Origin of the sequence: Flavobacterium sp., from assembly GCF_031381455.1 — a bacterium.
Classification (GTDB): domain Bacteria; phylum Bacteroidota; class Bacteroidia; order Flavobacteriales; family Flavobacteriaceae; genus Flavobacterium.
The window spans coordinates 1-57,671 of the sequence record NZ_JANMXZ010000043.1; the positions used below are offsets into that span (position 1 = coordinate 1).

At 34.6% G+C, this 57,671-nt stretch carries 45 protein-coding genes and 1 pseudogene (1 of these 46 running past the window's edge); 18 read left to right on the forward strand and 28 right to left on the reverse strand.

What is annotated here, in order from left to right; translation table 11 throughout:
• Positions 1-452, forward strand: a pseudogene (locus tag RMN97_RS10595) (MFS transporter); the annotation flags it as partial.
• A 97-nt stretch (positions 453-549) separates the two neighbouring features.
• On the opposite strand, the gene RMN97_RS10600 reads toward RMN97_RS10595, so the two are convergent.
• A complete protein-coding gene (locus RMN97_RS10600; protein WP_309614491.1) occupies positions 550-1,176 on the reverse strand; it encodes a hypothetical protein in 627 nt (208 codons plus the stop codon).
• Between the two features lie 293 nt (positions 1,177-1,469).
• Here RMN97_RS10600 and RMN97_RS10605 point away from each other — a divergent pair, with 293 nt between their 5' ends.
• The gene (locus RMN97_RS10605; RefSeq protein WP_309614492.1) at positions 1,470-2,657 is read left to right on the forward strand and encodes a M28 family peptidase; all 1,188 of its coding nucleotides are present in this window, start codon (positions 1,470-1,472) and stop codon (positions 2,655-2,657) included.
• Between the two features lie 50 nt (positions 2,658-2,707).
• On the opposite strand, the gene uvrA is transcribed toward RMN97_RS10605, so the two are convergent.
• Positions 2,708-5,530: an excinuclease ABC subunit UvrA gene (uvrA, locus tag RMN97_RS10610; RefSeq protein WP_309614493.1), complete on the reverse strand. Its 2,823-nt coding sequence runs from the start codon at positions 5,528-5,530 to the stop codon at positions 2,708-2,710.
• A gap of 770 nt (positions 5,531-6,300) precedes the next feature.
• Here uvrA and RMN97_RS10615 point away from each other — a divergent pair.
• The 6 genes from RMN97_RS10615 to RMN97_RS10640 all read left to right on the forward strand — a co-directional run bounded on the left by RMN97_RS10615 (position 6,301) and on the right by RMN97_RS10640 (position 15,713).
• Positions 6,301-9,348 carry a TonB-dependent receptor gene (locus RMN97_RS10615; protein ID WP_309614494.1) on the forward strand — a complete coding sequence of 1,016 codons (3,048 nt, stop codon included), beginning with the start codon at positions 6,301-6,303 and terminating at the stop codon, positions 9,346-9,348.
• A gap of 11 nt (positions 9,349-9,359) precedes the next feature.
• Positions 9,360-10,835 (forward strand): RagB/SusD family nutrient uptake outer membrane protein, encoded by a 1,476-nt coding sequence (locus RMN97_RS10620; protein WP_309614495.1) that lies wholly within the window; start codon positions 9,360-9,362, stop codon positions 10,833-10,835.
• A gap of 11 nt (positions 10,836-10,846) precedes the next feature.
• The gene (locus tag RMN97_RS10625; protein ID WP_309614496.1) at positions 10,847-12,397 is read left to right on the forward strand and encodes a hypothetical protein; all 1,551 of its coding nucleotides are present in this window, start codon (positions 10,847-10,849) and stop codon (positions 12,395-12,397) included.
• 11 nt (positions 12,398-12,408) lie between these two features.
• Positions 12,409-14,061 carry a glycoside hydrolase family 16 protein gene (locus RMN97_RS10630; RefSeq protein ID WP_309614497.1) on the forward strand — a complete coding sequence of 551 codons (1,653 nt, stop codon included), beginning with the start codon at positions 12,409-12,411 and terminating at the stop codon, positions 14,059-14,061.
• Between the two features lie 119 nt (positions 14,062-14,180).
• Positions 14,181-14,942 (forward strand): glycoside hydrolase family 16 protein, encoded by a 762-nt coding sequence (locus tag RMN97_RS10635; protein ID WP_309614498.1) that lies wholly within the window; start codon positions 14,181-14,183, stop codon positions 14,940-14,942.
• A gap of 183 nt (positions 14,943-15,125) precedes the next feature.
• Positions 15,126-15,713, forward strand: a complete 588-nt coding sequence (locus RMN97_RS10640; protein ID WP_309614499.1) for a sigma-70 family RNA polymerase sigma factor — start codon at positions 15,126-15,128, stop codon at positions 15,711-15,713.
• Between the two features lie 218 nt (positions 15,714-15,931).
• Here RMN97_RS10640 and nth read toward each other — a convergent pair whose 3' ends face one another.
• Positions 15,932-16,597 (reverse strand): endonuclease III, encoded by a 666-nt coding sequence (nth, locus tag RMN97_RS10645; RefSeq protein WP_309614500.1) that lies wholly within the window; start codon positions 16,595-16,597, stop codon positions 15,932-15,934.
• 78 nt (positions 16,598-16,675) lie between these two features.
• Between nth and bcp the strand changes: the two genes are divergently transcribed.
• A complete protein-coding gene (gene bcp, locus RMN97_RS10650) occupies positions 16,676-17,128 on the forward strand; it encodes a thioredoxin-dependent thiol peroxidase (RefSeq protein WP_309614501.1) in 453 nt (150 codons plus the stop codon).
• 82 nt (positions 17,129-17,210) lie between these two features.
• Here bcp and RMN97_RS10655 read toward each other — a convergent pair whose 3' ends face one another.
• Together RMN97_RS10655 and RMN97_RS10660 are read right to left on the reverse strand one after the other, a co-directional pair.
• Complete coding sequence (locus RMN97_RS10655; protein WP_309614502.1) at positions 17,211-17,669, reverse strand: PA2169 family four-helix-bundle protein; 459 nt, start codon at positions 17,667-17,669, stop codon at positions 17,211-17,213.
• Between the two features lie 152 nt (positions 17,670-17,821).
• Positions 17,822-19,291, reverse strand: a complete 1,470-nt coding sequence (locus tag RMN97_RS10660; RefSeq protein WP_309614503.1) for a TonB-dependent receptor — start codon at positions 19,289-19,291, stop codon at positions 17,822-17,824.
• A gap of 138 nt (positions 19,292-19,429) precedes the next feature.
• Here RMN97_RS10660 and RMN97_RS10665 point away from each other — a divergent pair, with 138 nt between their 5' ends.
• The 3 genes from RMN97_RS10665 to RMN97_RS10675 are packed head-to-tail and all read left to right on the forward strand — an operon-like array spanning position 19,430 to position 21,234.
• Positions 19,430-20,197 carry an MBL fold metallo-hydrolase gene (locus tag RMN97_RS10665; protein ID WP_309614504.1) on the forward strand — a complete coding sequence of 256 codons (768 nt, stop codon included), beginning with the start codon at positions 19,430-19,432 and terminating at the stop codon, positions 20,195-20,197.
• 4 nt (positions 20,198-20,201) lie between these two features.
• Positions 20,202-20,726: a hypothetical protein gene (locus tag RMN97_RS10670; protein ID WP_309614505.1), complete on the forward strand. Its 525-nt coding sequence runs from the start codon at positions 20,202-20,204 to the stop codon at positions 20,724-20,726.
• Positions 20,727-20,745: 19 nt separating this feature from the next.
• Complete coding sequence (locus RMN97_RS10675) at positions 20,746-21,234, forward strand: hypothetical protein (RefSeq protein WP_309614506.1); 489 nt, start codon at positions 20,746-20,748, stop codon at positions 21,232-21,234.
• A 39-nt stretch (positions 21,235-21,273) separates the two neighbouring features.
• On the opposite strand, the gene RMN97_RS10680 is transcribed toward RMN97_RS10675, so the two are convergent.
• The 4 genes from RMN97_RS10680 to RMN97_RS10695 are packed head-to-tail and all read right to left on the reverse strand — an operon-like array spanning position 21,274 to position 25,450.
• The gene (locus RMN97_RS10680) at positions 21,274-21,918 is read right to left on the reverse strand and encodes an alpha/beta fold hydrolase (protein WP_309614507.1); all 645 of its coding nucleotides are present in this window, start codon (positions 21,916-21,918) and stop codon (positions 21,274-21,276) included.
• Entirely contained in the window at positions 21,918-22,241 is a 324-nt protein-coding gene (locus tag RMN97_RS10685; protein WP_309614508.1) for a hypothetical protein, read from the reverse strand. Before RMN97_RS10685 ends, RMN97_RS10680 begins: the two co-directional genes overlap by 1 nt.
• Positions 22,242-22,247: 6 nt before the next feature.
• Positions 22,248-23,501 (reverse strand): dihydroorotase, encoded by a 1,254-nt coding sequence (locus tag RMN97_RS10690; protein ID WP_309614509.1) that lies wholly within the window; start codon positions 23,499-23,501, stop codon positions 22,248-22,250.
• Positions 23,498-25,450: a BatA and WFA domain-containing protein gene (locus RMN97_RS10695; protein WP_309614510.1), complete on the reverse strand. Its 1,953-nt coding sequence runs from the start codon at positions 25,448-25,450 to the stop codon at positions 23,498-23,500. Before RMN97_RS10695 ends, RMN97_RS10690 begins: the two co-directional genes overlap by 4 nt.
• 132 nt (positions 25,451-25,582) lie before the next feature.
• On the opposite strand from RMN97_RS10695, the gene RMN97_RS10700 reads away from it, so the two are divergent.
• Positions 25,583-26,686, forward strand: coding sequence for a lactonase family protein (locus RMN97_RS10700; RefSeq protein ID WP_309614511.1), 1,104 nt, complete (start codon positions 25,583-25,585; stop codon positions 26,684-26,686).
• Between the two features lie 4 nt (positions 26,687-26,690).
• Here the strand turns inward: RMN97_RS10700 and RMN97_RS10705 are convergent, their stop codons facing one another.
• From RMN97_RS10705 to RMN97_RS10740, 9 genes are all read right to left on the reverse strand, one after another.
• Positions 26,691-28,034, reverse strand: a complete 1,344-nt coding sequence (locus RMN97_RS10705; RefSeq protein WP_309614512.1) for a DEAD/DEAH box helicase — start codon at positions 28,032-28,034, stop codon at positions 26,691-26,693.
• 213 nt (positions 28,035-28,247) lie between these two features.
• Positions 28,248-30,248, reverse strand: a complete 2,001-nt coding sequence (locus tag RMN97_RS10710; RefSeq protein WP_309614513.1) for a M3 family metallopeptidase — start codon at positions 30,246-30,248, stop codon at positions 28,248-28,250.
• Between the two features lie 323 nt (positions 30,249-30,571).
• A complete protein-coding gene (locus RMN97_RS12910) occupies positions 30,572-30,757 on the reverse strand; it encodes a Thivi_2564 family membrane protein (protein WP_409024891.1) in 186 nt (61 codons plus the stop codon).
• Positions 30,758-30,991: 234 nt separating this feature from the next.
• The gene (locus RMN97_RS10715; protein ID WP_309614514.1) at positions 30,992-34,636 is read right to left on the reverse strand and encodes a M1 family aminopeptidase; all 3,645 of its coding nucleotides are present in this window, start codon (positions 34,634-34,636) and stop codon (positions 30,992-30,994) included.
• Between the two features lie 33 nt (positions 34,637-34,669).
• Entirely contained in the window at positions 34,670-35,557 is an 888-nt protein-coding gene (locus RMN97_RS10720; protein WP_309614515.1) for an ABC transporter ATP-binding protein, read from the reverse strand.
• Between the two features lie 318 nt (positions 35,558-35,875).
• Positions 35,876-37,051, reverse strand: coding sequence for a heparan-alpha-glucosaminide N-acetyltransferase domain-containing protein (locus RMN97_RS10725; protein WP_309614516.1), 1,176 nt, complete (start codon positions 37,049-37,051; stop codon positions 35,876-35,878).
• 314 nt (positions 37,052-37,365) lie between these two features.
• Positions 37,366-38,130, reverse strand: a complete 765-nt coding sequence (locus RMN97_RS10730; RefSeq protein WP_309614517.1) for a TIGR02757 family protein — start codon at positions 38,128-38,130, stop codon at positions 37,366-37,368.
• The gene (locus RMN97_RS10735) at positions 38,123-39,817 is read right to left on the reverse strand and encodes an LIC_10190 family membrane protein (protein ID WP_309614518.1); all 1,695 of its coding nucleotides are present in this window, start codon (positions 39,815-39,817) and stop codon (positions 38,123-38,125) included. The genes RMN97_RS10730 and RMN97_RS10735 overlap by 8 nt, the downstream gene beginning before the upstream one ends.
• Before the next feature lie 4 nt (positions 39,818-39,821).
• Positions 39,822-40,481 (reverse strand): ABC transporter ATP-binding protein, encoded by a 660-nt coding sequence (locus tag RMN97_RS10740; RefSeq protein ID WP_309614519.1) that lies wholly within the window; start codon positions 40,479-40,481, stop codon positions 39,822-39,824.
• A 146-nt stretch (positions 40,482-40,627) separates the two neighbouring features.
• On the opposite strand from RMN97_RS10740, the gene folE reads away from it, so the two are divergent.
• Positions 40,628-41,299 (forward strand): GTP cyclohydrolase I FolE, encoded by a 672-nt coding sequence (gene folE, locus RMN97_RS10745; RefSeq protein WP_309614520.1) that lies wholly within the window; start codon positions 40,628-40,630, stop codon positions 41,297-41,299.
• Between the two features lie 46 nt (positions 41,300-41,345).
• Here folE and RMN97_RS10750 read toward each other — a convergent pair whose 3' ends face one another.
• From RMN97_RS10750 to RMN97_RS10780, 7 genes are all read right to left on the reverse strand, one after another.
• The gene (locus RMN97_RS10750; RefSeq protein ID WP_309614521.1) at positions 41,346-41,660 is read right to left on the reverse strand and encodes a DUF6787 family protein; all 315 of its coding nucleotides are present in this window, start codon (positions 41,658-41,660) and stop codon (positions 41,346-41,348) included.
• 32 nt (positions 41,661-41,692) lie between these two features.
• Complete coding sequence (locus RMN97_RS10755; protein ID WP_309614522.1) at positions 41,693-42,127, reverse strand: DUF6146 family protein; 435 nt, start codon at positions 42,125-42,127, stop codon at positions 41,693-41,695.
• A 107-nt stretch (positions 42,128-42,234) separates the two neighbouring features.
• Positions 42,235-42,801: a DUF937 domain-containing protein gene (locus tag RMN97_RS10760; RefSeq protein ID WP_309614523.1), complete on the reverse strand. Its 567-nt coding sequence runs from the start codon at positions 42,799-42,801 to the stop codon at positions 42,235-42,237.
• A 60-nt stretch (positions 42,802-42,861) separates the two neighbouring features.
• The gene (locus tag RMN97_RS10765; RefSeq protein ID WP_309614524.1) at positions 42,862-43,824 is read right to left on the reverse strand and encodes a D-2-hydroxyacid dehydrogenase; all 963 of its coding nucleotides are present in this window, start codon (positions 43,822-43,824) and stop codon (positions 42,862-42,864) included.
• 185 nt (positions 43,825-44,009) lie between these two features.
• Positions 44,010-45,101 carry a 3-phosphoserine/phosphohydroxythreonine transaminase gene (serC, locus tag RMN97_RS10770; protein ID WP_309614525.1) on the reverse strand — a complete coding sequence of 364 codons (1,092 nt, stop codon included), beginning with the start codon at positions 45,099-45,101 and terminating at the stop codon, positions 44,010-44,012.
• Between the two features lie 133 nt (positions 45,102-45,234).
• Complete coding sequence (locus tag RMN97_RS10775; RefSeq protein ID WP_309614526.1) at positions 45,235-46,353, reverse strand: acyltransferase; 1,119 nt, start codon at positions 46,351-46,353, stop codon at positions 45,235-45,237.
• A gap of 6 nt (positions 46,354-46,359) precedes the next feature.
• The gene (locus tag RMN97_RS10780) at positions 46,360-47,418 is read right to left on the reverse strand and encodes an acyl-CoA reductase (RefSeq protein WP_309614527.1); all 1,059 of its coding nucleotides are present in this window, start codon (positions 47,416-47,418) and stop codon (positions 46,360-46,362) included.
• Positions 47,419-47,558: 140 nt separating this feature from the next.
• Here RMN97_RS10780 and RMN97_RS10785 point away from each other — a divergent pair, with 140 nt between their 5' ends.
• Entirely contained in the window at positions 47,559-47,909 is a 351-nt protein-coding gene (locus RMN97_RS10785; protein WP_309614528.1) for a 4Fe-4S dicluster domain-containing protein, read from the forward strand.
• A 47-nt stretch (positions 47,910-47,956) separates the two neighbouring features.
• On the opposite strand, the gene RMN97_RS10790 is transcribed toward RMN97_RS10785, so the two are convergent.
• Positions 47,957-48,484, reverse strand: coding sequence for a hypothetical protein (locus RMN97_RS10790; RefSeq protein WP_309614529.1), 528 nt, complete (start codon positions 48,482-48,484; stop codon positions 47,957-47,959).
• A gap of 150 nt (positions 48,485-48,634) precedes the next feature.
• On the reverse strand, positions 48,635-51,088 hold the full coding sequence (locus RMN97_RS10795) for a TonB-dependent receptor domain-containing protein (protein ID WP_309614530.1): 2,454 nt from the start codon (positions 51,086-51,088) through the stop codon (positions 48,635-48,637).
• A 202-nt stretch (positions 51,089-51,290) separates the two neighbouring features.
• Between RMN97_RS10795 and ychF the strand changes: the two genes are divergently transcribed.
• The 3 genes from ychF (at position 51,291) to RMN97_RS10810 (ending at position 57,258) form a co-directional block, all read left to right on the forward strand.
• A complete protein-coding gene (gene ychF / locus RMN97_RS10800) occupies positions 51,291-52,385 on the forward strand; it encodes a redox-regulated ATPase YchF (protein ID WP_309614531.1) in 1,095 nt (364 codons plus the stop codon).
• Between the two features lie 203 nt (positions 52,386-52,588).
• Entirely contained in the window at positions 52,589-54,442 is a 1,854-nt protein-coding gene (locus tag RMN97_RS10805) for a DNA topoisomerase IV subunit B (protein WP_309614532.1), read from the forward strand.
• 98 nt (positions 54,443-54,540) lie between these two features.
• Positions 54,541-57,258 carry a DNA gyrase/topoisomerase IV subunit A gene (locus tag RMN97_RS10810; protein WP_309614533.1) on the forward strand — a complete coding sequence of 906 codons (2,718 nt, stop codon included), beginning with the start codon at positions 54,541-54,543 and terminating at the stop codon, positions 57,256-57,258.
• Positions 57,259-57,306: 48 nt separating this feature from the next.
• Here RMN97_RS10810 and RMN97_RS10815 read toward each other — a convergent pair whose 3' ends face one another.
• On the reverse strand, positions 57,307-57,671 hold the 3' portion of the coding sequence (locus RMN97_RS10815; protein WP_309614534.1) for a GNAT family N-acetyltransferase. The gene runs 160 nt beyond the window's last position; only the last 365 of its 525 coding nucleotides appear in the window; its start codon lies off the right edge, out of view — the gene reads right to left on this strand; it ends in the stop codon at positions 57,307-57,309.

Below are 57,671 nucleotides of genomic sequence, written 5' to 3' on the forward strand. Positions count from 1 at the left end.
CACCTTTTTATGTTTATGCGTTAATCATTTTAGTTTTAATTTTTGCAGATATTGCTAGTAAAGGAAATCCAGCTAGAATGTTATTGATATTTTCTGGATTGGGAATTTTAGCGTTGCTTACTGGAATGGCTACCGATGGAATGATAAGTGTTTACGCTTTTACCAGTGTTGGTTTGTTCTGTAGCACCTTGTGGCCTTGTATTTTTACATTGGCAATTAGCGGATTGGGAAAACACACTAGTCAAGGAAGTAGTTTCTTAATTATGATGATTATGGGTGGTGGAATTGTGAGCTGGTTGCAAGGTTATATTGCTGATATGAGTAATATTCATGTAAGTTATATTGTTGGCGTTTTTTGTTTTGCTTATTTAGCTTTCTATGCATGGAAAGTGAGTGGTATATTAAAAAGTCAAGGCATCGATTTTGATAAAAAAGTTAGTGGAAGTCACTAATCTTCTAAATATATGAAATCAAAAATCCCGCATCGTCTTTCAACTTTGCGGGATTTTTTCATCAAAACCTAACCAATCAATCTTAAACTAACCTAACTTATTTTCTTTCTTTATCGTCTTCAACTTTTGCTTTTGTACCATCAGCTTTGTAATAGTAGTAATCGCTGTCATTATCATTATAGTTTGACGCTGTGTAATTATCATCTTCATAATGATTGTTGTAGTTGTAAGCGTATCCAGAGTTACTGTAACCTTTGATACGTCCAACAGTATCAACGATTTCTCCTCTTCTGTTGTAAACGATTCTCATTCCACCAATTTGTGTTAAAGCAAATCGATTATATCTCATGTAAACACTTCCAATGCGATTTACTCTATCTCTGCTGTCATAATTGATAAACGTGTTACCAATTCGTCTTACTCTACCAAAACTATCATGCTCAATTCGAGTACCATAATTTATTGGTCCTCTTGCCTGAACTGTAGTTCCTCTTTTTCCGGCGGTTTTATAAAAATAGTCGCCTTCGCTGTCTTCCGGACGAGTGTTAAAATCAAATTCTCCATTTGGAAAAACGAAAAACTCAATGCCTCGTTCCATAAATGAGATTGGCTCATCAAAGCTAAATCTCGTTCTTTTTTCTTCACCAGATTTTTTGATTTCTGATGCATTCGCTACACTTCCAACCAGTAAAATGCTAGCTACTAAAAGGGTAATTTTTTTCATAATCATACTTGTTTGAGTTAATAATTTTGCTCTTTTTCCCGAAACTTCGGGATTCAGCTTTTTTGAACAAATTCCTTTGTTGATTAGCACATTTCAATTGGTGTGCCAAAACGCCAAACAGAATTCTTAAGGTTTGATTAATATAAATTAACTTGTAGATATTCAGTATTTTAAAAATGTAATAGCTGGTTTTATTTCCAAATTAAAGTATACAGCTAATTAATAGTTGCATTTTTTCAGTACATTTGTTGTCAATTTAAAAGCAGAAACAAACAATCATTATCATAGTATCAATGAAAAACCTACTACTTTCATTTTTCTTTTTTTTATTAGCTACTAAAAGTTTTGGTCAAGAATATATTCCTTATTATGGTTCAATAGTAGAACAATGCTCCCAAACCAATATTACCAACAATTTAACAGCCTATGAATCTTTAGGATTAAAAAGAAGAGGAACAACTTCTTTGCAAAACACTTTAGATTGGTTAAAAAGCAAATACCTTCAATTCGGTTATACCGCAAATCAAATTGTGGAAGACTCTTATACTTATAATGGTTCAACGGCTATTTGTAAAAATCTTATTGTTACCAAAGTTGGTAAAGTTTATCCAAATACGTATGTAATTGTTTGTGGTCATTATGATTCTATTGGTGGCACAGGAACTAATGATAATGGAAGTGGTTTAGTTTCTATTTTGGAAACTGCCAGATTGTTGCAAAATATACCAACAGAATATTCGATTAAATTTATCAATTTCAGTGGGGAAGAAGATGGTTTAAAAGGTAGTCAGCATTATGTGAGTGCCATCGTAAACGCAACTACTCCAAAAATGAATATTCGTTTGGTGTTAAATTTAGATGAAGTTGGTGGTGTTGCAGGTTTGAATAACAATACGATAACTTGTGAAAGAGACACTAATAATTCTCCTTCTACCAATAATGCACAATCAAGTATTATGACTAACCAATTGATGACTTGTGTCGAATTATATTCTCCTTTAAACACACAACTATCTTATGCCTATGCTTCTGATTATATGTCGTTTCAAAGCAATAATGAAATTATAACTGGGCTTTTTGAAACCAATGAAACAACCCATAAACACACTAATACGGATTTGTTAATCTATATGGATCCGGTTTATAATTATAATGTTGCCAAAGCTACAATTGGCGCAACAATGCATTTTGCGGTAGCTGCAACATCAGCCTTGGGAAACGACCAATTTCAAAGTGATAACCAAGTGAGTTTCTTTCCATGTCCAACCACGGATGTTTTGAATATCAATTTAGGTAACATTATTGATACGGAGTATTCTTTTTCCTTAATTGATTTGCAAGGAAAAATTGTTATTAATAAACACGTCGAAAACGCACATTTAATAGAGACAGTTTCTTTAGATGGTTTATCTAAAGGAATGTACTTAGCAGTTTTGCAAACTTCAAATAAAAGAATTACAAAAAAAATTATTGTAGAATAACATAATTTTTAAGATATAAAAAAGTCTCGATGCATTCGGTACTTTTTGTTTTATAGCTTATCCTTTAAATAATATCCGGTAACGGACTTTTTGTTTTTTACAATTTCTTCCGGCGTTCCTACTGCTAAAAGTTGGCCGCCATTTTCCCCACCTTCCGGACCTAAATCGATAATCCAATCGGCACATTTTATCAAATCCAGATTGTGCTCAATAACAATAATTGAATGTCCTTTTTCAATTAATGCATCGAATGACGCTAACAATTTTTTAATATCATGAAAATGCAAACCTGTCGTTGGTTCGTCAAAAACAAATAATGCTTTTTCTTTGGTAACACCTTTTACTAAAAACGAAGCCAGTTTAATTCGTTGTGCTTCACCGCCAGAAAGAGTAGACGAGGATTGCCCCAATTGCACATATCCCAAACCAACATCTTGCAGTGGTTGCAGTTTTTGAGTGATTTTTGTTTGTTTGTTTTCGGCAAAAAAAGCAATGGCATCATCAATAGTCATTGTTAAAATATCATCAATGTTTTTACCTTCAAAGGCTACTTCCAGGACTTCTTTTTTGAAACGTTTTCCGCCACAAGTTTCGCAAGGTAAAGAAACATCGGCCATAAAAACCATCTCTACATTTATAGAACCTTCACCTTTGCAGGTTTCGCACCGTCCGCCATCAACATTAAAAGAGAAATGTTTGGCTTGATAACCACGAACTTTAGATAGTTTTTCTTTGGCATATAAATCTCGAATATCATCATAGGCTTTGATATAAGTCACAGGATTCGATCGTGAACTTCTTCCAATTGGATTTTGGTCAACGTATTCGATGTGTCTTATATGTGAATAGCTTCCTGATAATTCTGAGAATTGTCCGGCTTTGTCTCCAATGCCTTCTAGTTTCTTTTGCATGGCAGGAAAAAGTATTTTCTTTACCAAGGTACTTTTTCCACTTCCGGAAACTCCAGTAATAACTGTTAGGCTTTCTAATGGAAAAGCAACATCAACATTTTGAAGATTGTTTTCGCGAGCGCCTTTTATCGCAATGAAATTGTTAGATTTCCTTCTTTTTTTCGGAACTGAAATTTCTAATTGTCCGTTTAAATACTTTGCTGTTAAAGAATCAGCTTGAAGGATTTCAGCAAAGTTACCTTCTGCAACTAATTCACCACCAAAAGTTCCGGCTTCTGGACCAATATCAATAATTCTGTCAGCAGCTTTCATAATATCTTCGTCATGCTCAACCACAATTACAGTATTGCCCAAATCACGAAGGTTTTTCAATACTTTGATCAAACGTTCTGTATCTTTTGGATGCAAACCGATACTTGGTTCATCGAGAATATACATCGAACCCACCAAACTGCTTCCAAGCGAAGTAGCCAAATTAATACGCTGTGATTCACCTCCGGAAAGTGTTGCCGAATTTCTATTTAAAGTAAGATAATCCAAACCAACATCACTCAAAAATGCCAATCGGTTATTGATTTCTAACAACAATCGTTTGGCTACTTTTTGATCATATTCTGAAAGTGTAAGCTCATTAAAAAAAGGAATTAATCGCTTGATTGATAAATCAACTAACTCCGAAATGGTCTTTTCGCCGACGGATATATAGTTAGCTTCTTTTCGCAAGCGCTTGCCTTTGCATGTTGTACATTTTGTTTTACCACGATATCGCGATAGCATAACACGATTCTGAATTTTATAATTTTTCTCTTCTAATTCTTTAAAGAAATCATTCAATCCTGTAAAATAGCTGTTGCCTTTCCAAATCAAATCTTTTTGCTCGTCGGTTAATTCAAAATATGGTTTGTGTATCGGAAAATCAAATTTATAAGCGTTGTTTACCAATTGGTCACGATACCAGCTCATGCTTTCGCCACGCCACGGGAATATAGCATTTTCAAAAACAGAAAGCGCTGTGTTTGGAATCACTAATTCATCATCAATGCCAATGATATTGCCATAACCTTCGCACGTTGGACATGCGCCATAAGGGTTATTAAAACTAAAAAGATGGATGTTTGGTTCTAAAAATGTAATGCCATCGAGTTCAAAATTAGAACTAAAAGTTAAGCGATTATTAGTTGCTAAATCCTGAAGATAACAAACGCCTTTGCCTTCAAAAAAAGCAGTTTGCGTAGCATCTGCCAATCGATTAAAGAATTCTTCTTCCTCTTTAACTACGATTCGGTCTATAATTAAAAGAATGTCTTTATTATCTAATTCGTGCATTTTTGTCACATCGAGCGATCCCGAAACTTCGGGAGAGATGTCGTCTAAACGCACCATTTCATTATTGACCAATATTCGGGCAAAACCTTGTTGTAACAGTACTTTTAGTTTGTCTTCCAATTGTCTTCCTTGTTCCAAATGAATTGGAGATAGGAGCAACCATTTGCTCTCTAAAGCAAACGTTTTAACATGAGCAATAACATCGGTAACGGTGTCCTTTTTTACTTCATTTCCCGAAACTGGAGAAAAGGTTTTACCAATTCGGGCAAAAAGCAGTTTTAAATAATCATAAATTTCGGTAGAAGTTCCAACCGTAGAACGTGCATTGGTCGTATTAACTTTTTGTTCAATAGCAATTGCCGGAGCAATTCCTTTAATATATTCCACTTTTGGTTTGTCTAATCTTCCCAAAAATTGACGTGCGTAGGATGATAAACTTTCCACATAGCGACGTTGGCCTTCGGCATAGAGTGTATCAAATGCCAAACTCGATTTTCCCGAACCTGAAAGTCCGGTGATGACAACTAATTCGTTGCGTGGAATGACAACATCCAAATTCTTTAGATTGTGAATTTGAGCGCCTTTGATAAGAATGTTTTTTTTGGGTTCTAGTGTTGCAATTTCTGTACTCTTCATAGTAAAAAGGGAATGAGTGCAAAGTTAATCATTTCGTGATTCATTTCTACATATAGTCTATCCTCAAATCATATAGGTTTATGTATTTCAATTGCATAAATTTTAAGCTTTTTTATGTGTTTAATATAATTTTTTCTTCTTTTTTTTGTAAAACTCTTATTTGAGTATAGACATTAATAAAAAATGATTTAAAGAAAACCTCTGAAGAAGGAAATCATAGCCTAAAATCAGTAATTACTATTATAAATAAAAACATTAATGAAGAAGATTCTTGGAATGTTTTTAAAGAAGCATTTGATAGCGGAGATAAAGATTTTTTAAAAAAAACTAAAGCTTGCACATTCCTCTTTAACACCAAACGATTTAAGGTTATTTGCCTACCTTAGACTTAATTTATCTTCAAAAGAGATTTTACCATTACTTTACATAACAGTACGAAGTATTGAGAATAAACGATATCATTTGCGTAAAAAATTGATTTAACAAACGAACAAGGACTTGTTGAGTACATTCTTTCTATATAGTTTGTAGAAAACTTTACAGTTAACCTATACAATACCTCAACAACATCGTTTGCGTTCCTTATTTTAATTAAACTTTTTACATTTTTTTAGCATTTAACTACTAGAGAATTACTATGAATACGGTGTTTATTCATAGAATTCAAAAATATACAATGTTTTCTTTGTGATGTATATTTTTTGTTGTGGTTCTTTTTAAGAAAGTAATGGTGTAGAAATATACTTTTATACCACTAAAACCAATTTATTATGAAATCAAAACTATTACTGATTGTTTTCATGCTTTTTTCCTCCTTTGCTTTTTCGCAAGTGTATGAAGTAAGCGGAACAGTTATCGATGCTACAACAGGAAGTCCTTTGCCTGGCGTTAATGTATCTGTCAAAAGCCAAAATTTGTCTACATCAACAGATTTTGACGGAAAATTTAAGTTAACTAAAATTCCAACTGGATCATCAGTTGTATTTAGTTATGTAGGTTATAAAGACTATGAAATTAAGGTATACAAAAACGAAACATTATCCATTAAACTTACTGAAGAAAGTAACAAACTAAATGAAGTTATCGTTATTGGATATGGTAGTAAGAAGAAACAAGATGTGACTGGAGCGGTTAGTGTAGTATCAGCTAAAACTATTGAGGAGTTAAAGCCTTTCAAAGTTGAACAAGCTTTACAAGGAACTGTTTCTGGTGTCACTATAACACAACAATCAGGTGCGCCTGGAGCAGGATTAGATATTCGTATTAGAGGAATAGCTACTAATGGAAATAATGCTCCATTAGCCATTATCGATGGTTATCAAGGTGATTTAAGTCTTTTAAATCCCGATGATGTTGAGTCAATAACGGTTTTGAAAGATGCGCAAGCGGCTATATATGGTACTATTGGCGCCAATGGTGTTTTATTAATTACTACTAAAACTGGCAAAAGAAATTCAATGACAAAGGTTTCGTATAATACTTATTCGGGAATGCAAGAAACTACTAGAAAATTATCATTATTAAATGCTACTGAATACGCACTTCTATTAAATGAAAGTTATGCAAACGGTGGTCAAGCATTGCCTTATCCTAATGTTAGTGGATTGGGTAAAGGAACAGATTGGCAAAATAAAGTTTTTAGTAAAGCCCCAGTTGTTAATCATGATTTTTCAATAATGGGTGGTTCTGATAAAATATCTTATACCTTCAGTGCATCCGATTTATATCAAGAAGGAATTATTGGAGGTGCAAAATCTGATTTCAAAAGAAATACCGCTCGTTTAGGTTTGAATGCTGATTTATCTGATAAATTCAAATTGCAAACCAACATAATATATACTTACATTGACAGAGATGCAGTTAATGATAGTGGACTTGGTTCTGTTTTATTTAACGCAATCAATACCCCATCAACATTACCTGTTTATGATACTAATGGAGATTATACTTTAGTTCCAAGTTCTCCAGGATTTGGTATTGAAGTAATCAATCCATTAGCCCAAGTAGATAATACATATAATGATTATAAGTTAAAAAAATTAAGTGGAACTTTTTCTGTTGATTACAATGTTGTTAAAGATTTAAAGTTTACCGGTAGAATGGGTTTCAATTCTTCTAATAGTAGAGGTAAGACATTTGCCAAGGCTGTTAGCTATGGTGGTAAAGTCTTTGATGTAACTAGAAATAGTGTTTCTCAAAACACCATTGAAGACAATAATTATACATTTGACTTTTTCGCTGAATACAAACATAAATTTTTAGAGAATCATAATTTTAAGGCAACTATTGGTACCACAGTCTACAAAGAATATGGTAATGGTCTTTTTGCTACAGGATTTGATGTTCCTAATAACATATGGGAAAATGCAGATATAGCTTTAGCCATAGGTACAAGCCCAAATGGCGGTAGAGATGTCGGTTCGTATGCCTATGATGAAAGAAGGTTGTCCTATTTTGGAAGATTAGAATATGATTTTAAAGAAAAGTATTTACTATCACTTGCCATAAGAAGAGATGCCTCTACAAAATTTGGCCCAGATAATAGAGTAGCCATTTTTCCATCAATTACCGCAGGTTGGAAAATATCCGATGAAAGTTTCTTCAAAAAATCTAAATATTTTAACTTCTTAAAATTAAGAGCTAGTTATGGTATTTTAGGAAACGACCAAATTCGGAACAATGGTTATGTGGGTTCATTAAGTGGAGAAGGAACTTATGTTTTCAATGGTAGTATTGTCAATGGAACTGCAGTTGGTGTTTTGCCAAACCCAAAATTGCAATGGGAAGAAGCTAAAAAATTTGATGTTGGTTTAGATGCTAATTTTTTAAACAACAAATTAGAAACGGTAATTGACTATTTCATCGATACTAGAGATAAATTGTTAATTGGCAATATTCCTGTTTCAGGAATAACTGGAGTTTATGCACCGGGATCAGGTTCGCCAACTATCAATGCTGGTTCTGTTAGAAATAGCGGTTTAGAATTTTCATTTAACTATAAACAAACGGTATCTGATAATTTTAGATTTTCTTTGGGATACAATATAACTACTATAAAAAACGAAGTATTATCAGTAAATAATAGTACAGGATTTTTAGAAGGCGGTGCTTTTGGTGTTGGTCAATTAGCACCTTCAAGAATGGAAGCAGGACAACCATTAGGATTCTTCTATGGCTATCAAACCGATGGAATTTTTCAAAACCAAGCGGAAGTAGACGCTCATCCATCACAAATAGCTTTGGGTGCTAATGCAGTTCCGGGAGATATTCGTTTTAAAGATTTAAACAATGACGGTGTAATTAATGCTAGCGATAGAACTAATATTGGTGACCCAATTCCGGATCTAACAATGGGTTTCAATTTAAGTTTAAATTACAAAGGTTTTGATTTTGTAACATATGCATTTGCATCTATTGGAAACGATATGGTAAGAAATTATGAAAGAGCTTTATCTGACGTTAATAAATTAAATTATGTTTTGGGAAGATGGACAGGAGAAGGTACAAGTAATACAGTTCCTAGAGTAACTACAGCTGCTTCTTCAAACAACGTTTTTTCAGATTATTTTGTAGAAGATGCGTCTTTTTTACGTATTCAAAATGTTCAATTAGGTTACACTTTAAATAACAAGTTTTCTGAAAAAATAGGTATTACAAAGTTGAGACTTTACACATCAGTAAATAATTTATATACTTTCACAAAGTATAGAGGATTTGATCCTTCTGCATCAAGCGGTTCGCCAATAGGTGGTGGAATTGATTATGGATTTTATCCAACGCCAAGAACTTATATAGTTGGACTTAATATTAATTTTTAAAATTTAGAAACATGAAAAATAGAATTTTTAAAGCAGTTATTGCGATAGTAGTTTTTGCAACTATTAGTGTTTCTTGCTCAGATAGTTTTGTAGATAGAGATCCTGTTTATTCGATAGACTCAGAAAACTATTTTAATTCAGAAGCCGATTATAATCAAGCTTTAATTGCTGCTTACGATTTACTTCAGGCATCATATGTTAATGTGCTGTTAGGCGAAATTGCGTCAGACAATACTCTCTCGGGTGGCGAAAGTGCCAATGATGTAATTGGTTTTCAGCAAGTAGACGAAATGACCCATACTTCCACCAATAGTAATTTAAGAGATCTTTGGAATTGGATGTTTGCTGGTGTGAACCGAGCCAATTATATTTTAGAATTTAAGGACAAAACTGATTTTGAAGGCAAAAATCAAGTTATTGCAGAAGCGCGTTTTTTGAGAGCATATTATCAATTTGAATTAGTAAAATGGTTTGGCGGAATTCCGATGAAAGGTGATTTTAGATTCAAATTAGGAGATGAGAAATCAATTCCTCGCTCTTCTGTTGCCGATGTATATGCTTCCATTGAAAGTGACTTGATATATGCTATTGATAATTTAAGTGCTGTTGCTCCTCAAACAGGAAGAGCTACTAAGGGCGCAGCTCAAGCATTATTAGGGAAAGCATATTTGTATGAAAACAAGTTTGTTGATTCTGCCAATGTTTTAGAAACCTTAATAACATCAAATAATTATTCATTAGTTCCAAATTACAATAACATTTTTGAAAATAATAATGAAAATAATGTTGAATCTGTTTTTGAAGTGCAATATACTGATGGAGAAGGAGCAAGTTTTGGTTGTCTTCAATGTAGTGAAGGTAATGTAGCAGTTGGTTTCAATGGAATTAGAAATTATGCAGGACCAGTATTTGACTCTGGCTATAGTTTTAATGTACCAACACAACAAGCCTATGATGCCTTTGAGGTAGGTGATAATCGTAGAGACGTTGCTATATTAAATATTGTAACATGGGCAGCTGCTAATAATGCAACTTATGGGACAGGATATAAACACACTGGTTTTTTCAATAGAAAATACCTTCCACGTCAAGGTGATTTAAATATAGGAGATCAAAACTTGACCAATCCAAATAATTATAGAGCTATTCGCTATGCAGATGTATTATTGATGGCAGCAGAAGCAAATAATCGTGGTGGAATTGATGATGCTAAAGCTAGATTGTATTTAAATCAAGTTAGAAGAAGAGCTTTTGGAGATACAAATCATGACATCAGTACTTCGGGTGCTGCATTAACAGATTTTATCTTAGCAGAAAGAAGAGTAGAATTAATGGGAGAAGGCCATAGGTTTTTTGACTTAGTGAGAACAGGAAAAGCTGCTCAAGCTATACCTAATTTTACTTCGGGTAAAAATGAATTATTTCCAATTCCTATTGAAGAAATTCAGTTTTCTAATAATAATTGGCAACAAAATCCAGTATATTAAAAATAAAAAATATGAAAAAAATTATTGTATTAATAAGTATTGCCTTTTTGACTACCATTTTTGGGTGTTCAGAGGATAATGGTAATGTCAATTTAGATGATGTTACAGCACCAACCGGATTATCAGCTTTGACGACAATCAAACAAGATAATTCTGGAAAAGTGACTATTTTGCCAAGAGGAGAAGGAGTAACACGTTATGAAGTCTATTTTGGTGATGGAACAGTTGAACCTGCCTATCTGAATCCTGGCAGTTCGGTTGAACATATATATGCTGAAGGAGTATTTCAGGTTAGAATTGTTGGGATGACAGTAAACGGTCTTAAATCTGAAGTTTTACAAGAATTAACTGTTTCATTTTTACCTCCAACTAATTTAGCAGTAACAATTGCTCATGTTCCTGGCGATAATATGTCAATAACGGTCCAAGCATCAGCAAATTTAGAAGCCTATTTTCAAGTTTACTATGGAGAAACTCCCGGAGAAACTCCAGTTGATTTTATGCAAGGCGAAACGGTAACTCATACTTATGCAAACACTGGTACATATCAAGTTCGTGTTGTTGCTTTAAGTGGAGGAGCTGCAACAATAGAATATTTAGAAGATGTAATTATTTCAAATCCAATTTTATTACCAGTAGATTTTGAATCAGCCACATTAAATTATGCTTTCACCAATTTTGGTGGAGCCAATTCTACAGTTGTTAATAATCCTGACGTTAGTGCTTCGAACGGAAGTGCTAAAGTAGCCAGATTAAATAAAAGCAATGGCTCAGAAGTTTGGGCAGGTTCATTTTTAGAATTAGGAGTGCCAATTGATTTTTCAACTATGCAAAAAATAAAAATAAAATCATGGTCTCCACAAGCTGGAATTGTGGTTAAAATGAAGTTGGAAAATTTAAGCAACCCAAGCATCAATACAGAAGTTGATGTTACCAATACTGTTGCTAATTCATGGGAGGATTTAGTATTTGATTTTACAGGTATTAATAATGCAAATAATTATCAAAGAGTTGTTATATTTTACAATTTTGGGAATAATGGAACAGGGTTAAATTATTATTTTGATGATATTCAGTTGATTACTGGAGCAGAACAATTGGTATTGCCATTGACATTCCAGTCTACAACATTAACTTATAGTTTTACCGATTTTGGAGGAGCTACAGCAACAGTTGCAAATAACCCTGATGCTTCTGGAATTAACACCAGTACTAAAGTTGGTAAATTGGTAAAAGGGAGCGGTGCTCAAGTATGGGCTGGTTCTTTTATTGAATTAAGTAGCCCGATTAATTTTGCAACTCAACAAAAAATAAAAATAAAAGTTTGGTCACCACAAGCTGGTATAATTGTAAAACTTAAACTTGAAAACTTCGCTAACTCTTCTATCAATACTGAACTTGATGCTACAACTACAGTTGCTAATGGTTGGGAAGAACTAACCTATAATTTTACTGGAATTAACAATGCAAATAATTATCAACGAGTAGTTGTCTTCTTCAATTTTGGTAATCCGGGAACTGGAACCTCATATTATTTTGATGACATTAGACAATCCAATTAAAAAAAATAAACATGAAAAAAATAATTAACATACTTACAATTCTGACCTTATTTGTTATGGTCGGTTGTCAAGAAGATGACAAAACATTTGGTGAATTGAATACACCAACAAATCTAAATGTTATTGTTGATATTGTTGGGCAAAATGCTGAAAATCCTGATGGAGATGGTTCAGGAATGGTAAAATTTACAGCAACAGCAGATAATGCTATTTCCTATAAATATATCTTTAGCGATGGTACATCAGCCAATTCTCCCAGTGGTATTTATGAGAAGCGTTTTACGCAAACAGGAGTTAATACTTATACTGTTACTGTAATTGCATCTGGAAGAGGAGGAATAACAACAAATACCACATTAGATGTTCAAGTTAGAAGTGATTTTGCAGATAATGAAGCTGTACAATTTTTAACAGGAGGAACAGTAACAGGAAAAAGATGGTATTGGGCTGCGGCAGAACCTGGACATTTAGGAGTTGGTCAAAACGACAGTGATGCCACTAAAAATTATTATGCTAACTATTATCAAGCTGCTCCATTTGAAAAAGCTGGTTCACCTGATAGTAGCTGCTTATATGAAAATATAATGACTTTCTCTTTAGATGGAGATCAACTAAAGTTTCAATTAGACAATGGTGGGCAAACTTTTTTTAATACAGCTTTTCAAGGTGTAGTTGGTGGAACTGTAGGTTATGATTTTTGCTATAGTTATGATACAAGTGGTGTTAAAACTATTTCATTAAGTCCATCTGAATCAGTAGTGGTAGCTAATAATGTTCCTGGTCAAACAAGAGGAACAATGTTAAACATTTCTGACGGTGGATTTATGGGCTATTATATTGGACAAAGTTCTTATGAAATCTTATCAATTACAGCTAATAGAATGGTCGTTAGAGCAGTTATGGGCGGAAATCCAGCTTTAGCTTGGTATCATATTTTTTCAACATCACCTCCAACACAAGATCCAGTTACAGATTACACAAACTTGGTTTTCTCAGATGAGTTTAACACAGATGGAGCTCCAGATTCTTCAAAATGGGGTTATGATTTAGGTAATGGTGGTTGGGGTAATGGTGAAGCTCAATTCTACACCAATAGTTCTGATAACGTTACTGTTTCTGGAGGTAATTTAAGAATTACTGCTAAAGTGCAATCTTTAGGCGGATCAAGCTATACCTCTGCAAGACTAAAATCAGAAAATAAATTTGAATTTACTTATGGTAAAATAGAGTTTAGGGCAAAAATGCCAACCGGCGGAGGAACATGGCCAGCATTATGGGCATTAGGACAAAATTATGCAACAAATATTTGGCCAGCTTGTGGAGAAATTGATGTAATGGAACACAGAGGTAACACACCAAATGTTATTCATGGAACGCTACATTATCCCGCAGTTTCCCCTGGTGCCGGAAATACTAATTCTACCACAATTTCAAATGCTTCTACAGAATTCCATATTTATAAAGCTATTTGGACACCTACATCTATTAAGTTTTATGTTGATAATGTGTTGTATCATTCAGTTGCAAATTCAAATTCCTTACCATTTAATAGCGACTTTTTTTTGATAATGAATGTAGCAATGGGAGGAACTTTTGGAGGCACTATTGATCCGGCATTTGTTCAATCAACTTTGGAAGTTGATTATGTTAGAGTATATCAATAATGTTTTTTACATACTTTTTTTAGTAGATCAATTGATAGAAGGTTAAATTTTATTTAACCTTCTTTTTTGTTAGCCTTTTAAAAAATCACAAACAACAGTAAAATATTAAACAAACTTTTATGAAATATAGTATGCTACTTTCTATACTTATTGTTAATTTTTGTGCAGCTCAAGTATCAAATCGAAAATTGGTATGGGAGGAAAATTTTGGTAACAAAACTCTTAACGAAGATGATTGGAATTTCGAACTAGGAGATGGTTGTCCCAATATTTGTGGCTGGGGGAATAATGAAAAGCAACTATATACAAAGACTAACCATAATATTCATGATGGATATCTAAAGATTGATATAAAGAAAGAAGGAGAAAAATATACTTCCACAAGAATAACTACTGCGAAAAAAAAGGAATTTACATATGGTCTTATGGAAGTACGTGCTAAGATCCCATTTGGTAAGGGAATATGGCCTGCATTTTGGATGCTTGGTTCAAATTTTTCAACAGTAGGATGGCCAAAATGTGGTGAAATAGATATATTAGAATATGTAGGTCGTGAACCTAATATAATATTTACATCATTGCATACTCAAGATAGTCATGGAAATACTATTAATACTAAAAAAACCAAAATTCAAGGAATAGAGAATGGCTTTCATATATACGCCATGGATTGGACAAAAGATAAAATCGAATTCTTTGTAGATAATCTTTCAGTCTATGTTTTTTCACCAGTTGTTAAAAATGATAACATATGGCCTTACAACCAACCCTTTTATTTTATCATAAATGTAGCTGTTGGTGGAAATTTTGGTGGAAATATAATTGACGATTCTGCTTTCCCTCAAGAATTTTTGATTGATTATATACGCGTCTATCAATAATAATTTAGAGTCTTTTTATAGTTTTTTAACTTTTTTTATCGTTTTTTTTAATTTAATTTGTTTTTTAAATTAAAAATATGTTAAATTTGACTAATAAATAACTCTCAAATCGCATTTGCCTATACAAAAAATTACTTTTTAGATTAAAAAATCTCTTTTTAACCCTTACTAAAAAGTAATATTATGGTAAAATCAAATCTTTCCGATGCTATATTGGTAAATAACTACATCGCTGGCGATGAGAATTCTCTTGCTTTATTAATTGACAGACACCAATCCCGAATTTACGGTTATATATTTTCTAAAGTTTCTGATAGAGACTTAACAGAAGATATTTTTCAAGAAACTTTCTTCAAAGTTATTCACACACTTAAAACTAAAAAATACTATAATGAGGAAGGTAAATTTCTATCATGGGTTTTGCGTATTGCTAGTAATCTGATAGTGGATAAATTCCGTAATGATAAAAAAATGCCTCTAAAAAGGGACACTGAAGAATTTTCTATTTTTTCAAATATAAAAGACAATTCTCTTGATGTAGAAAAAAAATTAATCAAAAGTCAAGTAGATATTGATTTAAAAATGATAATTGAAAAGCTGCCACATGATCAAAAAGAAGTGATTATGATGCGTTATTATTCGGACATGAGCTTTAAGGAAATTGCTGATTTTACTGGGGTTAGCGTAAATACTACCCTTGGAAGAATGCGTTATGCTATTACTAATTTAAGAAAGGTTATAGAAAAAAATAAAATTTATTTACCTTCTTAAATAATAAAATATACTTTTTTGCGTTATTATAGTATCAACTAAACCAATTTAATTTTTGTATGGCAAAACTTTACTCAAAAAGAAAATTAGCACCAAAAAAAATGTTACCTAAAAATGAAACTATTCGTTTAATCCTACAATATTCTTGTGCATTAAATATTGTTAAGATTGGTAATATTAATTTCGATCTCATTGCTAATTAAGACATCCCGTCTCGTTTAAACGATACGGGATGTTTTTTTATAATACTCTTCCAACACCGATTTTCTCCCAATGATTTTGGTAATTGGGTCGTTTTCTATATTCCAGCCTCTTGCCGGAGAATATTCTCTTCCATACCAAATAATTTGAAGGTGTAAATCATTCCATAGTTCTTTTGGAAAAATAGCTTTGGCATCTTTTTCGGTTTGCTGAACATTTTTTCCGTTGGTTAAATTCCAGCGATACATCAAGCGATGAATATGCGTATCTACAGGAAAAGCCGGAACTCCAAAAGCTTGTGACATCACCACACTAGCTGTCTTGTGCCCAACAGCTGGCAGCGCTTCTAAAGCTTCAAATGATTGTGGAACAAGACCGTTATGTTTTGCGATTAATATTTCCGACAATCCATGAATGCCTTTTGATTTCATTGGTGAAAGTCCACATGGTCGGATGATTTCTTTGATTTCTTCTACAGAAAGTTTCACCATATCATAAGGATTATGAGCTTTTGCAAATAGGATAGGAGTAATTAGATTGACACGAACATCAGTGCATTGAGCCGATAGCAAAACGGCAATGAGTAAAGTATATGGGTCTTTATGATTAAGTGGAATCGGAATCTCCGGATAAATTTCTTTTAACGTATTTATAACAACTGTTGCACGTTCTTGTTTGGTCATTTTAACTAAATTTGATTTGTAAAAATACTAAATAAAACTCACCTACTTAATAACTCAGTAATTCAGCAACTTTAAAAAATGACAACACTAAAAAAAGGAGACAAAGCACCCGATTTTTCAGGGTTTGACCAAGACAATAAATTTCACCAATTAGAAAATTATGCCGGAAAAAAGTTGGCAGTTTTCTTTTATCCAAAAGCGGATACACCTGGATGTACAGCAGAAGCTTGTGATTTACGAGATAATTTTGAACGTTTTAAAGCTAACAATTATGAATTACTTGGAGTAAGTGCTGACAGTGCTAAAGCTCAAAGCAAATTTAAAGACAAATTCAAACTTCCTTTTCCTTTATTGGCAGATGAAGATAAATCGGTTATTGAAGCCTTTGGCGTTTGGGGACCAAAAAAATTCATGGGAAGAGAATATGAAGGTATAAGCAGAACCACTTTTGTGATCAACGAAGATGGAATAATAGATGAAGTAATTACCGATGTGAAGACTAAAGCACATGCAGCTCAGATATTGAAGTAAATATCTTTAATTATATAAAAAATTTCCGACGGTGTAAACCTATCGGAATTTTCTTTTTCATAGCAAAATTTTGTTCGTATATCTATGAAGTTACCAAAGCATCTCTCATTGATTTTACTTTGTCATGATCAGCTTTTATAACAGAATGCTGATCTCTTATCATATTTTGCTGTTCAGATGTCAATTCTTGCAAGTCATCTTTTAATACTTTTTCATAAGTGCCTTTTGCAACATCTTCACCATATTCGCAGGAGTCGAGAATTAATTTATGGTCTTTTCCCGTTAGTGCTGCTTTTACATCCATCCACACACGGAAGAATTTTCCAGATGTTTTAGTGCCTTCAGCAACTTCGCCTGCTAATCGGTTTACTTCACCTTCTAATTCGGTTTTACATTTTTGGCTGTTTCTGATAAAGCCTGAAAACAAAGTTTTTAAATCTTGCTCGTCTGTTTCTTCTGAAGCAGTTTGATAACCTTCAATTCTATCATTGTTTATAGTTATCAATTCGTTTAGTACATCAATTGTTTTTGCAGTTTCCATAGTATTTAATTTTATTTAATTTATAAATACAAAGTTGGTATTCGTTGTTCAAGTTTGTGTTACAAAATCCTAGTGGATACTTACATGATTAACTGTTAAAAAAAATCCGGACTGCTTTCACAATCCGGATTTATCATTTATATAGTAATTACTTATACTATTTTCTGTAATACTCTGTTAGGGTCATACCCAAAAAGTTGGTGTTTCTTGATTATTTCTGCAATCCCTTCTGGAAGTAGTTCTTCCCAACCTGAAGTTCCGGTGCTAATCATTTTTAAAACTTCTCGAGAGAAAATTTTAAGGTGTCCTTTATCAAAATCAGTGATATCAACTACTTTTCCGTTATAAGCAAAGAATTTGTACAATTCTTTCATTCGTGGATGCACTTTTAGGTTTTGGGAATTAATTATTTCTCCAGTTTCATCTTCCATTGGATACAAGAAAACTTTTAAATCACGATAGAATAATTTTCCGAATGCTTCCAGAATTCCACCACTCAAATGGCGATAATATTTTTCGTCAAAAATGTCAACCAAATTATTCACTCCCATTGCTAATCCCATTCTGGCTTTGGTGTAACTAGCAAAATATTCAACCACTTTATAATATTCTTGGAAATTAGAAATCATTACGGTTTGGCCTAACGCACATAACAATTCAGCTCTATCCATAAAATCTCTTTCATCAATTTCACCTTCAGAGCGTAAATTTGATAAAGTAATTTCAAAAACTACTAAGGCATTTTCTTTTTCAACTTTACTTTCTTCCAAGAACATTTTCAATGATCTCTCATACATGTCCATATTTACTTGAGTAACCGGACGAAAACTTCCTCGTAGCGCTAAGATATTTTTTTTGTAAAGAATTGAAGCAGGAAGAATATTTTGTCCGTCCGGACCAAACATCACCGCATCGGTCATGCCATTTTTTACTAATTGCAAACTCATCAATCGATTATCAACATTGGCAAAACGTGGTCCTGAAAAGTTGATTGTATCAATCTCAAGTTGGTCTTTATCTAAATGGTCGTATAAATAACGCAATAATTTTTTTGGGTCATTGTATTTATAAAACGCACCAAAAATCAAATTAACACCAAGTACTCCTAGAGTTTCCTGTTGTAATCGGGCATCATTTTCTTTAAAACGGATGTGTAATGTGATTTCGTTGTAATCTTCTTCAGCTTCAACTTGGTATTTTATTCCAACCCAACCATGACCTTTGAATTGTTTTGCAAAATCAATAGTAGAAACGGTATTGGCATAACTGAAAAACATTTTGTTAGGGTGTTTGTCTCTGCTTAATCGTTTTTCAATCAATTCAACTTCGTGAGTTAACATATTTTTTAAACGACTTTCAGTCACATATCTACCATCATCTTCAATCCCATAAATAGCGTCACTAAAATCTTTATCATAAGCAGACATTGCTTTTGCAATGGTTCCAGATGAACCACCAGCTCTAAAAAAATGTCTTACTGTTTCTTGGCCGGCGCCAATTTCCGCAAAAGTTCCGTAGATATTTTCGTTAAAGTTAATTCGCATTGCTTTGTCCTTCAATGAAGGAACTTGCTCGATAACTTTGTCGCCTTTTAATTTTATATATGAATCTGATCTTTCCATAAGAAGTTTAATACTTTGCAAAGTTACTAAAATACCTATTTTTATAAAAGATAATTAACTCCTAATTTTGTAATTATTTACATTAAAAAAATTACTTTTATAAGTACTTTAAAAATAAACCTCAAAAACCGTGCTATTATGCAAGTTTATTTTCTTGGCACCGGGACTTCACAAGGTATTCCTGTAATAGGGAGTAATCATCCTGTTTGTAAAAGTGCTGACTCAAAAGATAAAAGATTACGTGTTTCGGTTTGGATTACTTGGGATGATAATTCGGTAGTCATTGATTGCGGTCCCGATTTCAGGCAGCAAATGCTATCTTCTGGTTGTGAAAAACTCGATGCCATACTTTTTACACATGAGCATGCTGATCATACAGCAGGCTTGGATGATATTCGACCTTTTTTCTTTAGACAGAAAAAGGATATACCAGTTTATGGGCATTCGCGAGTTTTAGAAAACCTAAACAGGCGATTTGATTATATTTTTGAAACTGAAAACAAGTATCCGGGCGCACCCGGAGTTCAAATGTTTGCTGTAAATAATAATGAAGATTTTAAAATTGGGCAAACTAAAATTACACCTGTGGAAGTCAATCACGGAAACCTTCAGGTTTTTGGTTATAGAATTCAGGATTTTGTATATTTAACCGATGTAAAAACTATCGATAATGCTGAAATTGAAAAACTAAAAGGGGCAAAGGCATTGGTTGTGAATGCTTTGCGCGAAGAACCACATCAAACACATTTTAGTTTGCAGGATGCATTAGATTTTATACATTTGGTTCAACCCGAAAGAGCTTATTTGACACACATCAGTCATCTCTTGGGTTTTCATAAAGAAGTTCAACAACGATTGCCGAAAAATGTCTTTTTGGCTTATGACAATTTAACAATTACGCTTTAGTTTTATGAGAAAATCACTTTTTTTATATCTTTTTATTATTGCAGTTTTGATGAATATTTTTACTTATAAATATTTTACATCAAAAGAAAGTAGTGAACAAAAAGCAACAACAGAATCGAATGCTGATACATTGATTACTTCTAAAGTTTTGTCTGACAGTATCACGCATTTGTATAATAAACTCAATGATGCTAATGCTTTTTCTTTAGAAAACAACGATAGAGCGCAAAACTATTTGTATGAAAGCAACAAAATAAATGATGTTCCTGCTTTTGCTGAGAAAGTAAAACAAGCGCTTTTGAGTTATAATGATAGCCCGGAAGGAAATAAATATACAGACCAAGTTAAGATGAGCAATCAAAAGTTTATCATCAATAGTATAAAGCTTTTAAATCATCGATGGGTAATTGCTAATTATAGTAATGGACAACTTTGGGGAGAAGTGTTGTTGAAATATTTTGTTGAAGAGAATGGCAGTATTTCATTTGAAATAATGAATTCTTATTTATATCCTGCTAATTTAAATTAGTATTTAACACCATTTGAGTATGAAAAAAATAACCACGCTTTTAATGACAGTACTAATAGTTAGTTCCTGCAGACTAATCGATCAGCAAGATGATGCAAACGAAAAACCTACTGTTGCTGTAACTACAAAAGACTCAACCATGGTTAATGATAAGGACGAAAATGGTTGTTTAGCTTCTGCCGGTTATGTATGGTCAAAAGTGAATAAGGAATGTGTAAAAGGTTTTTCGGGTATTCAGTTAAATCCAACGGGCAAACAGGATAATCAGGACGAAACTTTGAGCGCTTATGTATTGTTTAACGAAGATGCCAGTCAAGCTGAAGTTTTTCTTCCAAAAGATACCGCTTCTATAGTTCTAACAAGAGGAGCTGAAGGCAAACCATGGATTTTAAAGGATTGGCAACTCGTACCTTGGAAAGGATATGTACTCAAAAAAGGTGCTGTGAATATGTTTTCCGGCGATGGTGAAATAGGTAAAAAGGAAATAGAAACGGATACACAACAATAGTAGAAAAGGTATTGAAATCAATCTGGATTTTTTTTGTTTTTATGATTGCAACCAATTTTTAAAATCAAAGAAGTTTTGCGGTGCAACTCCATGTCCTACAGGATATTCTTTATATACAACGGGAATCCCTAAACTTTCTATAACAGGTATTGATTTTCGTGCCCATTCTACCGGAATAACCTGATCAACATTTCCATGTGAAGCAAAGATTTTCATATTACTAAAATCATTTGTTGCAAAACCTTTTGCAGCAATTTCAGTATTCAAATAACCACTCATGGCTACTAATCGCTGTACTTTTTCTGGATAAGATAATCCCACAGCATAACTTAAAATCGAACCCTGACTAAAACCAATCAGTGTCACATTTTCTGAATCAATAGGATAAGTAGCAACCAATTCATCAATGAAATTAGCAATACTATCTCTGGATTGTTGCGCCTGAACAATATCAGAAAACTTATTTTCATCAGCATCAAAATTAATCGCATACCAAGCATAACTTCCATACATCATGTCATAAGGCGCACGAGCAGAAATCACATAGTATTCATCCGGAAGTTCAGTAGCAAACGAAAATAAATCCTCTTCATTACTGCCATAACCGTGAAGCAATAGGAGTAAAGGGTTTTTATCCAATTTTATTTTTGGTTCTCTGACTAAGTGGTGAAGCGATAAACTCATTACAAACTTTTAAATGTAGATTGAAAAAATGCTCCTACTACAGGTAACTCTCGTTTTTGACCTTGTAATGCTCCCGAAAATCCATAAATCCAAAGGATAAAATAAAAGATGTAAAAGGCTGAAGTTGCTGTCCAGCTATTGGCATAACCCACAAAATAGCCCAGCAAAAAGAACGATATAAATAATCCTAACGCTTGGCGAATATGAAAAGAAGCAAAATCGCTCCTCTTTTCTTCCTGATTCATAAAAATAGCAATCACACTTCCAATAATGGTTAAGTACGCAACGATTGCCGTATTTTTTGATTTTTCAAAATTTTCCATACCCTTTTATGATAAAATTAATTTTCCTTGATTGTAAATTCCGATAGCTTTCCCTTTCATTGGTTGTCCAAGGAAAGCTGTGTTTTTTGATTTTGATAATATATGTTCTTTACTAAATGTCCAATTATCAGTAGTTGTGAACAGTGAAATCGAAACTTTATTTTTAGCTGCAATTTCTTGACTTTCAAGATTTAAAATAACTTTACCAGAAGTTAATTTTTCTATTATTTTGTCTAAAGGCAATACAGTTAGCAATGCCCCAAAAGCACTTTCCAAACCAATGGTTCCGTTTTTAGCCAAATCAAATTCCATCTTTTTGTTTTCAATGTCAATCGGATTATGGTCGCTTGTGATGCAGTCAATAGTGTTGTCTTTAATTCCGGCAAGTAATGCTTTTCTATCTTCTTCGGTTCGCAATGGTGGCGTAACTTTATATCTCGAATCAAATCCTTCTAGTTTTTCATCCGTCAAAACTAAATGATGTACTGAAACGCTACACGTAACGTTCAATCCTTTCTTCTTCGCTTCTTTAATTAGTGCTACCGATTTAGCTGTTGAAATTGTTGGAATGTGTAATTTTCCGCCTGTATATTCCAGTAAGAATAAGTTTCTGGTAACAATAAGTTCTTCTGCTAAGTTGGGAATTCCTTTTAATCCTAATCGTGTGGAAACGATACCTTCATTGGCAACACCATTCCCTTTGATAGTTTCATCTAAGCAAAACGCTATCACTAATGCGTCAAAATCCTGTGCATATTGCAAGCCAATTTTCATCAGATTTGCATTTGACAAACTCTTTCCGTAATCTCCAAAAGCAACCGAGCCTGCGTTTTTCATATCATAGAGTTCGGCTAAATCTTTTCCTTCACTTGCCTTGGTCAAAGCGCCAATCGGGAATAATTCGGTAGCAAAACCTTTAGCTTTTTGTTTTACAAAATGAACTTGTGATTGATTGTCGATGATAGGATAGGAGTTGGGTTGCAAAGCAATACCTGTAAATCCACTTTTAGCGGCAGTTTCCAATCCGTTGGCTATGGTTTCTCTATCTTCAAAACCCGGTTCGCCAAAGGAAACGCTGGTATCAAACCAACCTTGAGAAATATGAAGGTCTTGTTGTTCAAATTCCTGATGTGTATCCGATTTTGGTAATAAGACTCCAATTTTCTCGAAGATGCCATTCGTAATTTTCACATCAACTTTTTGATTATTAAACGGACTTTGTGGGTCAATAATCGTAGCTTTTCGGAGGATTAGGTTCATTTTACAAATTTTTGAATGAGTAGTTCTAATGCTAAAAAGAGTAAGGCTAAAATCACAAACCATTTCCAGATTTGCGTGTCGGTTCTATCGGTCTGAATGGTATTGAATACGGTTTCAATATCATCAATTTCTTTAAAGTTGTTTGCGGCATCAGGGTTTGCCAATGACAAATTACTTTCGGTACGATTATAATTAAAACTGATGTTTTGTACCAGATTCGTTCCGTTAAAGATACTAAAATTTCCAGCTTCTGTTGGACTTTCATTAAAAGTCATTTTGACTTTCGTGTTCAACAATTGTTGTACGGGAATAAAACTTTCTGAACTGTTTTTTATCGTTAGAATCTCATCTTTTGATAACAAAGCATCGACTACAAAAGGTTGGTCTTCTCCAATGATAAGTGCATTTACACCAGTTTTCTGACTGCTCTGTGCCATATTGTAGAAGGTCGGAACAATTAGTGGCGAGTTTTGGAAATTACTGTTGGTTTTGTTAATTGGTGCCGCAAAAACATAAACTGAAGATAAGTCATTTGGCAACGAAGTCAGGAACGGGCTTTGATCATCATAAGTCAATATCGATGGCGTTGTACTGCTCAATCCGAACGCTTTTTTAGTCGTCGGATATTGAAAATTATCAGTCTTCTTTTCAAATACCGAACTGAATAACGGATGATTAAAATTAATCTTCGTCACTTTCTTTTCAACTTGTGTTGCGGTTTTGAATTGTCCCGAAGCTTCGGGACTACCAAAGTTGGACATAAACGAATTCAATGCAGTTATATTGTTTTCCTGCGCGGGAATGACAACCAGGTTTCCGCCTTTTGTAACAAAAGATTTTAGTGTAGTTTGCAAGGCTTGTGGAATATCTGATAATTCATTCAACACAATCGCATCTTGTTTTTCTAACTGATTATAATCCAAATTCGCTATCGGGAAATTGTTGTAATTGAACTCATCATTCGTATAAATACGCGCCAGGAAATTACTCTTATCGGTCTCGCCAATGCTGATTACATTGGTTTTGCTTGGTTTTGATATACTGAAATAATACGTATTGTCATATGCTAACCCTTTGTCAGTTATCGAAACATAGCCATGAAAATCTTCCTTTGGAATCGTAAATTTAATAGTTTGAATATTGCTATTGCCATTGTCATTGAAATTGATAATGGTTTTAGCTACCATCTTATTTTTATTGTACAAAGCAATTGGAATATCCTTGAAGTCTTCCCCATTTGCAGATAACTTTATACCAATTTCATAAAAGCTGTCCAATGTTTGTTGAATATAAACACTATCAATGGCGATGTTGTTTTTTTGTTCCGCTTCGGGAATGATGAAGTATATGTTATCTTCTTTTCTAAAGCTTTTGGTTTGATTGGTTACTAAACCTACAGCATCGGTAATTACGATAATATCTTTGTTGAAAGCTGATTTGCGCGCATTGACTTTGGCAATCAAGTTATCCAAACGAAATGCGGATGCACTGTATTTCAAGTCCTGCAAATCTTTTTGAATGGCCTTGATATCGGTGTTCCAATAATTATCAGAATTGGTAATCAAAGAGAAGTTCTGTGCTTCGGGAGTATGTTCCAGTAAATCCTGAACGGCGCGCTTTAGCAATTCTCCTTTTTTGCCTTTGGCCTGCATACTAAAGGAATTGTCGAGTATGATGTACATTTCGTTCGTGTTCTTTTTACTGTCCTTGGCAGCAAAGAATGGTTGGGCGAAAGCCAATATCAAAAAGGTAAGCAGCAATAAACGTGTCAAAAGCAACAGCCATTTTTTGATGGTAGAGCTTTTTCGGGTTTGTACCGAAAGTTCTTTTAGGAATTGTACGTTGGTGAAATATTCTTTCTTGAAGCGACGCAGTTGAAATAAATGAACCAGAATTGGGATGACCAATAAGAAAAGAAAGTAAAGGACCTCTGGGTGTTTGAACTGCATTATTTATAAAGATTTGTCAAAAATAGTAAAAAGCGTTCAGTGTTCAGTGTTCATGGTAATATTTTTTTTAAATTATTAAATGTACTTTCACAACCTATCTGTTATTTTTGTCTTTCGTTAAAAGCTATTCATATGATAAAATATTCCGCCTTATTTTCCGTTATTTTCTGTCTGAGTACAAATGCCCAACAAAGTCGCAATAATTTAATTATTGGTACCTACACAAACACCTGTGTAAGCGGCGGAATGTATGTCTATTATTTTAATACTGATACGGGAGATGTTCAATTAAAGGCGGCTACAAAAAGTATTGTAAATCCAAGCTTTTTGACCTTTTCAGCGGATAAGAAATATGTTTACAGTGTAAATGAAAATGGCAATGACAGTCAGGTGAGCGCGTTTCATTTTTATTCAGACAGTGGAAACCTGCAGTTTTTGAACTCGAAAAGTTCTGAAGGGAATGACCCGTGCCATATCATTAATGATGATAAATATGTTTTCGTTGCCAATTACAGTGGTGGAAATATTACTGTTTTTAATAAAAATGATGATGGAACTATTGGCAGGTTCAAACAAATTATAAAGCAGAATGTTCAAAGTGCTAGTGATGATAAGCCTGAAGTCTCACATATGCACATGCTACAGTTTACAGCGGATAAAAAGTACCTTATCGCTAGTGATTTAGGAAAGAATTATATTTATGTATATCGCTACAATCCAGATGGTGTTGAGGATGTATTAGAGTTTAGCAATTTTTTAAGAGTCAAAAATGGGAGTGGACCTAGACATTTTACTTTTAGTCCTAATGGTCAGTTTGTTTATCTTCTTAATGAATTAGATGGTTCGTTATTGGTATTTAAAAATAATAATGGCGAATTGAAATTACTTCAAGAGAATACGATTGTTGCCAAAAAGTTTAAGGGTAAAACAGCTGCCGCAGATATTCATATTACAGCCGATGGAAAGTTTTTATATGCTACTAATAGAGGAGATGCAAATACAATAAGTTGCTTCGAAATTAAAAAGAACGGAAAGCTAAAATTGCTTCAGACTACAAGTACTCTTGGCAAAGGACCACGTAACTTTGCTATTGATCCATCAGGAAAGTTTCTTTTGGTGGCACATCAATACACCAACGATGTCGTAATCTTTACTATTGATAAGACTAGAGGCACATTAACTGATTCAGGTAAACGAATTGCTTTATGTTCTCCAGTTTGCCTTGTTTTTGAGTAGGATGTTATTTCTTCTTTTTCTTTGCTGCTCTGGTTTTCAATATATTTCTATTAACAGATGTACCGGTTTTTTTTTTGGTTTTTGATGGTCCGCCAAGATTTACTTTTGTATTCTTCTTTGCCTTTTCATGAAACGACGCGCCGCCTTCCAATTTATTGGTTTTCAGGATGACCTTCATTTTCTTTCTGTCTTTTTCGAATTCCAATAGACGGGTAGCTACTTCAACTGTTGCTGGTAAATCTAAAATCTTGATTTCTTTATCCATAAGCATTTCAGCTTCTATTTGAATTTCCTGCTCATGAGCACCAATCAAACTAATTGCAATACCCGATTTGTCTGCACGACCGGTACGACCAATTCGGTGAATGTATTGTTCCGGAACTTCCGAAAACTCTACGTTGATAACGTGTGTTACATCCGAAATATCCAAACCTCTAGCCATTACATCTGTAGTGACAATTCCTCTTATTTCACCAGCTTGGAAGGAAGCCATAGTTTGCAAACGGTAGTTCTGTGATTTGTTGGAATGGATGATTCCAAATTGCTCCGGATAGATTTCATCCAGCTTGACTGCCAGTAAATCGGCGGTCTTTTTATTGTTTACAAAAAGCAAAATTCTTTCTAACCCTTCGTCTTTTAGTAGTTCAACTATTAGGTTTATCTTGGTCAAAAAGTTAGGCACAAAGTAACCTAATTGTTCTATTTTTTCTAAGGGTGTTCCCGATTTTTCTAAAGTAACTTCTTCAGGGAAATCAAAATAATCTTCCAACATATCATCTACCTCATCGGTCATGGTTGCCGAAAACAATATGTTCTGGCGTTTACCTTTTATCATCGATAGGATGGAAGTAACCTGAGTTCTGAAACCTAAATTCAGCATTTCGTCAAATTCGTCAATCACAAGTTTTTGCAAACTGTCAAAACGGATTACGTTATCCAAAGCCAAATCCATTACACGACCCGGAGTTCCAACCAAAACATCAATTCCCTGATAAACGGATTTCTTTTGGGTATTGATATTCACACCACCATAAACGCCCAAAGTTCTAACCGACATGTATTGTGTGAGTTTTTCTACTTCTGCAGCTATCTGTACAACAAGTTCTCGGGTTGGCACCAGAATTACAATTCGTGGCGTATCGGTTGCTATGAATTTCCATTGTTTTAGAATTGGCAATAAATAAGCAAAAGTTTTACCAGTACCTGTTTGTGCAATTCCCATCACATCGCGCCCTGACATAATCACCGAGAAAGATTTCTCCTGAATTGGAGTAGGCGTTGTCAGCCCCAATTCGTCAATGGCTTTTTGTAATGATTTAGGAAGATTGAATTGCTCGAAAGTGCTCATTATAGGTGTAATTTGATGGCAAAGATAGGGAATTCTATTCGATACGTCAGTTCGAGTGTTTTTTGTTACGCAGTGACTCGAACGTAAGCGAATTTATGAACAAACAAAAAATGTATCGAGAACCCTCTTTAAAGAAGTGTTCTCGATACATTTTTTATTCCACTGCGTTCCTAAAAAATACTCGAACTGACGGCGGAATTTGAGTTACATTAACTAAAGCCCCAAACTCTTAACATACGCCTTATTATCCGATGGTCTTCCCAAAAATTCATTGACCGCTTTTACAATATCCTTTTGTGTTCCGTTAGCAAGGATTAGTTTGCGGTATCTCACACCGGTTTTAGTATCCAAAAGGCCATTCTTTTCAAATTGGGTAAACATATCCAGCGCATAAACTTCAGACCATAAATACCCATACATATATACAGGATGTGTATTCACGTGAATCCAGTTGGCCTGATAATGCGTTTGTGCATAAAAATCCATAACATCCAATTGCTTATTAGTTTGTTGCCAGATATCATCGGTTGGAGTAGGATTAGCCGGGTTGTATTTGTCATACAGATTCATGTCGAATAAACAACGTTGCAGCATTTGTATAGCGCCCAAACCGGAGCCCACTTTCTTAGACTCAAGCATTTTATCAAAAGTTGCCTGTGGAAGTGTTTCACCTGTTTTGTAGTTTTTGGCAAACGTACTTACAATGCCGAAATCCAAAACCCAGTTTTCAAATATCTGCGACATGGCTTCTGTAAAGTCGGCTTTTGATTCCTGCTGTGCCGAGAATTCTCCATGATACGACATCATGTTCATGATATGTCCAAATTCATGAAACAGTGTTTTCAACTCTTTCTGACTCAATAGCGAAGGTTGTGTCTTAGTTGGCTTTGTAAAATTACCAAGCAGCATGGCTACCGGTATTTCTTTTCCTTTTCCTGAAACAATGTTTACGCCATAAAACCAGGTTTCCTTATTTGGTCTCGGAAATAAATCCAAATAAAAACGTCCTTTTAGTTTTCCGCTTTCATATACCTCATACATGTCCACATCATCATTCCAAACAGAAGGGTTATTTACTTTTTTAAATTCTAATCCCAACAGCTTTTGATAAATGTCCATCATACCTTTCAGGCATCCTTCCATTGGAAAGTACTCACGAAGCTCTTCGTTGTTTATTTGGTATTGTTTTTTGATTATCTGATTTTTATAAAACGCAACATCCCAAGGCTCTAATTTAACTTCCTGGTTGGCTAATTCCACTTTCTTTTCAAGATCTAAAAGTGCCACATCGTTCTTAGCTTTTTCTTTTGAGCGGCTTATCAAATCATTAAGAAAATCCCAAACGTTTTTTGGATTACCGGCCATTTTTGGAACTAGGGCATAAGCTGCATAGGTTTGATAACCCATTAGTTTGGCCAATTCATCACGCTTTTTTACCATTTCATCTAGGATAGCCAGATTTTTATCAGCTGCTCTGTTATAAAACTTAATATAATAGGACTTTCTTGTTTCCTCTGTTGTCGCATTGCTTAAAACAGGATCACTCGTTGAGTTGATAATTGGAATTTCATATTTAGCTCCGCTCAGTTCGCCTGCGGCTCGGGTTCCTTCCGCTACTTTGTAGGTCAGTTTAAAACTTTCCGGCAAACCTGCAACGCCTTTTTCATCAAGTGTCAAAATTTCTTTAGAGGAGTTCATGTTAGTGGAGTAGGAAGAAGAAAGTTCGCCTATTTCCTTGGTTAGGTTTTTGTATTTGGCAAGCTTTTCAGCACTCAGATTAACTCCCGAACGTTCAAAACCTTCTATCATATCATCTACCAAAATCTTTTTATTTCCTTTAAGCTGTTTATATGATACTGACTTTTTGAAACCGATCATCTTATCATAAATTCCTTTATCAGAATAAATAACGGTTCCTAATGAATCAAGTAACTGATAACTGGCTAAGCCTTTCTCACGAATAGCGGCATCTGTAGAAACCCAATATAGCATAAAGCAATTGTTGCTGGCTGTACCCATTTTGTTTTTGACTTCATCCATGGCACCAAAAATAGTGTTGAAGTTTGCCGTTTTTTGTTTTTTAATGGCAGCAACTATTTCGGTTACTGCATAAATAGTATGACCGGCATAGTTTTCCACATTTCGTGAAGTTACCTTGGCATAGTCAACAACTACATTGCGACCCACAAGGAATGGATTGCTGGATGCTTTCATATCGGACTGGGAAAAACTGTTGACTGAGAATAAACAAATAGGAAGCGTAAAATAAAGCAAAGTATTTTTTAAAGACATTGTGTTTAATTTTATATAAGTTTTATTGGACACTAAAGATAATAGATTTTTTGGAAATGAGTATTGTGTATTTATAAAGGACAACTATGACCAACCCATTAGTCCAAATAGCTAAGAGGAGTGATTGATTAATTGAATATATAACTCTAAACGATGGGAACGAAGCTATTACGCAACTGTATACGAGCATAACGCCCGCATTAGCAGTTGCATTTAATTAAAGATGAATACGGAATTGGAAAGTCCTATGTATGTAAGGTACCTAACGAATCAAATAAGCCAAACACTTTTAAAAGCCAAATGACTAAAACGATAACCACCACAGCATTTAGAATACTTTTAATTTTTCGATCCATTGGTAGGTAAGTATTAACTAGCCAAAGCAAGACACCCACCACTATAATAACAATTAGTACAGTTAATAAAGGCATAATTTAAGATTTTTAAGTTCAATATAAAAGTAGTCTAACCTACCTAAAATGCTTTACACTGTCGAACAAATAATTTATATTATTCACACATTTCCTATGAAACCACTCGAAGAGAAGGTGAGCATGTATTCGTCACTTCAAGTTGTTTTATGTAACAAAAATGACCCGAGGCTGCAAAGCCGAACAGAGCGTTGGTAATCGAGAAGCTATTTCAAAAGGCAATACCTTAAATCGTTACTTTGAAATTTCCTCTAATGTCTTTATGTTATCATCCGGAATACGGTCTATCATTTTGTTATACGGATCAATACCTGCTTTTACGGGTAGTTTTTTTGTAATGTATGTAAAAGTAGATTTCCCTGGTTTCACCCAAACTTTCTTCATAACTAAAGGCGCCTTTGTAGTCATGCCTTGTTTGTTTTTTGTATCATCATCAAATACTGCAATTTCTAGTAAGTTAGGTTTCGTTCCTGTAGACAATAATTTGCCATTACCATCAAAATAGCTTTTTGAGCTTTCTACTTCAAGAGTTACTTCATAGTTACCGTTAGCCACTTTTTTATATGAGGCTTTTGTAATCTTGTTAGAATAAAGTGTAATCTTCTTGAAACTATCTTCTATGTAATACTGTAAGTCAGCTGGCGTTGCTGCCTTAATAAAATCATACCATTCTAATGTAGTAGTGAAAGGTGCTTTTTGTCTAAATCGCGCGGCTTCCATATAGGCTTTGAAAGCGTTGTTTAAGTTCTTTTCACCTATTAAATCTTGAAGACCATAAAGTGCCAAACCACCTTTTTGATACCACACATATTGCTGATTATCATTGTCCATCAATGTTTTTTCAAACTTGCTTTCGTTGGCTCTACTGCGCAAGTAGGTATCCAATTCTTCTTTTAAAAATTTTTGCATGGCATCTACGCCATATTCTTTTTTCATGACCATCAACGAAGAATACTCCGCCATAGATTCTGAAATCTGATTGGCACCACGAGTAGCAGAAGGGGTAATTTGATGACCCCACCATTGATGGGCAACTTCATGAGCGGTTACGGTATATACATAATCTAAATCATTTGAATCACTAAAATCGCCAACCCAACCAAAACTTTCTGCAAACGGAACCGTATTAGGAAAAGATTGTGCAAAACTGGCATAGCGAGGAAATTCTAATATTCGCATTTGAGTGTACTGATACGGACCATAATTCTCTGAATAATAATCCATCGAGTGTTTTACACCTTTCACAAAACGATCAATATTATAGGCATGTGTTGGATGATGGTATATTTCTATATTTACTTTTTCGCCAGCTTTGCCCTTCCAAACTTCTTTATGAACATCATAAGCAGCCGATGAAATGTTATAAAAAAAGTCTAACTCATCATTCATTTTATAAGTATAATACTGTCTTCCATTGGCTGTCCATTTTTTCTGCAAATAACCTGGCATAATACCAATTTGATCGGGTGCTGTGCTCACTGTTCCTTCAAAAGAGATATAATCACCATCGTCGCTAAATAACAAATTATTCAATCCCCAAGCATCTGTTTGTGTTGGTAACTGATAATCTTTAATCGGCAAGTTGTATTTTTTTCTGTCTTGGTCACTTGTTAGCTCCCCTTGAGCATCATAACCAAAAGAAGGGAAGAAGCCGTTGTTTAAAAATGTTCCGTTGTAAACAATATCAGAACCAAATCCTTCATTAGGAAATCCTTTATAGGAACCAGTAACTTGTAAAACCATTGTAATGGTATCTTTTGGTTGTAATGGTTTGTCAAAAGCATAAATTTCATAACCAAAATCCTCATACCGTTTAGTAAGTTTTGGAGTTGTACCATCAATAGTAAAGGTATTTACTTCTTTTTTTAGCAATCCTTCTGGACCCCAATTCAAATGCAATGAGTTGATAGTTTCACTAGATTTATTTACCATTTTATAGGTTACCTTAATTTTGGCTGACCTGTTTTCAGGAAATAAATCGGCGTTCACTTTTACATCAATAACTTTTGGTTGCGCAATTTTATCATACTTACTTAGTTGTTTTTCATAGTCGGCAGAACCAATGATTCCTTCTTTTTCTGTTCTGTACTTGTTTAGAATTTTGGTGTTGTAATAAATAAATCCCCCCGAACCCATAAAAATGCAAAGCAAAATAAAAAATGCTGATATCGTTCTAACATTTAATCGCTCTTTTGCTATTTGCCAACGTGCCTTTCTGCCTGAATCGGTTCCACGTTTCCAGAAAAGATATCCAATAACTAGTAAAACACCACCACCCGCTAACCAATAGGTTCTAAACCAAAATAGCGCTTCGGCAAAATGCCCAAACCCATTCATGTCAGATACTATATAGTTTGGTGAATAGCTATACAAGTATAAATTGTTGTCTACATTGGCTAATTGATTCAATCCAAAAAGGAATACCCAAATAGCAATAGCAATAACGTGTCCCATAAACTTTTTGGTCACTAACGAATGCACAAAAAAGGCTAATAAAACAAAAATAATGTACTTAGGAAATTCAATTAAATACAAATCGGTGAAGTACACATTAAATTCAAAATTGAAATACCCTTTTAGAATTTGATTGAGTACTCCGCTAAACATGATGATGTTAACTAGAACAAAACTAATCATCACTAAGGCTAAAAACTTAGACCCATATACCAAGCGATTCGGTAAAGGAAGCGCACCAAATATCTGATCATAATTAACGTTGCGTTCTCTGTGCAATACTTCACCTGTCATAAACACGATAAGGATAAAAATGAGAATGATATACGTACCATTTTTCATCTCTAACATATAGTAGGTCATTGGTAACGAAGGTGTTCCGTATATGGGAGCGCCAAACCATGCATCAAAAAACAAGAAGAGCACGGCAGCCATTAGAATGGCTATAAAGAAGTTATCTCTAACGATGTTCTTGAATTCCATAAAGGCTAAATCAAACAATAATCTAACATTTAAGCTTTTGGAGAACACTTTTGAAACCTTAGGAATTTTAGTAAAGGCAGCAGATACATTGGCTTCATCTAAGTTGTCGTTTTTCTTTTTTGAAGTATAATTTTTATTTAAAAACTTCATAAAGTCAAATCGGAACAAGGTAAAAAGCAATGCTGAAACTCCCAAACCAACCCATATAAGACGATTCCAAATTAACATGCCTTGAAACGGAACCGTCATGGTATTTTGTTCTTCTGGTGTCCAGTATCGAATACTATTTTGATACGTGCCTAAACCAAAAGGATCAAGTAAGCTTACTAAGTTTTTGTTCTCAATATCTTGCGTTAAAGTTAACGTAATTAGATACGTGATAAATAAAATGGCACCACCAGCATAGGCCAACATCACCCTTTTTGTCATACTAACCAAAGCAAAGAAAATACATCCTGCAAAGAAAAAATTTGTCCAATACAGCATTAAAGTAGGCTGTAAATAATACCAAAGATTAAAGCTTGTAAAGCGTTCAGGTTCCTCATAGCCCGCATATGGGCCAATCATAAAACCTATAATTAATCCCAATTGCAATCCAAGACTTACCATAAACAGTACCGTCATTGATCCAAAAAAGCGGCCTAGCAAATAGCCTTTTTCAGTAATGGGATAGGAAAAAAAGTAATTCTCGGTTTTATGCTCAATATCTCTATATACGGGAACGCCCATAATAGCACTGGCCAGCATAATACCAAAAATACTAATGGTTGATAACATAGTGGCAATAGCGATAGGAGAGTTCACAAACACCTTCTCTGAAGCTGGACCATTACCGCCAATAGCCATAATTAATCCAAACAACATAAGTATACCAAAGTAGGACCAAGTTGCAGGTCGTTTTAATCTGTATCTAATTTCGAATAAGAATATTTCTTTAAACATAATTGAATAATTTTACAGGGTTAGATTAAACAATTACACTAAAGTACTATCCATACGTGAAGTGATTTCAGCAAAATACACATCTTCTAAATTGGCTGCAAAGGCTTCAAAAGAAGCATCAGGTTTGTTATCGCTCAAGACATGAATTACGGTTTTTCCGGCTTTCAAATGTGTAGAAATAACCTGTAAATCCGTTTTGTAATTTACTAATTCGTCTTTTTCAATGGCTTTAGTCCATATTCTACCTTTAACGCCTTCGGTTAATTCATTTGGATTGCCTTTTGCCACAACTTCCCCCAAACAAATAATTGCCATATTATTACATAAGTTAGAAATATCATCCACTATATGCGTCGATAAAATAACTATCGTATTTTCTCCAATTTCACATAATAAATTATGAAAACGATTCCTTTCGGCAGGATCTAAACCAGCGGTAGGCTCATCCACAATAATTAATTTTGGATCACCAATTAAAGCTTGTGCTATACCAAAACGTTGCTTCATTCCACCAGAATAGGTTCCTAAACTTTTATTTCGAACATCCCACAAATTGGTTTTGTTTAATAAAGATTCCACCAATTCTTTGCGTTCGCCATTATTTGAAATACCTTTTAAGGAAGCAATATGATCAAGCATATTATAGGAACTAACTTTAGGATACACCCCAAACTCTTGTGGCAGGTATCCTAGAATTTTTCGCACTTCGGCTTTGTCTTTTAAAATATCTAAATCACCTAACGTAGCCGAGCCAGAATCAGCTTGTTGCAAAGTAGCGAGCGTTCTCATTAAGGATGATTTTCCCGCTCCGTTAGGTCCTAAAAGACCAAACATACCCTGAGGTATGTCTAATGTGATATTTTTCAATGCTTGAACACCGTTTGAATAGGTCTTGCTTAAATTCTTGATTTTTAATTCCATAATTTAGATTGATTTTTTGATTGGTTAATGTTTTAAAGATAGTTATTTTTTTGAAAATGTAAGGTTTATCGAGTAAAATGACAATGATGCTTTTTTAGTCTTAATATTCTAAAAGATGTTACAGTTTTATATCCCTAAGATTATTAACATAAGCGATTCCTAGTACAAAACACCTTTATAATTTCCGACTGGAAAAAATTACTGTTTTACGTCACCTCCAATGATTCTGCCTTTTGGGAATCGTATCGAAAAGCTTTTGTCATGATGAACTTCTCGATACATTTCTTCTAAACACTCGAAATGAAGGTTTTAATTAAGTTACAAATAACTTAACCACCATTTGTCTTTATGGTTTTGTTTGTAGTTATCAAACCATTTGCAGAAAGGATACAACAGCAGAATTATGCCAATCCAAATGACATATACCCATATTAGGGCAAGTCCATAGCCTCTCATTCTCGGTAATTCGGTTATCCATCCTTCGAGGATTAGTTTGTCTGCACCATAACCTGTAAGTTGGGCATAAAGCATAGCAGCAAAATGAATAACAAAAATATGGATGATATAATAAAAGAATGGCACTCTGCCAAAGACTGAAAAGAAATTGACAATTTTACCTTTAAGGTTTTCAGAATTGGCAAGAAATACTAAGGTGACGCCCAGAGTCATCAATAAATATAACAATGATGGCGGATATTTGGAGGGATTAAAAAACGAAATCAAATCTTTAGACAAAGTAGGATAGTCTGTAAAAGGAATAGCATCACCATAGCTATTAGTGAATCGCAACACTACAAATAGTGCTAAAGCCGAAAAACCAATAGTATTGAAAAGTTTTCTTCTTTTGGCTGGAGTATAATCGGCATTATAAAAAGTACCAAAGCAATAACCCAATGACATTACCGCAATCCAAGGGATAAGAGGATAAGCCACAAAAAACATATAGTCTTTGGATAAAGGAAACCCGCCTGGTTCGTGGAATATATTCCAAAGCACGTTGCCCTGAAAATGTAAGCTGTCTAAAAGATTATGTCCTGCAATCAGGATAAGGCTAAACCATAAAATAGCTTTTCGTGGCAGATGAATCAAAGCGGATAATACAATCATACTGACACCTAATGCCCAAATAACCAACAATGCCGGATTTCGAAACTGTACATCAAAAAACCACGAAAAGTTAACGATGGTCAGTTCAATAAAAACCAACCACAATCCACGCTTCAACAAGAAACCGGATAACTCACTTTTTGATTTCCTTCTTCCCACCATAAAGGCAGACATACCAGCAAGGAAACTAAAGGCAGGCGCACAAAAATGAGTTATAAATCGGGTAAAAAAAATGGGTAAAGTCGAATGGGAAGCATCGGTTGGGTCAAATTGCATTGCCGACCAATGGAAATAATCACGAGTATGGTCTAACGCCATAATTACCATGACTAATCCTTTTAATAAATCAATAGATTCAATCCGGTACTTGGTTAATGTTGTCGTCATTTAGTTTTTGGTTAGTGGTTAAAAAAACGATAGCGTCTCTGAAATACTAGGTTAAATAATGACTTGGGGTTTCACTGCAGGGTAAATATAATTAAAATAAAAATACCAATCCAAATTTCAATAAAGGCTATTTTATGTTCTCAATTTTAACAGTGGGTTAAAATGGTGTTAATTAAAAACATATGACGAAGTTTAGGTGTATCTTTATTAAGCAATAAATCGACAGTTTAACAATTGAAAATTTGATGCAAGGCGAAAGATGAAAGTCTTTCGCTTTTTTATGTATCCCCATAAACCTTAAAAAAGGCAGGCAATCAAAATCTTTCAAACACACCTAATCCAAACAGGGCAAAGTCATATTTTACGGGGTCATTGGGGTCAAACTGTCGTAAAGCTGTGTCTAATTCAGCCAATGCTCTGCCATCATTTTGCTTACGAGTAAGTACTCCAAGTTTTCTTGCTACATTTCCTGAATGCACATCAAGCGGACAGGAAAGCGAAGCAGGAGAAATACTTTTCCAAATACCAAAGTCAACACCTTTTTGGTCTTGCCGAACCATCCATCGTAGGAACATGTTGATGCGCTTGGCAGCAGAGCCTTGCATAGGATCAGAAACATGTTTCATCGTTCGTGACTGGTGGGCAATTTCAAAAAACAGTTTTTTGAATTCAGCTATGGCGGGTTGCATAGATAAAGCTTGTTGGTTTTTGGCGAAAGCCATTTCAAGACCATTATGGGTTTTGTAAATATGCTGTAGTGCCTTGATAAAAGTTTTAAAATCTTCGGTGTTAAACGTTCGGTGCACAAAACCATCAAGCTTTTCCAATTGGGTATCGTTGTGGGCCATAATGAAATCATAGGGCGAATTGCCCAATAGTTCCATCATTCGCTTGCTATTGTTTATAATCATCTTGCGGTTTCCCCAGGCAATGGTTGCCGTTAAAAAACCGGCAATTTCAATATCTTCTTTCAAGCTGAACTGATGTGGAATCAGAATTGGGTCACTTTCGATAAAATCTAAGGTATTGTACTGAAATACTTTTTCGTCAAGGAATTCTTTGAGTTCTGCTTTATTCATGTCCGCTCACTTTTTGAGCATAAAACCCATCATTTAAATCGCTGCTGCGCTGTTGCGGAATATAGAAAAATCCTTGTTCAAAATATTTTACTTGTTCGGCATTTACACAAGGCAAATCACCATTACCGGTTACCCAAAAGAACGAAGTGTCAACAGGAGAATGATACGACATATTCCCAACGCTGCCGCCTTTGTATTCGGGTTTCCATTTTGAGTTTGGTTCAGGTACAAGTATATTTTTAAAATGGAACGTACTGTTTTGAGAAAGTAATGCATTAGCAGTCAAGCTTCCAAAGGACAACGGAACAAAAACTAAAATCCCAACCAAAATAAGGCTCAACCCATAGAAACGAAGTATCCATTTGGGGTTGGTAATCCACAACGACAAACCTAAAAGCAAAAAGAACAAAGTGAAATAAACATAAAAGCGATACTGCGGAGAGCTAAAGCATAACAAAACAACTAATACTAAAAAAGCAAAATAGACAGTCCAAAGTGTTTTTGGTAATTGCTTTTTGAAGATTATAATTGGCGTAACTAAAAGTGTTAGTAGTGATACAATACCAATATAACCAGACATGCCGTTGAATAAAAAGTAATGCTTGGCAAGATCCAATAGCGATGTGCCAGGAAAAGCAGCATTATCAATATAAAAAGAATGCATTACACTTTTGCTAAAGAAAAAATCCATGATAATCATGGGAACTGTATAATCCAAATCATCTATTCTGAAATACAGTAACGGAAACAAAGGATAGCCTGTGAGCATGGTATTTTTTAAAACAAATAAAAGTAAAACCAAAACGCTAAAACTGATTGCTGAAAGCAACTGTTTCTTTAAAACGGCAAAGTGCTTTAGCAACAAAATTAGAGGAAACAGCAGTAAAAAAAATGCTGTAATTTTTATGAAAACAGTAAACAATGCAAAGATTGTAATTATAATGAAAGTGTCTTCGGCAGCTTCATTTTGGAGATACATTGAAAACAAAATAAAGGCAAAAATATATACTGGAAAATCAGGTGAAGGCGAACTGATAAACTGAAACAGGAAGGCATACGTCAACGGTAATAAACCAAAAAGTAAATCCATTCGATTGCCTTTGGTGAAATAGGTGTGTAGCTTTTTAAATGCAAACAAATTTCCCAATAACATACAAAAACCATTTAAATCATTAAATCTGTCATAGAGAAACGAAAAACTATACACGCTTTGCGTAATGTGCCAACCGCTGGTTTGCCCTAAAAAAAGATGCAAATTGGCCAGCCCTTTGACAAAACCATACTCGTTAAGCCACTTGATAGTTTGGATATAATAGCTTTCATTATCAATAATAAAAGGCAAAGTGGCGCTTTGTGCGACTACTAACAAACTGCTTGTGACAAATAGTATCTTAACAGGATAAGAGTAAGATTTGAATTGAATTACAGTCTCTTTTAAAATAGAAGTAAAGCTTGCTTTGTTTTTGTACCAAAAGAATACAGCTAGCAATACTAAAACAATGTGAAACCCAATAGCAATAGCTCCAAAGAATGCCCAAATAGTAGCTAAAAGTGTTATAGAAAATAATCCTAAAATAGTAGTTGTTATAATATCAAACTGCCTGATGCGTATTACTTTAGAAAATGCTACACCAATGCTAAACGCAGTGAAGAAAATATAAAGCCAACTAAGTAGAATTAATATCATACCGTCAAACGATTAGTCCATCTTTCATAACCAACTTTCGGTCAGCCATATTGGCAAAAGTCTCGTTGTGGGTAACAATAACAAAGGTTTGCCCAAATTCATCTCTCAATTTAAAAAACAATTGATGAAGATTTTCTGCCGAAGCTGTATCCAAATTTCCTGAAGGTTCATCTGCAAAAATAACTGCAGGTTTGTTTATTAAAGCACGAGCCACAGCCACACGTTGTTGCTCACCACCGGAAAGCTCATTTGGTTTGTGATTAACCCTGTCTGTTAAGCCAAGATAATCTAATAATTTTATGGCTTCTGCTTCCGTTGTTACTTTTTCTTTTCCGGCAATGTAGGCTGGAATGCAAACGTTTTCCAAAGCGGTAAATTCAGGTAACAGTTGGTGGAATTGGAATATAAAACCTAAATGTGTATTTCTAAACTTAGATAATGCTTTGTCTTTCATTATCAATAAGTTTTCTTTATTTATCTCAAGTGATGTATCACTTTCTCTTGCAGGATTATCCAGTGTGCCCAATATTTGCAACAAAGTAGTTTTCCCAGCTCCAGAAGCTCCAACTATAGAAACAATTTCGCCTTGCTTAATGTGTAAATCAACGCCTTTTAAAACATGTAAGCTATCGTAGTATTTATGGATATTTTTGGCAATAATCATGGAATGAATTTTTCACAAAGTAACAAAGTATTTTCTTTTATTGATTAGTATAGTTTTTATTTATGCTTGAATAATTTATAAATTTGTGTTAATTATATTATTTTGTTTAATTGTTTACTACATTTGTTAAACAAAAAATATTTCTTATGAACACAACCATTGAAAAAGAATTATTTGAATTGATAGGTGACAATCATCAAATGACTTCGGCAGAAACTCCTTTACGTTTCGATGCTTTCCAAAAATCAGATGCAGCTAAAATGTTAGCCATAGAAAACCATTTCTTTCAAATTATGGAAGAGCTTGGTCTCGATATGAATGATGATAGTCTAAAAGGAACCCCACACCGGGTTGCTAAAATGTTTATCCAGGAAATATTTTCCGGTTTAAACCCAGCTAACAAACCCAAAATATCTGTTTTCGAAAACTCGTATCATTATGATAAAATGCTGGTGGAAGCTGATATTACTTTCAACTCTACTTGTGAGCATCATTTTTTACCCATTATTGGAAAAGCACATATAGGTTATGTTTCAAGCGGAAAAGTAATTGGTTTATCCAAATTGAATCGTATAGTAGATTATTATTCACGTAGACCACAAGTTCAGGAGCGATTGATCATGCAAATCTTTAACGAACTAAAATCAGTTTTAGAAACAGAAGATGTTATTGTAGTAATGGAAGCCAAACACTTATGTGTATCAAGCCGAGGGATTAAAGATGAAAGTAGTTTTACTTCAACATTACAGTATGGTGGAATTTTTAATGATAAAGAAAATCGCAATGATTTCTTTAATTTAATTCAACAAGAAAAATAAAAGTTTTTTATTGGTTAGAGAATTTTTATATATGAGAGTCCCGAATTTATTCGGGATTTTCTTTTTTAGGTATCAAAAAACCCAAACCAAAACTTCTCAGCATTTTCTTTTCGAAAGCCCAAAAGAAAGCAAACTGTCCAAAAAGGAATCCGAAACTCACCAGTAATATTTGATATACCGGAAAGATAAGAATAATATATAACGAATAATATTCCCAAGGATTGGATTTGTTGATTCCGAAAAAAACTAAGATAGGTTTTGAAAGATAGGCTGAGGTTGAACCAGTGACTGCAAATACCAGAATAATGACAAATAGTTGCCAATTTGATTTAATATTCCAACGTTCTTTGAAGTTTGCCATTTATTCTAAAAAGTTGCACAAAGCTACTTAATTTATGGTCTTGGAGCAAATCCGCCTAGCTGTTGTTTATTGGCAATTTGAAAATAAACCATGTAGTTGTATATCAAATAGTTCACTTCATACCCATAATGAATAAACGGGTCATAATTGATTTGCATCTCATATAAATTAGTATTATAACGTTGCGGTTGCATTGCTCTGCGGTTCCATTCAGAAACATAAATTTGATTGCGGTTTTCTAAATAACTTTCTGAATAAAAACCTCTTGGTTTGGCATTTCCATAAAGCCAAGAATTAAACCCACCGTCAATAATGATGACTTCATATTGTAATGAATCATTAGCAATTCTGACAATATCTGAAGCTTTTGGGGAATCCGCTGTTTTTGCTTTAGAAACTATATTCTTATCAAAATGACAAGAAGCCAAAGCAACAATTAAAAGTAACGGGACTATAATCTTTTTCATGACTAATTAGTTTGCATAAAATTACTAAAAACAAACCCTAGTTGTTCCAATTTTAACAAATAAAAAAACCACTCAAATGAAGTGGTTTATAGAATTGATATATAAGATTACTTTCCGAAAAGTTTCCCTAATAAGCCACCAAGTCCACCTGTTTTTTTAGAAATAGCTTCAACAGCATCACTGATGCCAACTTGTCCGTCGCCGTCTTGGTCAAGGCCAAATTGTCCACCATATTTTGAAATAGCATCCATGATACCGCCACTTGTTTGAGAATTCTCTCCAGAAATAGCACCAATTATATCTGAGATTTGAAAACTGCTGTCGTTTGGATCTTTTGCTTTATTAACTAAAGAACCCAGTACTTTCGGAATTAAACTACCAGCAACATCGGAAGCAGCATCGTTATCTAATCCGAATTTTTCTCCTAAACTTTCTGACAATTTCTCTGTCAGTTGTTGAACTACTGGATTTGAAGCATCCGAAGCATTATTTCCTTGAAATAAACCGGCCAAATCGGCTACATTTCCATTGGCAACAATACCTTTTAAACCATCAAGAATTGAAGAACTTGCTTCATTCATAACGGCTTCATTATGCTCGTTTGGAACCGCCGTATTATTCACTACAGCATCAACACCAAATTGTTTTACTAGTTCTGTTAATTGTTCAAACATTTCTCTTATTTTTAAATTGAGAATAAATTTAGTTAAATATTCTGCAACTAAAAAATGAGTTTAGACTTTTTCTGCTTTTAACAAACTGATAACTTGTTCTGCTAATTCTGTTCCGATTCGGTCTTGTGCTTCCAAAGTAGCAGCACCAATATGTGGTGTCAATGAAATTTTTGGATGCATCAATATTTGAATTTCCGGAGTTGGTTCATTTTCAAAAACGTCTAATCCGGCAAATAATACTTTGTTAGAATCTAAAGCTTCAATCAACGCCACTTCGTCAATTACACCTCCACGAGCACAATTTACGATACCAACACCATCTTTCATCTGTGCAAATTCTGCTGCACCAATCACATAGCCTTCTTGCGCAGGAACGTGAAGTGTAATAAAATCAGAGTGTTTAAAAACATCTTCCATTGGTTCTGTTTCAAACTCAACGTTGATGAATTGTCCGTTATAGAAATCTACTTTTACTTCGGCGTTGTCAACAAATTTATCAGCAGCAATCACTTTCATTCCAAGGCCAAGCGCCATTTTTGCCACAGACTGACCAATACGCCCAAAACCAATAATTCCGAGAGTTTTACCGCGTAATTCAATTCCGTTTGCGTAGGCTTTTTTCAAACCATCAAAGTTGCTATCACCTTCTAATGGCATATTTCTATTAGAATCTTGCAAGAAACGAACGCCTGTAAATAAATGCGCAAATACCAATTCGGCCACACTTTCAGAAGAAGATGCTGGCGTATTGATAACATGTAATCCTTTTTCACGAGCATATTCCACATCAATATTATCCATTCCAACACCACCACGACCGATGATTTTCAGACTCGGACAATTATCAATAATGTCTTTTCGAACTTTGGTAGCGCTTCTCACAAGAATAACGGAAACATGGTGTTCATTGATATAATTGGCTACTTGCTCTTGTGCGACCTTGGTTGTTATTACTTCAAAACCACCTTTTTCTAAGGCTTTAATTCCACTTTTAGAAATTCCATCGTTGGCTAATACTTTCATTTTTATGTCATTGCGAGGAACGAAGCAATCACATATCATGCTCTTCCTCATTATTATTTAATTAATTTTTAGAAGCTAATCCGGCTTTCCGTTACAATCTGTCATTGCGAGGAACGAAGCAATCTCATCATGATTGTCTTTCGCAATGCCAGGATTTTCACTTCAATCCGGGCTAGGGCTATCTATTAAACGGTAACTTCGTTTTGTTTTACAACGTCTTCTAATTTCTTCATAACGTCTACCAAAACCTGTACGCTTTCTAATGGCAATGCGTTATACATTGAAGCTCTATATCCACCAACAGAACGGTGACCTGGAATTCCAGATATTCCGGCTTCTTTCCACATTTTGTCAAAACTCTCTTGATTTTTTTCGTCAACCAATAAGAACGTGGCGTTCATATTACTTCTGTCTTTTTTATCAGCAGTTCCAATGAACAATGGATTTCTATCAATCTCGTTGTAAAGCAAATTCGCTTTAGCTTCGTTTACTTTTTCAATAGCGGCAATTCCACCTTGGGATTTCAACCATTGCAACGTAAGTAAGCAAGTATACACTGCAAAAACAGCTGGCGTATTGTACATACTTTCCGCTTTAATGTGTTTTTCATAATCCAATATACTTGGAATAGTTCTTCCTGATTTTCCTAATATTTCTTCTTTTACAATTACTAATGTAGCTCCAGCCGCACCCATATTTTTTTGAGCACCAGCATAGATCAAATCAAATTGTGTAAAATCTAAACTTCTTGAGAAGATATCAGAACTCATATCACAAACTACAGGAATATTTGTTTTTGGAAATGATTTTATTTGGGTTCCAAAAATGGTATTGTTGCTAGTGCAATGAAAGTAACTCGCATCGGCTGGAATCGTATAATCGGTTGGAATATGATTGTAATTTTGCTCTATGGATGAAGCTACAACAACCGTTTCACCAAATAATTTGGCTTCCTTAATCGCATTGTTTGCCCAAGTTCCGGTCTCTAAATAAGCTGCTTTTCCGTCAACTTTCATTAAATTATAAGGAACCATCAAAAACTCCAAACTCGCTCCACCTTGAAGAAACAAAGCTTGATATCCTTTTCCTTCTAATCCTAAAAGTTCTAAAGCCAAGGCTCTTGCTTCGTCCATTACAGCAACAAAGTCTTTACTTCTATGCGAAATTTCAAGAAGAGATAAATCAGAATTATTAAAATTTAAAACGGCTTGTGCTGATTTTTCAAATACTTCTTGTGGTAAAATACATGGACCAGCGCTGTAATTATGTTTTTTCATGGTGACAGATTTCTAATTTGTGAGTTGCAAATTTCGTAAACCGCATTTTAAAAAACGTTTAGAAATTGGCAATATTATTACGATGTTATCAACGAAAACGTTTTAGTTTATAACAATTAGCTGTAAATATAAGCTATAGATTTAGTTTATCCCTGATTCTTAAAAATGGTTTTTCAATTATATTGTTAAGCAGTATGGCACTAATTAAAGTTGTCAAAATACAAATTAAAAACATCAGGTTGCTTTCTTTTTCAATATATGATGAAGAAAAAACAGCCTGAGTAATATGTATTATAAATTTGTGAATCAAATAAATACCGTAAGACAGAGAAGCTATATAGGTTGTTGTGTTCGATTTTAATTTGTATAAAATACTTGTTGGACTTATAGCACTCAAAACCATAAATCCGTAACCAATACTTACCAATGGAAACCCAAAAACGGAAGCCTGAAAACTTTGTTCATTCATACATAAAAAATAAGCAGCAACCAAAATGACAATGCTCAGCAATAAAAGCCAATTCCCATACTTTTTTACTTTGTCTTTGATTGATTTTCTGAATTCAAATAATGCGGCAATGCTTATACCTATTAGCAATCCATCAAGCCTGCAATACGTTGGGTAATAAATATTTTCATACCAAAACGCCCAAACTTCATCACTGTTTATGTTTGGCAAAATAAAGGTTTGATAAGAATAATAGCGAATTGCAATTCCAAAAACAAAAAGGAAAATAAGTAGCCAGGCGGCATTTTTAAATAATTTAAAATTGACGAGAAACAGAAGTACAAGAGGAAAAATTAAATAAAACTGTTCTTCGATACATAACGACCATGCATGAGAAAAAGTTCCTTGTGTCCGAAGATCTAAACCTAAGTTTTGTGTAAAAGTCAGATATTTCCATAGAGGTGCAAGTGATTCTCTTTCATGAACATATGGGAAACAAAAGTAAATGGTAACTACAACTAAATAGGCTGGTATAATTCTGAAAAAACGTTTCAGGAAAAATGATTTGACTGAAATTCCTTTATCTTGTGCAATTCTTAAAAAAAGCTGTGAGGCAATTAAGTAACCACTTAATACAAAAAATAAATCTACTCCAGTCCAGCCAAATTTACTAATGGTGTTTGTCCATTCCGGATGTGGAAATAGCCTCCCAAAATGAAATAAAAAAATCAATGCAATAGCTAAAGTTCTTAAATGGTCTAGGCCATAGAGTTTTGTAACAGGTAGTTTTGGATTACTAATCATCAGTAATTATAATGCTGATAAAAAAGCAATTGAATCCACATTATCAGCGTAATCCCAAAGTTTAGGCTGTTGAGTTTGCCCAAAAGAAATAGAGTTTTTAACTAAATCATTAGAAACAACACACTGAATTTGTTCAGCTTCGTTTGTCAAACGTGTTTGCAAATCAGCAAGATCTTCATAATATTCATAAAACACAGAAGAAATAGGCGAGGCGTAGCTGGAATCTTCTTTTAAAGTCAGGAATTCGTTATCGAGTAATTTGAAATTACTCATCAGAAAAACCGCTTTGTTATAATCGTAGTTATTAGAATATTTCTCGTAGTAGATAACGTCTTTATATTCATAAATCGCTTTAAAGAAAGCTTCAAAACTATAGCCTTTTGGCACAAAAAGTTTAGAAACATTGCGACAACCCAATCCAAAATACCTAAAGATATCTTCACCAAGATTAACCAAATCCTCGTGCGTTTCTTTTCCGTTTAAAACTGCAACTGAATTTCTGTTTTTGCGAATGATGCTCGGTTTGTCTTTAAAATAAAATTCAAAATAGCGAGCGGTATTGTTGCTTCCGGTGGCAATGATAGCGTCAAAGTTTTCTAATTTTCCATCGGTAAATGAAATATAATACGATAGTTTTGGATCAAGACTAATCAAATAATTGGCTAAAAACTGTATCAAATGTTGGTCATTTGAAGAAGCTTTTACCAATACTTTATGCCCTGTAATCAACACCGAAAGAAAATCGTGAAACCCAACTAACGGAATATTTCCGGCCAGAATTAAAGCAACTGTTTTTGGGTTCACATCTGATAAGTCGTATTTTGATAGCCATTCATTTAAATTGGCTTCCGTCAAAGCTTCCACCCAAGACTGAATAGCAAAGTAAACTTGCTCCGGCGTAAACCATCCGTTATGAGATTGAGAAAGCGCTACTAAGTCTTTGAATTTTTCAAAATACAAATCATTATAAAGCACATCATTCCGTTCGCACTGTTCGGCTAAAGTAAATTGGCTTAAAAACTTTCCTAGTTCAACAAAGGATAATTTTGCGTTAATAGTATCCATTTAGATTTGGTTATGAAGGGTATTGATTGTAATTTTACACAAAAGTAAGATAATAGAAAATAGAATAAAGAGAAAAGATAAATTTTCATTATTGTATTCTATATTCTATTCTCTATGTTGTATTCTCTAAAATAACAAATATGGCAATCATAATAACGGACGAATGTATAAACTGTGGTGCTTGTGAACCTGAATGTCCAAACACTGCAATTTATGAAGGTGCAGACGATTGGAGATATAAAGATGGAACCAAACTTAAAGGTAAAGTAATTTTGCCTGATGGCACCGAAGTAGATTCAGATGCGGCACAAATGCCAATCTCTGATGATATTTACTATATTGTTCCTGGAAAATGTACTGAATGCAAAGGTTTTCACGAAGAGCCACAATGTGCGGCAGTTTGCCCGGTTGATTGTTGCGTTCCAGATGACAATCACGTCGAAAGCGAAGAAACGCTTCTTAATAGACAGTCTTTCCTTCATAACGAATAAAAAAAAATCCTGTGTTTAGAGCACAGGATTTTTTTATAGGGGCAAACTTATTTTTGCAGGTTAAACACTTCAACGGTAACCTTATCCGTTTTCTCATCATAGGTTTCTAAAACCAGGTTTCCGTTAGCATCAAAATAGCCAACCGAAAATTTATCTTTGTTTTTATAGATATAATTATTGTTTGAAGTTCTTCTCAATAATGAAATGGCATTTGGGCTGTTAACTGTATAACCGGATTTGTCAGCTAGAACATGGTATCTTTCTCCGTTATAGGAATAATATGCAGAGTGGTCAACATCAACTATTTTTTCATCACCATCAACACTCACTTTAGTTGTTATAGTTGCTTGAGTAGGTGTGGGTTGAATATCGGTATTTAGAGTCCCGCTTGGCACATCTTTAAGCTCGATATTTTGAACCTCTTTTATTTCCTCTTTTTTAACAACCTGATGTTCTCCTGCAGCATCTTTGACAGTAGTAGTTGTTATAACTGTTTCAGTTTTTTTATTTTGATTTTGAGCTTGAATACTCAATGAAAATAAAAAAGCAAACACTCCTAATATTGTAGTTTTCATATTAATATAAATTTATGATTAGTATGCTACAAATTTACTTTCTAATCTTTAAATGACGTTACATGATTACCAGTTTAAGTTATACCTTTCACATAAAAAAATCCCGAGTGTTAGCTCAGGATTTGATTGTTTAGGTTGTAAAATTTGAATTTAAAACTTGAAACTAAGTCTGGTATAGTAATAAGCTCCGTTGAATCCCATCTGAACAGCGTCCCAATAACCACCAGCTTCTGTGTTTCCAGATTCATCTTGTTTCGTTGGATAAATATTGAATAAGTTATTGCTTCCTACAGTTAATTTTACTTGTTTAATTACTTGGAATCCCAGCGTTAAATCGGTTACAATTTTCGGATCATAAACGTTATTTGCGCCAGCATAATCTACAAGAACTACTTTGCTAAATCGGGTGAAAGCTGTTCCAATATCAAACCATTTTCTTTCATAGTTTAAGTTTAAACCAAACTTACTATTTGGCGCTGATGCCTTTAAAAATGCAATCTCACGTGCTCCAAAGAAAGTTTCTTGATCTAAAGCTCCGTTATTCACATGAGTAACTTGCATGCTGTTAATGTTTCCAATTAATGTGGCTCCAAATTTAGAGCTTCCAAAAGAATTTTTCCATGACATAACAACATCAATACCTTGAGTTACTGTACTTACACCATTCACGAAAAATTGAGCTGAATCAACATTTAAGTTTAATGCAGTGGCATCAAAATAACCAGTAAGTACAATTCTGTCGCTTACGTTTATTAAATAACCATCAACCGTTGCAGTAAATTTCCCAAATCTACCAGTTAAACCTATAGAACCATTTCTTGATTTTTCTTCTTTTAGTTTATCAATTCCAAAACCTTCCGTAACCGCACTTCCATTGGCTGCCAATAAAACTTCTGAAGCTCCACTGCCATTAAAGTTGGTAAAACTTGTGTTAAAGTATATTTGTGCCAATGAAGGTGCTCTGAATCCTGTACTAAACGAACCTCTTAAACTTACATTATCACAAAGTTTATACTTGTAAGCCATTTTAAGATTTAGTGTATTTCCAAAGTCGCTGTAATTCTCGTAACGAAGTGCAGTTCCTAATAAGAATTCGTCCGACACATCTAACTCGGCATCAACATAGGCAGCAGCGCTGGTTCTTTGTTCGCTAACTTCATTAGCCGGACTAAAACCAGGAAAGCCTTGAGATCCTCCAGGTCTTGGGTTACCGGAGATTGGATCAATAGGGGCAGACTGAGTTGGAGGAGTAATAGTTGGATCAATTGGATTTCCACTAGTATCATAAGTTGCCCAAGAACCTTCTTCTCCGGCAGTAATTTCATATTTTTCAATACGATATTCACCACCAAAAGCAAAGTTAAGACCATTTAAAACTGATTTAAAGTTTCTCGTAAAGTCTAAGTTTGTTGTGTTTTGGCTTAAGCTAAATCCACCGGCATCAAACTCGGTTGGAGATGCATCTTCCAAACTCGCATTGATGGTTCCTTTGATTGTATAATCAAATTGATTTTGCCCAAAAGCATTACTTAAATCAATTTTCCAGTCACCGGCTTTAGCTTTAAAACCAAAAGCAGCAGAATTATCAATTATTTCAGAAGTAATTCGTGGCGTGTAACCACCAGGATAAATTGATTCTACAACTCTTTCACCGCCATTTCTGGTAAACGCATAGGCATCTGTGTTTCTGTTGTTTCTTCCGCCAAAAGCATAAAAGTCAATATTTTTTGAAAGCGGAATCTGTAGGTTTACCATCAGATTATAACTCTTGATTTCGGCATCTCCAAAACCTTTTCTGAAATCAAAAGAAGGACGAAGTGTTTTGTCTTTTGACAAATATTCTCCGGTAAAATTTGCAAATCCGCCATTCTTTCCAATTTTAACACCATAATTGGCTCCGGCTTTTACTGAAAAGCCATCATATTTGTGGTCTTTTCCATAAGTATTTCCATTTCCGTTTTGGTCTAATTCATAACCTGGTGTGTTTGGAGTACCCGGAAGAAAATCGCCTTGAGCATCATTTTTATAAATTCCGGTTGTAATCGAACCGTTGAATTCATTGACATTATCATTTAAAACGATATTAATTACACCTGCAATAGCATCAGAACCATATTGCGCCGCTGCACCATCACGAAGAATTTCTATTCTTTTGATAGCAGTAGCGGGAATAGCATTTAAATCGGTTCCTGTGTTTCCACGACCACGAGTTCCAAACAAGTTGATTAACGAGGATTGGTGTCTTCTTTTTCCATTGATTAAAACCAAAGTTTGATCTGGTCCCATTCCTCGTAAAGAAGCCGGGTCAACGTGGTCAGCTCCGTCAGAACCTGATTGTTTATTGGCATTAAAAGAGGGTGCTAAATATTGAAGCAATTCATTGATTTCAATTTTACCACTTTGAGTTGTAACGTCTTTTACATTAATAATGTCGATTGGCACGGCTGAATTTATAACCGTTCGTTTAGAATTTCTGGAACCTACAATTTGTATTTCTTGCAGCGCCTGAACTTTTGTCGTGTCTGATTTCGTTTCGTTAGGCTCATTTTGAGCAAAAACTGCCGAAAACGGTGCAACCAATAAAAGCAAAGTAATTTTTTTCATAAAATGTTGAGTTGGTTAGTATTTGGATTCATAATTAGTAGTGCAATATATAATTTATTTAACTTTTTTATAACTTTTTTATAAAATTTGTATCCACTATTTAATAAACAATTTAAACCTTATATTTGCACACTTTTAAAATAATATCAAATGAAATGCTTTAGCATTCCATATTACAGATAAAAAGCAATAATATAGAAATATGAAAGCAGGAATTGTAGGATTACCAAACGTAGGGAAATCAACTTTATTTAATTGTTTGTCAAACGCAAAAGCACAAAGTGCGAACTTTCCATTTTGTACTATCGAACCAAACATTGGTGTGGTAAATGTCCCTGACCCAAGAATAAACCGTTTGGAAGAATTGGTAAAACCGGAGCGTGTTCAGATGGCAACCGTCGATATTGTTGACATTGCAGGTTTGGTTAAAGGAGCAAGTAAAGGGGAAGGTTTAGGAAATCAATTTTTGGCAAATATAAGAGAATGTAACGCAATTATTCACGTATTGCGTTGTTTTGATAACGATAATATTATCCACGTTGATGGCAATGTAAATCCGATTCGCGATAAAGAAACCATCGATATCGAATTGCAATTAAAAGACTTAGAAACTGTTGAAAAACGTCTAGAAAAAGTAAATCGTGCCGCTAAAACAGGAAACAAAGAAGCGCAAACCGAAAAAGCTTTGTTAGACAGAATCCGTGAGAATCTTCTACAAGCAAAATCGGCCAGAACAATTACGGCTCAAAATGCAGATGAAGAAGCTTTGCTGGAAGATTTTCAATTAATCACGAACAAACCCGTTTTATACGTTTGTAATGTGGATGAAGATTCGGCTGCGATAGGAAATAAATACGTTGACCAAGTACGCGAATTGGTAAAAGATGAAAATGCTGAAGTTATCGTTCTGGCTGTTGGAACCGAAGCGGATATTACCGAATTAGAAACCTATGAAGAACGTCAGATGTTCCTCGAAGATTTAGGTCTAAAAGAACCAGGTTCAGCAGTTTTAATTCGTGCTGCTTATAAACTCTTGAAGCAACAAACGTATTTCACAGCTGGAGTTAAAGAAGTTCGTGCGTGGACAATCAACATTGGCGATACAGCACCAAAAGCGGCCGGAGTTATCCATACCGATTTTGAAAAGGGATTCATCCGTGCCGAAGTTATAGCGTATGACGATTTCTCTAATTTAGGTTCAGAAGCCAAAGTAAAAGAAGCAGGAAAACTAAGAGTAGAAGGTAAAGAATATATCGTGAAAGATGGTGATGTGATGCATTTCCGTTTTAACGTATAAGTTAAGAATATAGAGAATAGAATAAAGAAAATAGACAAGCTGTTGAAGAAATTCAGCAGCTTCTTTTTTACGCCAAATAGTCTATTTTCTATGTTCTATATTCTTTACTCTTTTTTGTCAATATCATTCTTAATAACTTTGACAACTATCATTTCAAAAATCCTATGATTTGCATATATTAGCATCAACTCGATAAACCCAAAATGTCAGATCAAAATCAATATACAGAAGACAATATCCGTTCGTTAGACTGGAAGGAACACATCCGCATGCGTCCCGGAATGTACATCGGGAAACTCGGCGACGGTTCTTCTCCGGATGATGGAATTTACATTCTGCTTAAGGAAACAATTGATAACTGTATCGATGAGTTTGTTATGGGTGCCGGGAAAGTGATTGAAGTTACCATCAAAGACAAACTGGTTACCGTACGCGATTACGGTCGTGGCATTCCGTTAGGGAAAGTCGTTGATGTAGTTTCTAAAATGAATACCGGTGGAAAATACGATTCCAAAGCATTTAAGAAATCGGTTGGTTTGAACGGAGTTGGAACAAAAGCCGTGAATGCGTTGTCCAATTATTTCCGTGTGGAATCCGTTCGTGACAACCAACAAAAAGCCGCTGAATTCTCAGCAGGAAATCTGACTTTAGAAGAAGATATTGTAGAATCCACAAAGCGCAAAGGAACCAAAGTTTCTTTTGTTGCCGATGAAACCATTTTCAAAAACTACAAATACCGTAATGAGTACATCATCAAGATGCTCAAAAATTACTGTTATCTAAATACGGGTTTGACTATTTATTATAATGGTGAAAAGTATTATTCTGATAATGGATTAAAAGACTTATTGGAAGAAACTATAGTAGAAGACGATTGCGTTTACCCAATTGTTCATTTGCTTGGCGAAGACATCGAAATCGCTTTAACTCACAGCAAATCACAATATTCAGAAGAATACCACTCTTTTGTAAATGGTCAAAATACGACTCAAGGTGGAACGCATTTAGGTGCTTTCCGCGAGGCGATTGTCAAAACCATCAAAGAGTTTTATAATAAACCTTTTGAAGCTTCCGATATTCGTAAATCAATTGTTTCAGCAATTGCTGTAAAAGTAGAAGAACCGGTTTTTGAAAGTCAGACTAAAACTAAATTGGGTTCCACAGATATTGGTCCGAAAGGCCCGTCAGTGCGTACGTTCGTCAATGATTTTATCAAAACCAAACTCGATAACTTTTTACATAAGAATCCTGAAGTTGCTGATTTGCTTTTACGTAAAATTCTACAAGCAGAACGCGAACGTAAGGAACTTTCTGGAATCCGTAAATTAGCAAAAGACAGAGCAAAGAAATCAAGTCTTCACAATAAAAAACTACGTGATTGTCGTGTGCATTTAACGGATGCCAAAAACCCACGAAGTTTAGAAAGTACGCTTTTCATTACCGAAGGAGATTCGGCTTCGGGTTCGATTACCAAAAGCCGCGATGTGAATACACAAGCTGTTTTTAGTTTACGTGGTAAGCCTTTGAACTCCTACGGAATGTCAAAGAAAATTGTTTACGAAAACGAAGAATTCAATTTGCTACAAGCCGCTTTAGATATCGAAGAAGACATGGGCGATTTGCGTTACAACAATATCGTAATTGCTACCGATGCCGATGTTGACGGAATGCACATTCGTTTGCTGTTGATTACATTCTTTCTTCAGTTTTTCCCAGAGTTGATTAAGGACGGACATTTATACATTTTGCAAACGCCATTATTCCGTGTGCGAAATAAAAAGGAAACTATCTATTGCTACAGCGACCAGGAACGTGTTGATGCGATTGAAAAACTAAAACCAAAACCTGAAATCACGCGATTCAAAGGATTAGGAGAAATATCACCCGACGAGTTCAAACATTTTATTGGTGAAAGCATCCGACTTGATCCTGTAATGTTGGATAAAGCAACGTCAATTGAGACTTTACTTGAATTTTACATGGGCAAAAACACACCAGACAGACAGATTTTCATTATCAATAATTTGAAAGTGGAATTGGATGTGGTGGAGAAATAACAAATTAAAAAAGTAGCTGAGTAGCTAAGTGACTAAGTCGCTGAGTATTTTTTACTCGAACTCAGGAACTCAGCTACTCAGGAACTCAGCAACTTTATATGAATAACGAAGAAGACGATATTACCCCAAAAGAAGACGAGAACAGCGAAGAAACGAATGAATCTACAAGCGATGATGCAGTAGATGAAGGTTTTGAAGACCTTAAATCTTCGGGAGATCATTTTTACGACCAGGAAGAAGTAAATCCGGAAGATACCATCACCAAAGTTACAGGAATGTACAAAGATTGGTTTCTGGATTATGCTTCCTATGTAATTCTCGAGCGCGCGGTTCCTGCGATTGAAGATGGTTTCAAACCAGTGCAGCGTCGTATCATGCATTCGATGAAAGAGTTGGATGATGGTCGTTACAATAAAGTGGCGAACATCGTTGGTCACACTATGCAGTATCATCCTCACGGTGATGCGAGTATTGGTGATGCGATGGTTCAGATTGGTCAAAAGGAGTTGATTATCGACATGCAGGGAAACTGGGGAAATATCCTCACGGGTGACAGCGCTGCAGCTTCTCGTTATATTGAAGCACGAATTTCTAAGTTAGGTCACGATATTTTATTCTCTCCAAAGATCACTCAATGGGGAATGTCGTATGATGGTCGACGTGCTGAACCCATAAATCTTCCGGTTAAGTTTCCGTTGCTATTGGCTCAAGGTGCCGAAGGAATTGCAGTTGGTTTATCCACGAAAGTGTTGCCGCACAATTTCATCGAACTTATTGATTCCTCGATTAAGATTTTAAAGAACAAACCATTTACTTTATTTCCAGATTTCCCAACAGCGGGAATTGCCGATGTATCGAATTACAACGATGGATTACGTGGCGGACGTGTTCGTGTTCGTGCTAAGATAGGACAATTGGATAAACAAACCTTGGTGATTACCCAAATTCCGTTTTCCACCAATACGTCAACGCTGATTGATAGTATCTTGAAAGCGAATGAAAAAGGAAAAATAAAAGTCAAAAAAATAGAAGACAACACGGCTGCCGAAGTGGAGATTCTTATCCATCTTCCGCCTGGTGTTTCTCCTGATAAAACCATTGATGCGTTGTATGCGTTCACCGCCTGCGAAACTTCGGTGGCGCCTTTGGGCTGTGTAATCGAAAATCATAAACCGTTGTTTATTGGTGTTTCAGATATGCTGAAAATATCAACAAACAGAACGGTTGATTTACTAAAACGTGAGCTTGAAATCCAATTGGATGAACTCGAAAACAAATGGCATTTTTCTACGCTCGAAAAGATTTTCATTCGTGAGGAAATGTACATCGATTTCAAATTGTATTCTGATAGAGAGACGCTTTATGTCTATATGTATGACCGTTTCAAGCCATTCTTAAAATCATTTGTTCGTGAAATTAACGATGACGATTTACAAAAGCTGACGCAGATTCCGATGATTCGTATTACGCGATTCGATTCGGATAAAGCCGATGATGCGATTTCCAAACTGGAAGCCGAAATGGAAGAAGTAAAACATCACCTGAATAATATCATCGACTTTGCTATCGACTTTTTCCAAAAGCTAAAAGACAAATACGGAAAAGGTCGCGAGCGTCAAACGGAGTTGAGAAGTTTTGACAATATTGAAGCTACAAAAGTTGCTTTGAGAAATACTAAACTATACGTAAACAAAGAAGAAGGTTTCTTTGGAACCGGTTTGAAGAAAGACGAATATGTTGCCGATTGTTCGGATATTGATGACGTGATTGTGTTTCTTCGAGACGGAAAAATGATGATTGCCAAAGTGGACGACAAGAAGTTTGTCGGCAAAGACATTATTCATATTGCGGTTTTTGATAAGAACGATAAGCGCACCATTTACAATATGATTTACCGTGACGGAAAAAATGGCTCGACATTCATCAAGCGTTTCAACGTTTCCGGAGTTACACGTGATAAGTTTTACGATTTAACGCAGGAGAAAGCTGGTTCGCAAGTATTGTATTTCTCTCATAATCCAAATGGTGAAGCCGAAGTTATTACGGTTTTATTACGTCAGGTTGGAAGCATTAAGAAACTGAAATGGGATTTGGATTTTGCTGATATTGCTATCAAAGGAAGAGCTTCACGTGGAAATACCGTAACTAAATATCCAATCAAGAAAATCGAATTAAAGGAAAAAGGAATATCCACTTTACGCCCGAGAAAAGTCTGGTTTGATGATACGGTTCAAAGATTAAACGTTGACGGAAGAGGTGAGTTGCTTGGCGAATTCAGGCCAAACGACCGATTGCTGCTTATCAATCAATCAGGGAAACTGAAAACCATTATACCGGAACTGACAACCCATTTTGATGAAGATATCGTTGTGATGGAAAAATGGAATCCAAACAAACCGATTTCAGCGATTTATTACGATGGTGAAAAAGAGCGTTATTTTATCAAGCGTTTCTTAGTCGAAAACGAAAACAAGGAAGAAATCTTTATAACTGAACACGAAAAGTCCCAACTAGAAATTGTTTCCACCGATTGGCGACCAATGGCTGAAATTATTTATGCCAAAGTAAAAGGTGTTCAGAAGGACAACCAAACGATTAACTTAGAAGAATTCATTGCGGTAAAAGGTATTAAAGCCTTAGGAAATCAATTGACTACCGATAAACTAAAACAAGTGAATTTGTTAGAATCACTACCTTATGAAGAACCCGAGCCAGCACCAGCTGAAGAAATGGAAGTGACAGATGAAAACGACGTTTCAGAAGATATACAGACAGAAACCGGCGATGATGGACAGATAACTTTGTCGTTGGAATAATTTAAAATCCCGCTTTTGGCGGGATTTTTTTATTGTTCTTTGAGACATTCAGTTACTCAATTTGAGTTTCATCATAATGTCTGTCTGTTCGTCATCTCCTAATTTGAAAATGTGTTTGTCAAACTCAACAAAGCCATTTTTCCTGTAAAAGTTTATTGCTCTTGGATTTTCTTCCCAAACACCTAGCCAAACATATTCGGCGTCTTTCTGTTTTGCTATATCAATTGCTTTGTCATACAATAATTGTCCAACGCTTTTTCCGTGAAATTCTTTTGACACATAGATTCGCTCAATTTCCAGCGACTTGCTGTCTTTTAATTCAGTTTGAGATTCTCCAAAATTGATTTTCAAGTAACCAATTACTTCATTTTCAAGTGTCGCAAAATAAAACTCTGAGTTCTCGTCGTTAAGCT

Excerpts from the sequence above, each read along its gene's own strand:
- RMN97_RS10600 (WP_309614491.1), bottom strand. The coding sequence starts at position 1,176 with ATGAAAAAAATTACCCTTTTAGTAGCTAGCATTTTACTGGTTGGAAGT.
- RMN97_RS10605 (WP_309614492.1), top strand. The coding sequence starts at position 1,470 with ATGAAAAACCTACTACTTTCATTTTTCTTTTTTTTATTAGCTACTAAA.
- uvrA (WP_309614493.1), bottom strand. The coding sequence starts at position 5,530 with ATGAAGAGTACAGAAATTGCAACACTAGAACCCAAAAAAAACATTCTT.
- RMN97_RS10615 (WP_309614494.1), top strand. The coding sequence starts at position 6,301 with ATGAAATCAAAACTATTACTGATTGTTTTCATGCTTTTTTCCTCCTTT.
- RMN97_RS10620 (WP_309614495.1), top strand. The coding sequence starts at position 9,360 with ATGAAAAATAGAATTTTTAAAGCAGTTATTGCGATAGTAGTTTTTGCA.
- RMN97_RS10625 (WP_309614496.1), top strand. The coding sequence starts at position 10,847 with ATGAAAAAAATTATTGTATTAATAAGTATTGCCTTTTTGACTACCATT.
- RMN97_RS10630 (WP_309614497.1), top strand. The coding sequence starts at position 12,409 with ATGAAAAAAATAATTAACATACTTACAATTCTGACCTTATTTGTTATG.
- RMN97_RS10635 (WP_309614498.1), top strand. The coding sequence starts at position 14,181 with ATGAAATATAGTATGCTACTTTCTATACTTATTGTTAATTTTTGTGCA.
- RMN97_RS10640 (WP_309614499.1), top strand. The coding sequence starts at position 15,126 with ATGGTAAAATCAAATCTTTCCGATGCTATATTGGTAAATAACTACATC.
- nth (WP_309614500.1), bottom strand. The coding sequence starts at position 16,597 with ATGACCAAACAAGAACGTGCAACAGTTGTTATAAATACGTTAAAAGAA.
- bcp (WP_309614501.1), top strand. The coding sequence starts at position 16,676 with ATGACAACACTAAAAAAAGGAGACAAAGCACCCGATTTTTCAGGGTTT.
- RMN97_RS10655 (WP_309614502.1), bottom strand. The coding sequence starts at position 17,669 with ATGGAAACTGCAAAAACAATTGATGTACTAAACGAATTGATAACTATA.
- RMN97_RS10660 (WP_309614503.1), bottom strand. The coding sequence starts at position 19,291 with ATGGAAAGATCAGATTCATATATAAAATTAAAAGGCGACAAAGTTATC.
- RMN97_RS10665 (WP_309614504.1), top strand. The coding sequence starts at position 19,430 with ATGCAAGTTTATTTTCTTGGCACCGGGACTTCACAAGGTATTCCTGTA.
- RMN97_RS10670 (WP_309614505.1), top strand. The coding sequence starts at position 20,202 with ATGAGAAAATCACTTTTTTTATATCTTTTTATTATTGCAGTTTTGATG.
- RMN97_RS10675 (WP_309614506.1), top strand. The coding sequence starts at position 20,746 with ATGAAAAAAATAACCACGCTTTTAATGACAGTACTAATAGTTAGTTCC.
- RMN97_RS10680 (WP_309614507.1), bottom strand. The coding sequence starts at position 21,918 with ATGAGTTTATCGCTTCACCACTTAGTCAGAGAACCAAAAATAAAATTG.
- RMN97_RS10685 (WP_309614508.1), bottom strand. The coding sequence starts at position 22,241 with ATGGAAAATTTTGAAAAATCAAAAAATACGGCAATCGTTGCGTACTTA.
- RMN97_RS10690 (WP_309614509.1), bottom strand. The coding sequence starts at position 23,501 with ATGAACCTAATCCTCCGAAAAGCTACGATTATTGACCCACAAAGTCCG.
- RMN97_RS10695 (WP_309614510.1), bottom strand. The coding sequence starts at position 25,450 with ATGCAGTTCAAACACCCAGAGGTCCTTTACTTTCTTTTCTTATTGGTC.
- RMN97_RS10700 (WP_309614511.1), top strand. The coding sequence starts at position 25,583 with ATGATAAAATATTCCGCCTTATTTTCCGTTATTTTCTGTCTGAGTACA.
- RMN97_RS10705 (WP_309614512.1), bottom strand. The coding sequence starts at position 28,034 with ATGAGCACTTTCGAGCAATTCAATCTTCCTAAATCATTACAAAAAGCC.
- RMN97_RS10710 (WP_309614513.1), bottom strand. The coding sequence starts at position 30,248 with ATGAAAGCATCCAGCAATCCATTCCTTGTGGGTCGCAATGTAGTTGTT.
- RMN97_RS12910 (WP_409024891.1), bottom strand. The coding sequence starts at position 30,757 with ATGCCTTTATTAACTGTACTAATTGTTATTATAGTGGTGGGTGTCTTG.
- RMN97_RS10715 (WP_309614514.1), bottom strand. The coding sequence starts at position 34,636 with ATGTTTAAAGAAATATTCTTATTCGAAATTAGATACAGATTAAAACGA.
- RMN97_RS10720 (WP_309614515.1), bottom strand. The coding sequence starts at position 35,557 with ATGGAATTAAAAATCAAGAATTTAAGCAAGACCTATTCAAACGGTGTT.
- RMN97_RS10725 (WP_309614516.1), bottom strand. The coding sequence starts at position 37,051 with ATGACGACAACATTAACCAAGTACCGGATTGAATCTATTGATTTATTA.
- RMN97_RS10730 (WP_309614517.1), bottom strand. The coding sequence starts at position 38,130 with ATGAATAAAGCAGAACTCAAAGAATTCCTTGACGAAAAAGTATTTCAG.
- RMN97_RS10735 (WP_309614518.1), bottom strand. The coding sequence starts at position 39,817 with ATGATATTAATTCTACTTAGTTGGCTTTATATTTTCTTCACTGCGTTT.
- RMN97_RS10740 (WP_309614519.1), bottom strand. The coding sequence starts at position 40,481 with ATGATTATTGCCAAAAATATCCATAAATACTACGATAGCTTACATGTT.
- folE (WP_309614520.1), top strand. The coding sequence starts at position 40,628 with ATGAACACAACCATTGAAAAAGAATTATTTGAATTGATAGGTGACAAT.
- RMN97_RS10750 (WP_309614521.1), bottom strand. The coding sequence starts at position 41,660 with ATGGCAAACTTCAAAGAACGTTGGAATATTAAATCAAATTGGCAACTA.
- RMN97_RS10755 (WP_309614522.1), bottom strand. The coding sequence starts at position 42,127 with ATGAAAAAGATTATAGTCCCGTTACTTTTAATTGTTGCTTTGGCTTCT.
- RMN97_RS10760 (WP_309614523.1), bottom strand. The coding sequence starts at position 42,801 with ATGTTTGAACAATTAACAGAACTAGTAAAACAATTTGGTGTTGATGCT.
- RMN97_RS10765 (WP_309614524.1), bottom strand. The coding sequence starts at position 43,824 with ATGAAAGTATTAGCCAACGATGGAATTTCTAAAAGTGGAATTAAAGCC.
- serC (WP_309614525.1), bottom strand. The coding sequence starts at position 45,101 with ATGAAAAAACATAATTACAGCGCTGGTCCATGTATTTTACCACAAGAA.
- RMN97_RS10775 (WP_309614526.1), bottom strand. The coding sequence starts at position 46,353 with ATGATTAGTAATCCAAAACTACCTGTTACAAAACTCTATGGCCTAGAC.
- RMN97_RS10780 (WP_309614527.1), bottom strand. The coding sequence starts at position 47,418 with ATGGATACTATTAACGCAAAATTATCCTTTGTTGAACTAGGAAAGTTT.
- RMN97_RS10785 (WP_309614528.1), top strand. The coding sequence starts at position 47,559 with ATGGCAATCATAATAACGGACGAATGTATAAACTGTGGTGCTTGTGAA.
- RMN97_RS10790 (WP_309614529.1), bottom strand. The coding sequence starts at position 48,484 with ATGAAAACTACAATATTAGGAGTGTTTGCTTTTTTATTTTCATTGAGT.
- RMN97_RS10795 (WP_309614530.1), bottom strand. The coding sequence starts at position 51,088 with ATGAAAAAAATTACTTTGCTTTTATTGGTTGCACCGTTTTCGGCAGTT.
- ychF (WP_309614531.1), top strand. The coding sequence starts at position 51,291 with ATGAAAGCAGGAATTGTAGGATTACCAAACGTAGGGAAATCAACTTTA.
- RMN97_RS10805 (WP_309614532.1), top strand. The coding sequence starts at position 52,589 with ATGTCAGATCAAAATCAATATACAGAAGACAATATCCGTTCGTTAGAC.
- RMN97_RS10810 (WP_309614533.1), top strand. The coding sequence starts at position 54,541 with ATGAATAACGAAGAAGACGATATTACCCCAAAAGAAGACGAGAACAGC.